This window comes from Kitasatospora sp. NPDC096140, assembly GCF_040303045.1.
In the GTDB taxonomy this organism is placed as follows: domain Bacteria; phylum Actinomycetota; class Actinomycetes; order Streptomycetales; family Streptomycetaceae; genus Kitasatospora.
Genome location: NZ_JBEOUW010000044.1, coordinates 1 through 57,671, shown reverse-complemented (window position 1 = coordinate 57,671; position 57,671 = coordinate 1). Strand labels below are relative to the sequence as shown.

Annotated in this window: 35 protein-coding genes (1 of these 35 running past the window's edge); 22 read left to right on the top strand and 13 right to left on the bottom strand. The window is 73.4% G+C overall.

Features of this window, described 5'->3' with window-relative positions; all coding sequences use genetic code 11:
- Positions 1–168, top strand: partial view of a globin domain-containing protein gene (locus tag ABT048_RS33515; RefSeq protein ID WP_350525348.1) — the final stretch only. 1,134 nt of this gene lie to the left of the window's left edge; the window shows 168 of its 1,302 coding nt (coding positions 1,135–1,302); its start codon lies off the left edge, out of view; the stop codon is at positions 166–168.
- Positions 169–172: 4 nt separating this feature from the next.
- On the opposite strand, the gene ABT048_RS33510 is transcribed toward ABT048_RS33515, so the two are convergent.
- The gene (locus ABT048_RS33510) at positions 173–1,576 is read right to left on the bottom strand and encodes a selenium-binding protein SBP56-related protein (protein WP_350525347.1); all 1,404 of its coding nucleotides are present in this window, start codon (positions 1,574–1,576) and stop codon (positions 173–175) included.
- Between the two features lie 294 nt (positions 1,577–1,870).
- Between ABT048_RS33510 and ABT048_RS33505 the strand changes: the two genes are divergently transcribed.
- From ABT048_RS33505 to ABT048_RS33490, 4 genes are all read left to right on the top strand, one after another.
- A complete protein-coding gene (locus tag ABT048_RS33505; protein ID WP_350525346.1) occupies positions 1,871–2,842 on the top strand; it encodes an alpha/beta hydrolase in 972 nt (323 codons plus the stop codon).
- 125 nt (positions 2,843–2,967) lie between these two features.
- Positions 2,968–3,762 carry a spermidine synthase gene (locus tag ABT048_RS33500; protein WP_350525365.1) on the top strand — a complete coding sequence of 265 codons (795 nt, stop codon included), beginning with the start codon at positions 2,968–2,970 and terminating at the stop codon, positions 3,760–3,762.
- 162 nt (positions 3,763–3,924) lie between these two features.
- Positions 3,925–4,782, top strand: coding sequence for a class I SAM-dependent methyltransferase (locus tag ABT048_RS33495; protein WP_350525345.1), 858 nt, complete (start codon positions 3,925–3,927; stop codon positions 4,780–4,782).
- 547 nt (positions 4,783–5,329) lie between these two features.
- Positions 5,330–6,697 (top strand): MFS transporter, encoded by a 1,368-nt coding sequence (locus ABT048_RS33490; protein ID WP_350525344.1) that lies wholly within the window; start codon positions 5,330–5,332, stop codon positions 6,695–6,697.
- A 52-nt stretch (positions 6,698–6,749) separates the two neighbouring features.
- On the opposite strand, the gene ABT048_RS33485 is transcribed toward ABT048_RS33490, so the two are convergent.
- The 8 genes from ABT048_RS33485 to ABT048_RS33450 all read right to left on the bottom strand — a co-directional run bounded on the left by ABT048_RS33485 (position 6,750) and on the right by ABT048_RS33450 (position 26,298).
- Entirely contained in the window at positions 6,750–7,406 is a 657-nt protein-coding gene (locus tag ABT048_RS33485; RefSeq protein ID WP_350525343.1) for a hypothetical protein, read from the bottom strand.
- A complete protein-coding gene (locus tag ABT048_RS33480; protein ID WP_350525342.1) occupies positions 7,403–8,245 on the bottom strand; it encodes an ATP-binding cassette domain-containing protein in 843 nt (280 codons plus the stop codon). Before ABT048_RS33480 ends, ABT048_RS33485 begins: the two co-directional genes overlap by 4 nt.
- A 125-nt stretch (positions 8,246–8,370) precedes the next feature.
- A complete protein-coding gene (locus ABT048_RS33475) occupies positions 8,371–9,741 on the bottom strand; it encodes an aminotransferase-like domain-containing protein (RefSeq protein WP_502894103.1) in 1,371 nt (456 codons plus the stop codon).
- Positions 9,734–10,846, bottom strand: a complete 1,113-nt coding sequence (locus ABT048_RS33470) for an alpha-hydroxy acid oxidase (RefSeq protein WP_350525341.1) — start codon at positions 10,844–10,846, stop codon at positions 9,734–9,736. Before ABT048_RS33470 ends, ABT048_RS33475 begins: the two co-directional genes overlap by 8 nt.
- The gene (gene hppD / locus ABT048_RS33465; protein WP_350525340.1) at positions 10,846–11,880 is read right to left on the bottom strand and encodes a 4-hydroxyphenylpyruvate dioxygenase; all 1,035 of its coding nucleotides are present in this window, start codon (positions 11,878–11,880) and stop codon (positions 10,846–10,848) included. The genes ABT048_RS33470 and hppD overlap by 1 nt, the downstream gene beginning before the upstream one ends.
- Positions 11,877–12,113, bottom strand: a complete 237-nt coding sequence (locus ABT048_RS33460) for an MbtH family protein (protein WP_350525339.1) — start codon at positions 12,111–12,113, stop codon at positions 11,877–11,879. Before ABT048_RS33460 ends, hppD begins: the two co-directional genes overlap by 4 nt.
- The gene (locus ABT048_RS33455; RefSeq protein WP_350525363.1) at positions 12,110–24,958 is read right to left on the bottom strand and encodes a non-ribosomal peptide synthetase; all 12,849 of its coding nucleotides are present in this window, start codon (positions 24,956–24,958) and stop codon (positions 12,110–12,112) included. Before ABT048_RS33455 ends, ABT048_RS33460 begins: the two co-directional genes overlap by 4 nt.
- Positions 24,959–25,053: 95 nt before the next feature.
- On the bottom strand, positions 25,054–26,298 hold the full coding sequence (locus ABT048_RS33450) for a cytochrome P450 (RefSeq protein ID WP_350525338.1): 1,245 nt from the start codon (positions 26,296–26,298) through the stop codon (positions 25,054–25,056).
- A gap of 648 nt (positions 26,299–26,946) precedes the next feature.
- On the opposite strand from ABT048_RS33450, the gene ABT048_RS33445 reads away from it, so the two are divergent.
- From ABT048_RS33445 to ABT048_RS33420, 6 genes are all read left to right on the top strand, one after another.
- Positions 26,947–37,464, top strand: a complete 10,518-nt coding sequence (locus tag ABT048_RS33445; protein WP_350525337.1) for a non-ribosomal peptide synthetase — start codon at positions 26,947–26,949, stop codon at positions 37,462–37,464.
- On the top strand, positions 37,461–39,251 hold the full coding sequence (locus tag ABT048_RS33440) for a condensation domain-containing protein (protein ID WP_350525336.1): 1,791 nt from the start codon (positions 37,461–37,463) through the stop codon (positions 39,249–39,251). The genes ABT048_RS33445 and ABT048_RS33440 overlap by 4 nt, the downstream gene beginning before the upstream one ends.
- Complete coding sequence (locus ABT048_RS33435; RefSeq protein ID WP_350525335.1) at positions 39,248–40,396, top strand: nucleotide disphospho-sugar-binding domain-containing protein; 1,149 nt, start codon at positions 39,248–39,250, stop codon at positions 40,394–40,396. The genes ABT048_RS33440 and ABT048_RS33435 overlap by 4 nt, the downstream gene beginning before the upstream one ends.
- Positions 40,397–40,645: 249 nt before the next feature.
- Complete coding sequence (locus ABT048_RS33430) at positions 40,646–41,317, top strand: DedA family protein (RefSeq protein ID WP_350525334.1); 672 nt, start codon at positions 40,646–40,648, stop codon at positions 41,315–41,317.
- Positions 41,318–41,441: 124 nt separating this feature from the next.
- The gene (locus ABT048_RS33425; RefSeq protein WP_350525333.1) at positions 41,442–42,113 is read left to right on the top strand and encodes an O-methyltransferase; all 672 of its coding nucleotides are present in this window, start codon (positions 41,442–41,444) and stop codon (positions 42,111–42,113) included.
- A gap of 133 nt (positions 42,114–42,246) precedes the next feature.
- Positions 42,247–43,146 carry a Gfo/Idh/MocA family protein gene (locus tag ABT048_RS33420; RefSeq protein ID WP_350525332.1) on the top strand — a complete coding sequence of 300 codons (900 nt, stop codon included), beginning with the start codon at positions 42,247–42,249 and terminating at the stop codon, positions 43,144–43,146.
- Between the two features lie 230 nt (positions 43,147–43,376).
- Here the strand turns inward: ABT048_RS33420 and ABT048_RS33415 are convergent, their stop codons facing one another.
- Positions 43,377–44,486: a hypothetical protein gene (locus ABT048_RS33415; RefSeq protein WP_350525331.1), complete on the bottom strand. Its 1,110-nt coding sequence runs from the start codon at positions 44,484–44,486 to the stop codon at positions 43,377–43,379.
- 249 nt (positions 44,487–44,735) lie between these two features.
- On the opposite strand from ABT048_RS33415, the gene ABT048_RS33410 reads away from it, so the two are divergent.
- Entirely contained in the window at positions 44,736–46,745 is a 2,010-nt protein-coding gene (locus tag ABT048_RS33410) for a transglycosylase domain-containing protein (RefSeq protein ID WP_350525330.1), read from the top strand.
- A gap of 92 nt (positions 46,746–46,837) precedes the next feature.
- Here the strand turns inward: ABT048_RS33410 and ABT048_RS33405 are convergent, their stop codons facing one another.
- From ABT048_RS33405 to ABT048_RS33395, 3 genes are all read right to left on the bottom strand, one after another.
- A complete protein-coding gene (locus ABT048_RS33405) occupies positions 46,838–48,097 on the bottom strand; it encodes a polysaccharide deacetylase family protein (protein ID WP_350525329.1) in 1,260 nt (419 codons plus the stop codon).
- Between the two features lie 160 nt (positions 48,098–48,257).
- Entirely contained in the window at positions 48,258–48,494 is a 237-nt protein-coding gene (locus tag ABT048_RS33400; RefSeq protein WP_350525328.1) for a hypothetical protein, read from the bottom strand.
- Positions 48,491–48,829: a recombinase family protein gene (locus ABT048_RS33395; protein WP_350525327.1), complete on the bottom strand. Its 339-nt coding sequence runs from the start codon at positions 48,827–48,829 to the stop codon at positions 48,491–48,493. Before ABT048_RS33395 ends, ABT048_RS33400 begins: the two co-directional genes overlap by 4 nt.
- Positions 48,830–48,966: 137 nt before the next feature.
- Between ABT048_RS33395 and ABT048_RS33390 the strand changes: the two genes are divergently transcribed.
- From ABT048_RS33390 to ABT048_RS33345, 10 genes are all read left to right on the top strand, one after another.
- The gene (locus ABT048_RS33390) at positions 48,967–49,794 is read left to right on the top strand and encodes a helix-turn-helix domain-containing protein (RefSeq protein ID WP_350525326.1); all 828 of its coding nucleotides are present in this window, start codon (positions 48,967–48,969) and stop codon (positions 49,792–49,794) included.
- A gap of 1 nt (position 49,795) precedes the next feature.
- A complete protein-coding gene (locus ABT048_RS33385; protein WP_350525325.1) occupies positions 49,796–50,005 on the top strand; it encodes a DUF397 domain-containing protein in 210 nt (69 codons plus the stop codon).
- A gap of 76 nt (positions 50,006–50,081) precedes the next feature.
- A complete protein-coding gene (locus ABT048_RS33380) occupies positions 50,082–50,651 on the top strand; it encodes a GNAT family N-acetyltransferase (protein ID WP_350525324.1) in 570 nt (189 codons plus the stop codon).
- A gap of 240 nt (positions 50,652–50,891) precedes the next feature.
- On the top strand, positions 50,892–52,505 hold the full coding sequence (locus tag ABT048_RS33375) for a WXG100-like domain-containing protein (protein ID WP_350525323.1): 1,614 nt from the start codon (positions 50,892–50,894) through the stop codon (positions 52,503–52,505).
- A 4-nt stretch (positions 52,506–52,509) separates the two neighbouring features.
- Complete coding sequence (locus ABT048_RS33370; RefSeq protein ID WP_350525322.1) at positions 52,510–53,019, top strand: hypothetical protein; 510 nt, start codon at positions 52,510–52,512, stop codon at positions 53,017–53,019.
- Positions 53,020–53,158: 139 nt separating this feature from the next.
- Positions 53,159–54,187: a phosphotransferase family protein gene (locus ABT048_RS33365; RefSeq protein ID WP_350525321.1), complete on the top strand. Its 1,029-nt coding sequence runs from the start codon at positions 53,159–53,161 to the stop codon at positions 54,185–54,187.
- 3 nt (positions 54,188–54,190) lie between these two features.
- The gene (locus tag ABT048_RS33360) at positions 54,191–55,405 is read left to right on the top strand and encodes an acyl-CoA dehydrogenase family protein (RefSeq protein ID WP_350525320.1); all 1,215 of its coding nucleotides are present in this window, start codon (positions 54,191–54,193) and stop codon (positions 55,403–55,405) included.
- Positions 55,406–55,579: 174 nt separating this feature from the next.
- Complete coding sequence (locus tag ABT048_RS33355) at positions 55,580–56,620, top strand: AraC-like ligand-binding domain-containing protein (protein ID WP_350525319.1); 1,041 nt, start codon at positions 55,580–55,582, stop codon at positions 56,618–56,620.
- Positions 56,621–56,656: 36 nt separating this feature from the next.
- Entirely contained in the window at positions 56,657–57,181 is a 525-nt protein-coding gene (locus ABT048_RS33350) for an RICIN domain-containing protein (RefSeq protein WP_350525318.1), read from the top strand.
- Between the two features lie 212 nt (positions 57,182–57,393).
- Positions 57,394–57,671, top strand: a 278-nt coding sequence (locus ABT048_RS33345; RefSeq protein ID WP_350525317.1) for a helix-turn-helix domain-containing protein, incomplete at its 3' end; no start/stop codon positions are given.

The window sequence follows — 57,671 nt, the reverse complement described above, 5'->3', positions numbered from 1 at the left end:
GTGACCGCCGGCCGCCTCGCCGACGCCGTCGCGACGGCGGGCGACTGGCGCGACCACCTGGCCTGCGTCAGCGGACCGGTCGGCATGGTCGACTCCGTCCGCCGCCGGCTGGTGGCCGCCGGACTGCCGCTGGGCCGGGTCCGCCACGACCAGGCGCTGCAGCGTTGAGCGCTCACCGGAAGCAGTACGAGTCCGAGGACGCGTCGCCGCCCGCGAGGTGCGTCTGGTGGACGCGCAGTCCCCGGAAGTCGGCGCCGTGCGGGAAGAACCGCTCGTCGACGCTCAGCCCGCCCGCCCCGGTGTCGGCGTCCAGCTTGACGATCCAGGGCTCGATGCCGTCCGGGTAGACCTGGTCGTCCCAGGCGCCGTAGAGGGAGTTGGTGAGGTACAGCCGCCGGCCGTCCCGGCTGATCTCCACCATCTGCGGCGCCCCGCTCAACGGCCGCCCCGGCTCGGCCGGGTGCGGCGTGCGGGCGACGACCCCGCCGAGGCGCACCGAGGAGGCGAGCCGCGGGTGGAACGGGTCCGAGACGTCGAACTGGAACAGTTCGCCGGTGCCCCAGGCCGACACGTACAGCCAGCGGTCGTCCACCGACAGGTTGATGTCGGTGACCAGCGGCGGCACCGCGCCGAACGGCTGCAGGGCGGGCGGCAGGTCCTCGGCCTTGGCGGGCTCGGCCGGGATCTCGATCACCTTGCGCGCGGTGAACGCCGGCCCGTCGCGGTACCAGAGCCAGATCGAGGAGGACAGGTCCTCGACGTTCGCCACCACCCCGGCGAACCCCCACTCGGCCTGCGGGTCGTGCGCCGGACGCAGCTCCAGCACCATCTGGTACTGGTCGCCGAGGTCGATCCGCTGCAGGTGCCGGCCCGAGTCCAGCTCCCAGAAGTGCAGCGCGTGCCCGTACTTGCGGCCCAGCAGCAGCTCCGGCACCATGCCGTCCTCGACCATCCACGGGGTGCCCCACTCACTGGTCACCCCCACGTTGGTGCCCAGGTGCCACCAGACGTCGTACGCGAAGTGCTGCGGCCCGCGCTCGGTCTCCCAGGCGCGCAGCACGTCGAAGGTGGTGTGGTCGAGGATCGCCACCCCGCCCGGCCCGTCCGCACCCCCGCCGGCGCCCAGACAGGACAGGAACACCCCGTCCGGTCCGCAGTGCAGGGTGTGCGGGCGCGAGTAGCCCGCCTTGGCCGCGAGCTCCGCGGCCTCGACGGTCTTCACCAGCCGCGGGCGCACCGGGTCCGGCCGGGTGTCCATCACGTGCAGCCGGGACGAGCGGAGGCCGGGCAGGAGCAGGAAGCGCCGCTCCGGGTTCTCGTGACAGGCGTGCGCCAGCGCACTGGAGCACGCATTCCACCCGAAGTGATGCAACTCGTCGCCCAGCGTGGGCAGTTCGGCGAAGTTCAGGACCTTGCCGTAGGACTCCGACGCGGGATCGGTGTCCACCGTGAGCAGCGCGTCCGGCCGCCGCCCCGCCCGGTCGAACCCGGCCACGTACGCGAGCTTCTCCGGCGGCGCCGCGATGGCCTCGGAAGCCGACCGGTAGAGCGACGGATCGCTGTGCCCCTGCTGCATGCAACCTCCCCAACTCGCCTTCCCTGTGCGGGAAGCGTTCCACATCCGCACCGGCGCACAGCAGGCGCACGAGGAGGGGCGGGGAGGCGCGGAGCGTGCCCCGGGCCGGTGCGCGACGGTATCCACGGGGGGCTGCCCCGCCCACCTCCCGGCAGGCTCCGAGGGGACGGCGACCCGGCGCGGTCCGGGACTCCGCCGCGCGGCCGGTGGCTACCGGCCGGTATCGTCGTGGCTCGGAACGGGTGGTCACCTGCCGCACGGAGGCAGGCGGAGCGAAGGATCGGTGCGGCGGCGATGGAGTTTCGGGAAGACATCCTGGGTGCCCCCTACGAGGCGGCGGAGCTGGAGCTGCGTCCCGACGACGAGGGCACGGTCTGCGCGACGCTGGTGCGCCGGGTCGTGTCCGGGGCGGAGCGGGCCGTGCTGTACATCCACGGGTACAACGACTACTTCTTCCAGACCAACCTGGCCGACCACTACGCAGCGCTCGGGTTCTCCTTCTACGCGCTCGACCTGCGCAAGTACGGCCGCTCGCTGCGCCCGCACCAGTCGCCGAACTTCGTCCGCAGCCTCGCCGAGTACGACGAGGAGATCGACGAGGCGGTCCGCGTCATCCGGGAGGTGGACGGGCACCGGCAGCTGCTGCTGAACGGGCACTCCACCGGTGGGCTGGTGGCGGCGCTGTGGGCGGGGCGGCGGGCCGGCCGCGGCCTGGTGGACGGGTTGTTCCTCAACTCGCCGTTCCTGTCGATGCCGGCCTCGCAGGCCGCGCGCACCTTCGGCGGGCCCGCGGTGACGGCGATCGGCCGGCTGGCGCCGACCCGCGTCCTGCCGTCGACGATGAACCCGCACTACACGCACAGCCTGCACAAGGACCACCGGGGCGAGTGGGACTTCGACCTCACGCTGAAGCCCGCCGAGGGCTTCCCGCTGTTCGCGGGCTGGCTGTCGGCGATCCACCAGGGGCACCGGCGGCTGCGCCACGGGCTCGGGATCGACGTGCCGGTGCTGCTGATGGCCTCCACCAAGTCCATCGCCACCACCAAGTGGCACAACGCCCTGCACCACGCCGACGCCGTGCTGCGCGCCGACGACATCGCCGCGCAGGGCCCCAAGCTGGGCCGGCACGTCACGATCGTGCGGATCGAGGGCGGCATGCACGACCTGGTGCTGTCCGGCGAGAAGGCCCGCACCCAGACCTTCGCCGAGCTGGACCACTGGCTGGCCGCCTACCTGGACGTGCAGCCGGTCGGGGAGCACGCGTGACCTCCGAGCACGACGAGCCGGACCAGCACCGGGATCCGGACGAGCCGGACGGGCACGACGAGCCGGACGGGCACGACGAGCCGGTGCCGGTCGGTCGGCGGACCGACCTCGGGTTCGCCAAGCTCATGCCGGACATCGACCGCGACGGCGGCTGGCTGCTGACGCTGGACGGCACCCCGCAGTCGTACGTCGACCTCGCCGACCCGACGCACCTGGAGTTCGAGTACACCCGGCGGCTCGGCCACCTCGCCGACGCGCTGGCCCCCGCCGGGCGGCCGCTGGCCGCGCTGCACCTCGGCGGCGGCGCCCTGACCCTGCCCCGCTACCTGGCCGTCACCCGGCCGGGTTCGCGGCAGCGGGTGGTGGAGGTGGACGGGCCGCTGCTGGACCTCGTCGCCGAGCACCTGCCCTGGCAGGGCCCCGGCGCGGACATCACCGCGAGCGTCGGCGACGCCCGCGCGGCGCTCGCCGACGTCCCGGCGGGCTCGCAGGACCTGGTGATCGCCGACGTCTTCCACGGCTCCCGCACCCCCGCGCACCTCACCTCGGTGGAGTTCCTGGGCCTCGCCGCGGCCGCGCTGCGCGAGGGCGGCTGCTACGCGGCGAACCTGGCGGACGGCCCGCCGCTGGCCTTCGCGAGGGCGCAGGCGGCGACGGTGCGGGCGGTGTTCCCGTACGTGTGCCTGGTGGCGGAGGCGTCGGTGCTGCGCGGGCGGCGGTACGGCAACGTGCTGCTGGCCGGGTCGACGGCGCCGCTGCCGGTGGCCGAGCTGGCCCGGCTGTTCGCGGGCGACATCTTCCCGGCCCGGCTGGTGGAGGGGGACGACCTCGCGGCCCTGGTGGGCCGCACCGCACCGGTGACGGACGCCGACGCCACCGACTCGCCGCCCCCGCCGGACGGTGCCTTCAGCGTGGGCTGAGCCGCGCGTCGGGCCGGGCGGGCCGGCCCGGCCGGTGTCAGAATCGGCGGGTTCAAGCCTGCCCGAGCGCGGAGCCCACGGGGGCCCACGAAGTCACGGAGTCCACGGAGCCCGTGGGGGACTCGCGCGGAGCACGCGCGGAGCACGTCGAAGGAGCGAGCGATGACTGTCGGCGCGGACCGGCCCGAGCCGGTGGAGCGGCCCGAGTTGGAGGCGGTGCCGGAGACGGCGCTGTGGACGCTGTGGCACCGGGCGCTGGAGGCGCGCCGGCCGGACACCGTGCTCCACGACCCCGAGGCCGTCGACCTGGTCGACCGGATCGACTACCCGTTCGCGGAGCGGTTCGGCACCAACGGCACCCAGGCCCAGCTCCAGGCCCTGCGCGCGGCCTGCTTCGACCGCGAGGTGGCCGACTTCCTGGCACGGGAGCCGCGCGGCACCGTGGTCTGCCTGGGGGACGGCCTGGAGACCCAGTACTGGCGGGTCGACAACGGACGGGCGCGCTGGCTGAGCGTGGACCTGCCCGACCTGGTGGCGCTGCGGGAGAAGCTGCTGCCGCCCGGCCCGCGCCAGCGCTACCTGGCCGCCGAGGCCACCGAACTGGGGTGGGCCGACGAGGTCGACCGCAGCCGTGAGGTCCTGATCACCGCCCAGGGCCTGCTGATGTACCTCCCGCCGGCCCGGGTGAAGTCCCTGATCGCGGGCTGCGCCGAGCGGTTCCCGGGCGGCTCACTCGTGCTGGACGCCGTACCGCGCTGGTTCGGCCGGCTCACCATGAACGGGAGGATGCGGTCCCACGGCTACGGGCCGCCGCCGATGCCGTGGGCGATGGACGCGGGCGAGCGGGACAAGCTCCGCACCGCCGGTCCGGCGGTGTCGGCGGTGCGGGACGTCCGGCCGACCGGCGGACGCGGGCTCGTCGGCGCCCTGCTGCCGCTCGCCCTGACCACCCCGGGCCTGTCCGCCCGCCGCCCCTCCGTCACCGTCCTGGATTTCGCCGGGCGGCCCGACCAGCCGTAGCCACGACGACCAGCCGTAGCCACTTCGCCGGGCCGAGGCCACCACGACGGGCCGTAGCCACCACGACGGGCCGAGGCCGGGCGGGCCGTGAAATTCGCGCGCTCGACGCTGCCGGCGAAAACCGGTCGAAATTCTCGATATTGCGCGGAGGTGGCGCGGGAAACCGCCCGGGGCGACATGTCGGGCCTGTCCCCGCTTTTCGTGGTTGCCGGTCCGATCCGGGGTTCGAAGCCCCTGCCCCGGAGGTGGTGGACCACCTGTCAGACGGTTCGTGTGATGCGCGAGCATTTACCCCAGCGCCGATCGGGCGTCAAGCGATTTCGCCGGACCTGCACGTTCTCCCGTCCGGTCGGTCGGAAATTGTCACAACGGGTTCCGGGACCGGGCCGAGATCCTGATCCGGTGCCCGGGACAGGAATCGGACCCTCATCCTCCGAGGTGGTCCACTTGTTTATCCGCATTCACGTGACCCGGTCGACGCCCCGGAATGCGCGTGTTTCAATTGCCCGGACGTGTCGGTGGGAGCCGACCGGGACGGGGGAGGAAAATGACCGGGGCACGGAGGGCGGAAAGCGAGGCCCACGCGGAACGTGCGGCGGCCGTCGAGCGGGAGCGCACCGCCGGGCCGACGAACCGGGCGGCCCGGCGCGATTTCCGCTGGTACTGGCTGGGCCAGACCGCGAGCGTCATGGGCCACCAGGTGGCGATCTTCCTCTTTCCCACCACCGCCATCGTCCTGTTCCACGCGTCCGACCTGGGCGTCGGCCTGCTGAACGCGGCGGGCACCGCTCCCTACCCGGTCCTGGCTCTCTTCGCCGGTGTCGTGATGGACCGTCGGCGGCGCAGGCCGGCCATGATGCTGGCGACCGTGGGGACGATGCTGGCGCTCGCCGCGATTCCCCTGGCCGCCGCCGCCGGGGCGCTGGGCATGGCGCAGCTGTGTGCGGCGGCCCTCGTCGCCGGTTCGTTCGGCGTCCTGTACGACGTCGCCAACCAGTCGCACCTGCCGACCCTGCTGCCACGGGACATGCTGCCGCGGGCGAACGCCAGGCTGGAGGTGTCCACCTCGCTCGCGATGCTCGGCGCGCCGGCCCTGGGCGGCCTGCTGGGCCAGTTCCTCTCCGGCACGACGGCGCTGGCGGTGATCGCCGCCACGTTCGTCGTACCGGTGGTGACGCTGATGAGCCTTCGGACGCCGGAGCCGCCGGCGCCGCCCCGGCAGCCGGGGGCCTCGATGTTCGCCGAGATGCGGGAGGGCGTCGTGGCGCTGTGGCGGCACCCGCTGCTGCGTCCCGCGACGGTGGCCGCCGTGGTGAGGAACCTGGGGAACGCGGCCGCCTCCACGGTGTCGCTGCTCTTCGCCTACCGCACGCTCGGGCTCCCGCCCGGGACGGTCGGGGTGCTCTTCACTCTCGTGGGCCTCGGCGGGGTGGGGGGCGCGTGGATGGCGGACCGGCTGCTGGCCCGGTTCGGTCTCGGGACCACCCTCGTCGCCGCCTGTGCCTCCGGCGCGGTGTGGGCGGCGGCCCCGCTGGCCCTGTGGCTGCCGGCGGTGCCGACGCTGGTGGTGGTCGGGGCCTCGGCTTCGGTGTGGGTGCCGGTGTGGAACGCCACGATCACCACCCTGCGGCAGTCGGTGACCAGGCCGGACCTGCTGGGCAGGGTGCACGCGACGTCCCGGACCGTCAACTTCTGCGCGATGCCGCTGGGCGCCCTGCTGGGCGGGGTGGCCGCCGATGTCCTGGGCGGCGCCGTGGGCCCGGAGGCCGGCACCGGGTGGGCGCTGGTGCTGACCGGGTTGGCGTCGGTGGCCGCGGCGGTCGTGCTGTTCCGTTCCGAGCTGCGTTCGGTGCGGGCGATCCCGGGTGCGGAGGGCGCCGCGGGCACGGTGGTGGCGGCGCGGGCCGCGGACTGAGGGAGCCCGTCGCCGCCGGTGCGGGGCGCACCGGCGGCGACGGGCCCGGCTCTCAGCTCTTCCTGACGGTGATCGCGTGGGTGGCCGCCGCTCCCGCCGCGAGCAGCGCCGCGGCGGCGCCGACCAGGACGCCCGTGGAACCCAGGACGTCCGCCGACTTCGACGCGTGCTGGAGGTCGGTCAGCAGGAGGTTGACCGGGGACACGCCCTTGCCGAGCAGGGAGGCGAGCAGCAGCACCAGGGCTGCGACGAGCGCGTAGCCCTGCCGCCGGAACACCAGGCGCGAGCAGAGCAGTCCGACGGCCATGCCGGTGAAGGCGCAGACGAGTTGGGCCTCCGTCCCGAGCACGAGGTCGGCGGGGTGCAGGGTGTGGGTCCCGAACACCAGCGGCAGGACGAGGCCGGCCCCGGTCAGCAGCAGGCACCACGAGGCGGTGGTCGCGACCGAGCCGAGCAGGACCCGCAGGTGGCTGCCCGCGCCGACGACCACGATCGCGCGGTGCGGCGGGTCCTCCAGGCCGAGCAGCGCCATGGTGAGCCAGGCGGAGCTCAGCAGCATGGCTCCGGCCACTGCGGAGTAGGTGGCGGGGAGCGGCCCGCTGTCGCTGCTGGTCAGCACGGCGGCCAGGCCGACGAACAGGAGCAGCGGGGCGAGGTAGCGCTGGGAGAGCAGCAGGATCGTGAACAGGTAGCGGACCAGGGCGATCACCGGGCGGCACTCCCTGCGTCGGTCCGCGGGGCGTCGGCCCCGGCGGCGTTCCCGGAAGCACTCCCGACCCCGGCCACGGCGTCCACCGACCAGCGGTGCTGCAGTGCCGTCAGCAGGACGGTGTCCGAGTGCTCCCGGGCCACCCGCAGGACGACGTGCCGGCCGCGCCGGGCGGCGTCCGCCACACCCGGCAGGGCGTACCAGTCCACCTCGGCCGGTACGGCGCCGTCGGCGGGCACGGTCAGGACCAGTTCGGCCATCGGGGCGGGGGCCCCGGCCCGATGGCCGCCCCGCCGGGTGACCCGGCCGTCGGTGATGGCGTAGGCGCTGCGGGCGTGCGTCTCGGTGATGGCCTCGCGGTGGTCGGTGAAGACCACCGCCCCGCCGTCGGCGGCCACGTCGTCGATGAACTCGCCCAGGACGCCGTGCGCCGAGGCGTCCAGGCCCGACCACGGCTCGTCGAGGACCAGCAGGTCGGGCCGGACGAGCAGGGCCTGGGCCAGCGCGACCTTCTGCGCGTTGCCCTTGGAGAGTGTGCGCAGCGGCGCGTCCGGGCCGCCCACGAGGGCGAGCCGCGTCAGCAGGTCGCCGCCGCGGGCGCGGGCGGCGGAGGTCGACATGCCCCGGATGCGTCCCATGTGGGTGAGGTAGGAGACCGACGACATGCGCTCGTGCGCCGTGAAGCGGTCCGGTACGTACCCGATGGCCGCCGGTCGGCCCGACACCGTGCCGGAGGTGGGCCGTGACAGTCCGGCGAGGATTCTCAGCAGGGTCGACTTCCCGGAACCGTTGGTGCCCACCACCGCGACGACGTCGCCGGCGGAGACCTTCATGTCCACATCGCTGAGGATCCACCGCCCCGTGCCGTACCGCTTGCCGACGCCTTCACAACGTAACAACTCGACTCCCGACTGTCCTATTCGTACTCACGCTACTACAGTCAGGCACCGGGTCGGCGTCCCTGTCAACACGGACCGACACCCCGGTCGGCGAAAAGGGTCGCAAGCCTGTTCAGGCCTTCTTCCAGCTGTTCGCCGGAGAGCGAACTGCAGGACAGCCGGAGCTGGTTCCTCCCCTCTTCACCGTCGTAGAAATGCGACATCGGGGTCCAGAGCACTCCGAACGCCCGGCCGGATCGTTCGAGCAATTCGTCGTCGACGGTGAACGGTACGGTGACGACGACGAAGAAACCGCCGTGCGGAGTGTTCCAGGAAACGTCCGGGCACCGCCGGAACCGTGATTCCAGGCCGCGCAGAATGTGCGCCATATTGCGCTGGTAGGTCTCCCGTTCGCGGGAGGTCCCGCGGGCCAGGCTGAAATCGTTCTCCAGCAGGGCGCCCCCGACGACGGCCTGCGAGACGGGTGAGGTGTTCACGGTGACCATGCTCTTGATCCGGGAGAGCTGCTCGGCGAATCCGCCGATCCGCCCCTGGGCGTCCCGGACCCGCTGATCGGCGACCAGGTAGCCCACCCGGGCGCCGGGGAGAACGGTCTTCGCGAACGAACCGAAGTACACCACCGTCCGGCGGGTGTCGAGTGCCTTCAGGGTCGGAAGCCGCCCCGAACCGTCGTGGAACATCCCGTACGGGTTGTCCTCCAGCAGGAGGATCCCCTCCCGGGCGGCCAGGTCGAGCAGGTCGTGGCGGGTCGCGAGGTCCAGGCGCAGCCCGGAGGGGTTCGCGAAGTCCGGTACGACGTAGCAGCCGCGGGGGCGCAGGCCGCGCTCGCGGAGCAGGCGCAGCTTCGCGGCCAGGTCCGCCAGGTCGATGCCGGTGGTGCCGCTCGCCACCGGCACCACCGGCAGGTCGACCAGCCGGGCCGCGCCGGTCAGCCCGACGTAGGTCGGTGACACGGCCAGGACGACGTCGCGCTCGTCCCTGCGCAGACTGCGCAGGGCCAGGAACATGGCCTCCTGGCAGCCGACGGTGACGACGATCGACTCCGGATCGACCCGCATCCCCTCGTCCACCTCCAGGTGACGGGCGATGAGGTCGTGCACGATGCCGCTGGTCCGGCCGTACTGGCACAGGGTGCGGTTCACCTCGGCGGGGCCGTAGCCGAGGTCCGTCGACAGGTGGTCGCAGAACCTCTCCAGCCGGCGGTGCACCGACCGGACGTCGAAGTGCTCCTCGGTCGGCCGGCCCGGGGCGAAGGAGAGGGCGTCCGGGTAGCGCGAGGTGACCTCGTTGAGGAAGGTCATGGAGGCGAGTGCCGGGTCCTCCAACGAGGCGTGCAGGTCGGGGAGTTGCAGGTCGAAGCGGTCCGGGACGAGGCTGTCCGGGCCGGCGGGGCTCGGGTCCGCGCCGGCCGGGGCCGCGCGGTGCTGGTCAGTCACCCTGCCCCCAGCGGCGGGTGCGGAGCCGGGCGGCGGCGGCCAGGTCGGCGCAGCCGGCGATGAGCATGCTCTCGCGCAGCTCGTCGCGGACGACGGACAGCACCCGGGCGACCCCCTTCTCGCCGTCGGCGGCGAGGCCCCACAGGACGGGCCGTCCCAGGAGCACGCCGGCCGCGCCGAGGGCCAGGGCGCGCAGGACGTCCGTGCCGGTGCGCACCCCGCTGTCCAGCAGGACGTCGCACTGCCCGCCGACCGCCTCGACCACTGCGGGCAGCTGGGCGACGGCGGGGACGGCGCCGTCGAGCTGGCGCCCGCCGTGGTTGGACACCACCACGGCGTCGGCGCCGCACTCCACGGCCCGTCGGGCGTCCTGCGGGTCCAGGATCCCCTTGACCACGAGGGGGAGTTCCGTGCGCCGGCGCAGCTCCTCCAGCTCCGACAGGCTCGGGACACGGAAGAGCGACCGGGTGTGGGCGGCCACCGCGGACACCCCCGACGCCGGGCGGTGCGCCAGGTCGTCGAGTCCGGGACCGAGCAGCGCGGCCCGGACGTGCGGGGGCAGCGTGAATCCGTTCGTCACGTCCCGCCAGCGCCGGCCCATGACCGGGACGTCCACGGTCACCACCAGGGCCCGGCAGCCGAGCCGTTCGGCCCCGGCCACGAGTTCCTCCCGCGCCTGGCGCTCGCGCAGCCAGTACAGCTGGAACCACACGTCCGCGCCGGTCTCGACCACCGCTTCGACGGAGTGGCTGCTGAGGGTGCTGAGGACGAAGGGCACCCCCGCTTCGCGGGCGGCCCGGGCCGCGGCGAGTTCGCCGTCCGGATGCAGCAGGCGCTGGTAGGCCATGGGGGCGACGAGCAGCGGCGCGGCGACGTCGGAGCCCAGCAGCCGCCCGCCGCAGTCGGCGGAGCCCGCCGCGGTCATCACCCGGGGCACGAGTGAGACCCCGTCGAAGGCGGCCCGGTTCGCGGACAGCGTCGTCTCCCACCCGCTGCCCCCCTCGACGAAGTCCCACACCTCGGGCGCCGTGGCGGCGTGCGCCGCGCGCCTCAGGTCGGCCAGGCCGGGCGGCGCCGCGAGGGCCGGATGTTCCGTGCCGGTCATCACTCCTCCTCCGCCGCCACGGCCTCGTACAGCGCGCGGATGTTGCCGCTGCCGAAGGTGGTGGCTCCCGCGCGTTCGATCACCTCGAAGAACAGCGTCCGCTGCGGGTGGGTGGACTGGGTGAAGATCTGGTACAGCTGTCCGGCGTGGTCCTCGTCGGCCAGGATGCGCAGCTCGCCGAGCTGTTCGGGCGAGTGGCGGGACAGTGCCAGCCGCTCGGGGAGCCGGCCGTAGTACGCGTCGGGGGTGTCGAGGAACGCGACGCCGGCGGACCGCATCGTCGTGACGGAGCGCACGATGTCGTCGGTGGTGAAGGCGACGTGCTGGACGCCGGCGCCGCCGTGGTTCTTGAGGAACCCGTCGATCTGCCCCGGGTCGCGGGTGGTGTCCGGCTCGATGACGGTCAGCGTGACCAGGCCCGAACGGCTCTGCACCACCTTGGAGTTCATGGCCTGCGAACCGACGAGGACCCGCTCCTCGAAGATCATCCGGAAGTCCAGGACCCGCTGGTAGAACTCCACGGTCGCGTCGAGCGCGCCGGCCTCCACGCACACGGCGAAGTGGTCCACGTGCCGCAGCCCGGTGTCGGTCGCCGCCGCGTCGACGGACGGGCGGGCCGCGGCCCGCTGGACGAAGGTGTGGGCCACGTCGCCGAATCCGGCCACGGACGCGGTGACGACCCCGCCCCGGCGGACCGGCTCGGCGAGCGGACGCGCGCCTCGCCGGACCGCCTCGGCGAAGGCGCTCGCGGCGTCGGCGGTGCCCAGCGCGATGTCCGAGACGCCGTCGCCGTGGCGCCTGGTGTAGTCGGCGTCCGGGTGCTCGTCGTTCAGGGGACTGCTCAGCACCAGGCGGATCTCCCCCCGGGTGAGGACGGCGGTGCGGTCCTCACCCGGCAGGTCCGCGGCGTCCGCGGGTGTCAGCCCGAAGCCGCGGACGAACTCGGCGGTCCGGGCGTCGAGGTCGACGACGCAGAGCCTGACGTGGTCGACGGTCAGGTCGTCGAAGTGGTTCCGGCTCCGGTGGCTGTTCACGGCGTGGCGCTCCCATTCGTGGCGGCGCGGTCCATGGCCGCGATCAGGCTGACGGGGCGCATGTCGGTCCAGTGCTCCGCCACATGGTCCAGGCAGGCCTGGCGGTCGGCCGGACCGCGGACGGTCTCCCAGCCAGCCGGCACCTCGGCGAAGGAGGGCCACAGCGAGTACTGGCCCTCGGTGTTGCGCAGAACGAGGTAGGTGGCGCTGTCGTCCTCGAACGGATTGGTCATGAGTCGTTTCCCTCCGTGTGTCGTGCGGATGCGGGGAGTTCCCCGAGCCGGGCCGCGAGGGCCGGGCCGATCGTGTCGAGAGCCTGCGGTGCGGTCATCTCCTCGTGTCCGCAGGCGACTTCGTGCCGTCGCAGCGGGCCCCCGACGTGCGGCTGCCAGAGGTCCGCGGCGAGCCGGTGCCGGTCCGGGCGGTGAGCGGCGGCGAAGTGCAGCAGTTCGCCGCGGAAGACGCCGGGGGTGAACTCCCGGGCGGCCCGGGCCACGCCCAGGTACACGGACGCCAGGTTGTCCCGCACCCGGTGGTCGAGCTGCAGACCGGCGGTCTCCCGGTGCACGGCCTCGGCGACCTCCTCGGGCGACGGCGCGGCGACCGGGGCGAGGTCCCCCAACGGATAGCCGTCCAGCACCGCGAGCAGGCCCACCTCTTCACCGGCCGCCTGGAGCTGCACGGCCATCTCGTGGGCGATCAGCCCGCCCGCCGACCAGCCGAGCAGGTGGTACGGGCCGTGCGGGGCGACCCGCCGGATCTCGGCGACGTACGCGGCCGCCGTGTCGGCCACCGTCGGCGGGAGGCTCTCGGGCCCGCCGACCAGGCCCGGGGACTGCAGGGCGTACAGCGGGTGCCGGGCGTCCAGGTGGCGGGCGAGTCCGGCGAACGACCAGCCGAGGCCGGCGGCCGGGTGGACGCAGAACACCGGTGCCCCGTCGCCGCCGGGCCGCAGCGGCAGCAGGACGTCCCAGTCGCCGCCGCGTCGGGTCCGCGCCTGCGCACCGTCCAGGGCGGCGGCCAGCTCCGCGACCGACGGCGCTTCGAACAGCAGCCGCAGCCCGAGGTCGAGGCCCATGACGGTGTGGACCCGGTCGATCAGCCGGGCCGCCAGCATGGAGTGGCCGCCGACGTCGAAGAAGCTGTCGTGGACCCCGAGGTCGGGAGCGCCGAGCACCTCCGCGAACAGTTCGCGCAGGACGGCTTCGCGCGGGCTGCGCGCCGCGCGGTCCGGCTCTCCGAAGAAGGCCGGCTCCGGCAGGGCGGCCCGGTCCAGTTTCCCGTTCGGGGTGACCGGCAGTGCCTCCAGGACGATCACCGCGGCGGGGACCATGTGGCCGGGGAGCAGGTCGGCGGCGTGCGCGCGCAGCGCGGCCGGATCCGGTGCGTCGCCGTCGTGGGGGACGGCGTAGGCGATCAGCCGTGGTTCGCCCCGGTCGTCCTCGCGGAGGGTGACCACGGCCTGGGTGACGGCCGGGTGGTCGAGCAGCGCGGCCTCGATCTCGCCCGGTTCCACCCGGAACCCCCGTACCGAGAGCTGGTGGTCGGCGCGGCCGAGGAAGTGCAGCCGGCCCTCGGTGTCCCAGCGGACGAGGTCACCGGTGCGGTACATGCGCGAGCCCGGTGGGCCGAACGGATCGGGCAGGAAGCGCTGCGCGGTCAGCCCGGGGCGGCCGACGTAGCCCCGGGCCAGATTGGGACCGGTCACGTACAGCTCACCGGCCGTTCCGGGCGGCACGGGCCGCAGCCCGTCGTCGAGGACCCGGACGGCCGTGCCGCCGATGGGACGCCCGATCGACGGGCGGTCCGCGCCGGTCAGCGGCTCGCTCATGGTGGCGCAGACGGTCGCCTCGGTCGGCCCGTACGCGTTGATCAGGTGCCGCCCGGAGCCCCACCGGCGCACCGCGTCGGCGGGCATCGCGTCCCCGGCGACGGCCAGGGTGCGGACGGTCGCCAGCCCGTCGGGGGGCAGGACGGACAGCACCACGGGCGGCAGGGTCACGTGGGTGATGCGGTGCCGGGCGATCGACCGGACCAGCGGGCGGCCCGGTGTCAGTTCCTCCTTGGTGGCCAGCACCAGTTCGGCACCGGACAGCAGTGCCGTGCACAGTTCGGAGAAGGCGGCATCGAAGCTCGGCGAGGCGAACTGCAGCACCCGGTCCCCGGGGGCGACCCGGAACCGCTCGATCTGACGCGCGGCCAGGTTGGCGATGCCCTCGTGGGTCACCACCACCCCGTTCGGGCGCCCGGTGGAGCCCGAGGTGTGGATGACGTACGCGGGATGGGCGGTCAGCAGCGGGGCGGTGCGGTCCCGGTCGCCCGGGTCGGTGTCCGGTGCCGCGTCGATCGTCCGCCCGGTGAGCGGGTCGTCGAGGACCACCGCGGCTGCGGGTTCCGGCAGCCGGCCGGCCATGGAGCCCAGGGTGAGCACCAGGGACGGCCGGGCGTCCGCCAGCATGTGCCGGATCCGCTGGGCCGGGTAGTCCGGGTCCACCGGCAGGAAGGCACCGCCGGCCTTCAGCACGGCCAGCACCGAGGTCACCTGCGCGGGGGAGCGGGGCAGCAGCAGCGCCACGGTGCTCTCCGGGCCCACGCCCAGCGAACGGAGGTGGTGCGCCAGCCGGTTGGCCCGGCGGTTCAGCTCGGCGTACGTGAGCGTGTCGTCGCCGGAGCGCAGCGCCGTGGCGTCCGGGGTGCGCGCCACCTGCTGGTGGAACAGCTCCGGCATCGTCCGGGCGGGCACGGGCGGTTCCGGGGCGGCGGACCACTGCTCGATGTCACGGTGCTCGTGGGGCAGCAGCACGTCCAGGGATCCGATCGGCGCCCGCGGGTCGTCCGCCACGGCGGCCAGCAGGGCGACCAGGCGGTCGGCCAGCGCTGCCACGGTGGCCTCGTCGAACAGGTCCGCGTTGTACCGGACGGCGCCCCGGACGCCCGCTGCCAGGCCGTCCGGCGTGTGCGTCTCACCGAGCGAGACGTCGAGGTCGAACCGGGCCGTCCCGGGGTCGACCTCCGGATGGGTGACGGTCAGGCCGTCCAGGTCGAACCGGGGGGCCTCGGTGTTCTGCAGCACCAGCAGGACCTGGAACAGCGGGTGCCGGGACACCGAGCGGGTCGGGCTCAGCACCTCGACCAGTCGCTCGAACGGCACGTCCTGGTGGGCGTAGGCGGCGAGCGCGGTGGTGCGGACCCGGTGGAGCAGCGTGACGAAGTCCGGATCGCCGGAGGTGTCGGTGCGCAGCACGACGGTGTTGGCGAAGAAGCCCACCAGCTGGTCGAGCGCCTGGTCGACGCGGCCCGCCAGCGGGCTGCCGATCGGGATGTCCGTCCCGGCGCCCAGCCGGGTGAGCAGCGTGGCGAGCGCGGCCTGGAAGACCATGAAGGTGGTGACGCCCTCGCGCCGGGACAGCTCGGTCAGCTTCCGGTGCAGCTGCGCGTCCACGTCGAGCGGTACCAGGCCGCCCCGGTGGCCGGGCACGGCGGGACGCGGGCGGTCGACGGGCAGCGTCAGCTCCTCCGGCAGGTCCGCCAGGGCCTGCCGCCAGTGGGCGAGCTGGCGGGCGATGGAGCTGTCCGGGTCGTCCTCCGTGCCGAGCAGCCGCCGCTGCCAGAGCGTGTAGTCCGCGTACTGGACGGGCAGCGGTTCCCACGTCGGGGGCCGGCCCGCCGAGCGGGCCCGGTAGGCGGCGGTGAGGTCCCGGGCGAGCGGGGCGTACGAGGAACCGTCGCCGGCGATGTGGTGCAGGACCAGGAGCAGGACGTGCTCGGTCGGCGAGATCCGGAACAGCACGGTGCGCAGCGGCGGTTCCGTGGCCAGGTCGAAGCCGGTGCGGCTCGCGGCGGACAGCGCGGCGGACAGCTCCGCGGGGGTGACCGCCACCGGGACGGGGTCGGGCGGGCCGTCGCCGGCCCCGAGGACCCGTTGCCGGGGGACGCCGTTCTGGTCCGGGAAGACCGTCCGCAGGGCCTCGTGCCGTTCCACCACGTCCCGCAGCGCGGCACCCAGGGCCGCCGGGTCGAGCTCTCCGGACAGCCGTAGGGCCAGCGGGATGTTGTACGCCCCCGAGTCGCCGTCGAGGCGGTCGAGGAACCACAGCCGCTGCTGGGCGTACGACAGCGGGACCACCGCGGGGCGTTCGGCGGGGACGAGGGCCGGGCGGGCGGTGTCCGCCGCGTCCAGCCGGGACGCCAGGCCGGCCGGCGTCGGCGTCTCGAAGACCGCGCGCAGCGGCAGTTCGACCCCGAACGCGGAGCGGACGGCGTTGACGAGCCGGGTGGCCAGCAGGCTGTGTCCGCCGAGCCGGAAGAAGCCGTCGTCGGGGCCGACCGAGGGCACCGCGAGCACCCGGGCGAACAGGTCGCCCATCAGCTCCTCGCGGGGGTCGCGCGCCCGGCCGCCCGTGGTGCGGGCACCGAGGTCCGGGGCCGGGAGGGCGGCGCGGTCGAGCTTGCCGTTGGCGTTCACGGGCAGTGCGTCCAGCAGGACGAACGCGACGGGCACCATGTACTCCGGCAGCGCCGCGGCGGCGTGCGCGGCGATCGACGCGGAGGTCGCGCCGCCGTCCGGGCGCAGGGCCACGTGGGCCACCAGGCGGCGGCCGCCGCCCGGGTCGGCCACGGCGGTGACCGCAGCTGCCGCCACCGCCGGGTGGCGGGTCAGGACGTTCTCGATCTCGCCGAGTTCGATCCGGAAGCCGCGCACCTTGACCTGGTCGTCCGTGCGGCCGAGGTAGTCCAGGCTGCCGTCCGGGCGGCGGCGCACCAGGTCACCGGTCCGGTACATCCGGGCGCCCGGCCCGCCGAAGGGGTCGGCGACGAACCGCTCGGCGGTCAGCGCGGGGCGGCGGAGGTAGCCGCGGGCCAGGCCCTCGCCCGCCAGGTACAGCTCGCCGCGGACGCCGGTGGCGACCGGTTGCAGCCGCTCGTCGAGGACGTGGGCGCGCACGTGCGGCAGGGGCCGCCCGATGGGCGGAGCGCCCGTCGCCGCGTCGGCGCCCTCGTCGTCCGAGAACCAGGCGGTCGCGTAGACGGTCGCCTCGGTCGGGCCGTAGATGTTGGCCAGCCGCGTGCCGGGCAGCAGGCGGCGCACCTCCCGGACGAGGTGTTCGGGCAATGCCTCGCCGGCCATCACCACGGTCCCGGCGGAGAAGGTGGCCTCGCCCCCGGCGAGCAGGGCGGCGAACACCGACGGCACGCCGCTGACCAGGGTGCCCGACCAGGGCCGCTCGGCGAGTTCCAGCAGGTCGCGCACGACCTCGACGTGACCGCCGGTCAGCAGCGGCGCGAACAGCTCGAACACCGAGACGTCGAAGGAGAGCGAGGTGGCGGCCAGGACGTTCGCCAGGCCGTCGGCACCGAACCGGTCCGCCGCCCACTCCAGCAGCCGGGCCATGCTGCCGTGGGGGACCACGACACCCTTGGGCCGCCCGGTGGAGCCGGAGGTGTGGATGACGTACGCGGGGGAGTCCGCCGTGAGCGCCGCGCCCCGCTCCTCGGGGGAGAGGGCGTCGGCGGGGGTGGCGGCCAGGGCGGCCCGGACCCCGGGGTCGTCCAGCCGGACCGGGGGCAGTGCGGACGCGTCGGGGATCCCCGCCGGCGTCTCCCCCTCGGTGATCACCAGGACCGGCCGGGCGTCGGCGCAGACGAAGGCGATCCGCTCGGCCGGCTGGCCACGGTCCACCGGGAGGTACGCCGCACCGGACTTCAGCACCGCGAGCACCGCGACCAGCATCCGCTCCGAACGCGGCAGCGCCACGGCGACCACCTGCTCCGGACCGGCGCCGACGGCGATCAGGTGTCGGGCCAACCGGTTGGACTCGGCGTCGAGTTCGGCGTAGGACAGCGTGCTGCCCGCGCAGCTGACCGCGGGCGCCAGCGGCGTGCGCCGGGCCTGCGCCTCGAACCGGAGGGGCACCGGCTCGACCGGCGCCGACCGGGCCGACCGGGCGTCGGTGGGCCGGGGGCGCTCCTGCGGGGTCAGGATGTCGACGTCCCCGATCGGCAGGGCCGGGTCCCCGGCCACCGCCCGCAGGAACCGGATCAGGCGCTCGGCCAGGGCGGCGGCGCCGGCCTCGTCGAACAGGTCCGCGCAGTAGCCCAGGGTGCCCTCGACACCGGACGGCTCGCCGTCCGCCGAGCGGGTCTCGCGCAGCTGGACGTCGAGGTCGAACTTGGCCGTCCGCTGCGGGATCGGCTGCCCGGTGACCCGCAGCCCGGGCAGGGCCACCGCCTCGGCGCCCTCGGGCTGCAGGGCGAGCATCACCTGGAACAGCGGGTGCCGCGCCAGCGACCGCGGCGGCGCCAGCACTTCCACCAGCCGTTCGAACGGGACGTCCTGGTGCGCGTAGGCCTCCAGGTCGGCCTCGGCCACTTGCCGGAGCAGGTCACCGAAGGCCGGGTTGCCGCTGGTGTCGGTGCGCAGGACCAGGGTGTTGACGAAGAATCCGACGAGCCGCTCCAGCGCGGCGTCGGCGCGTCCGGCGACCGGGGTGCCGATCGGGAGGTCCGTGCCGGCGCCCAGCCTGGTCAGCAGCGCCGCGAGGGCGGCGTGCAGGACCATGAAGAGGGTGGCGCCGTGCTCCCGGGCCAGCGCGAGGAGGTCCGCGTGCAGCTCGGCCGGCAGCCGGAAGGGCACCTCCGCCCCCCGGTAGCTGAACTCGGGCGGACGGGGCCGGTCGGTCGGCAGTTCCAGGCCCTCCGGCAGGTCGGCCAGCCTGCTCCGCCAGTAGGCGAGTTGGCCGCTGATCCGGCTGTCCGGGTCCTGCTCGTCGCCGAGCACCGCGCGCTGCCACAGCGCGTAGTCGGCGTACTGGACGGGCAGGGGCGGGAACTCCGGGGCCCGGCCGGCCAGCCGTGCCGCGTAGGCCGTGCCGAGGTCGTGGGCCAGCGGGTCCATCGACCAGCCGTCGCCCGCGATGTGGTGCAGCACCACGAGCAGCACGTGTTCGGTCGGCGACAGCCGGAAGAGCGTCGCCCGCAGCGGCAGCTCGGTGCCGAGGTCGTGGCCGCGGCCGGCCTCGGCCAGGAGCGCCTGGTCGAGCGAGGCGGCGTCGGTGTCGACCACGGCGAGGCCGGGACGGGCCCGGTCCGCGGCCAGGATCCGCTGGACCGGCTCGCCGTCCGCTTCGGCGAAGACCGTGCGCAGCGACTCGTGCCGTTCCACCAGGTCGTGCAGGGCCCGCCGCAGTTCGGCCTCGTGCACCGGGCCGGACAGTCGCAGGGCGACGGGGATGTTGTAGGCGCCGCCGTGTTCCTCCAACCGGTTCAGGAACCACAGCCTGCGCTGGGCGAACGACACCGGCAGCGGGTCGGGCCGGTCCATCGGGACCAGCGGGGTCAGCGCCGGGGCCGCCCGGTCGAGCCGCTCCGCGAGGGCCGCGACGGTGGGGGCCTCGAACACCGTCCGCACGTCCAGTTCGGCACCGAACGCGGAGCGGATCGCGTTGACCAGGCGGATGGCCAGCAGGGAGTGCCCGCCCAGCTGGAAGAAGTCGTCCTCGATGCCCGCCCGGGGCAGTCCGAGCACGTCGGCGAACAGCGCGCAGAGCGTCTCCTCGCGCGCGGTTCGCGGGGCGCCCGAACCGGCCTGCTCCTGCGGATCGGGCTCCGGGAGGGCCGCGCGGTCGAGCTTGCCGTTCGGGGTGACCGGAAGGCGGTCCAGCACCATGAACGCCGCCGGGACCATGTACGCCGGCAGCCGCTCGCCGAGGTGGGAGCGGAGCTCCTTGGCGAGCCGCCCGGCCTGCTGGAACCGGAGCGGCGCGTTGGTGTGGCAGGCCGCCTCGTCCTCGTCGTCCTCGGCGGCGGGCTCGCTCCGGTCGGCGGCCGCGAGCGGGCCGGCGGGCCGGGCGGCGTCGACGAAGAGCACGTCGAGCAGGTCGCCGGGGCCGGACGGCGCCCAGGTGACGGCCGTGCGGTAGCCGAGCCCCTCGCCCAGGTCGTACAGCAGGGCCGGGTCGACCCCGGTCGCCTCCGCCGACCGGGCTCGCACCCGGTCGAGGGGCTCGTCGGCGTACAGGGCCGCAGCGGCCGCCGCCTCCTGCCCGGTACGGCCGTCCGGCACCCCGGTCACCCGGAGGCCCGCCGGGCGCTCCTGCGAAAGCCGGTCCCGCAGCGCCGCCAGGTCGGTGACGTCCCGGCCCCAGCGCAGGGTGGTCGCCGCGAGCGGCGGCGCCGGCGTGTCCGCGGTGCCGTGCAGCACGACGTCGTAGCGGTAGCGGGTCAGTTCGTTGTGGGCGCGGCCGCGCTTGACGCGGACGTCGGCGCCGGCGAGGCCGTCGGCGGTCCGGGCGAACCGGTGGAAGAAGGCGGGCGCCACCAGGAGCTCCTTCTCCCGCTCCGCCCGGCGCCGGGCCCGGCGCAGCAGCGCCGCCGCGTCCTCCCCGTCGTCGGCGCGCGCCAGCTCGACGGCGGCGTGGAAGGTGTGGAGCAGGTCCAGGTTGCGCACGTCGCCGACGAACAGCGAACCGCCGGGGGCCAGCAGGGTGGTGAGTGCGATCAGTGTCCGCCGCAGGTAGTCGGCGTCGGGGAAGTACTGCACGACCGAGTTGAGGACGATCGTGTCGAAGTGCCCGGTGGGCAGCCCGGTGAGGTCGTCGGCGGCCTGGGTGCTCAGCCGCACGGAGGGGTGGGATCCCAGGTGGGCGCGCAGGGTGCGGATCGCCTGCTCGGAGAAGTCGGTCGCCCAGTACGACTCGCACTCGGCGTACAGCTGGGACAGGATCAGGCCGCTGCCCACCCCGACTTCCAGCACGTGGCGCGGGCGCAGCGCGCGGATCCGCTCGACGGTGGACCGGCGCCACTCGCTCATCTCGTCCAGCGGGATGGGCTCGCCGTCGTAGCTGCTCTCCCAGCCGGAGAAGTCCGAGCCGAAGGCGGCGGACCGGGCGCCGTCGTACATGCCGTCGTAGATCTGCCGCCACTCGGCGACGTGCCGGACGGCTCCGGCCTCGCGCTCGGCGGACCGCAGGCCGCCCGCGACGACGTAGGCCACCAGCTGCCGTTCGCCGCGGTGGTCGGTGCGTGCCACCACCTCGGCCTCGGAGACCTCGGGGTGGTCCGCCAGCGTCGCGGCGACCTCCCCCGGCTCCACCCGGAAGCCGCGGATCTTGACCTGGTCGTCGCCGCGGCCCATGAACTCCAGCTGCCAACTGCCGTTCCAGCGTGCGAGATCGCCGGTGCGGTACATCCGGCTGCCGGGCTCGCCCCAGGGGTCGGCGACGAACCGCTCGGCGGTGAGGCCGGGCCGGTTGAGGTAGCCGCGGGCGAGGCCGGCCCCGGCCAGCCAGACCTCTCCGGTCACCCCCGGAGGGACGGGCCGCAGCCACTCGTCCAGCACGTAGACCCGGGTGCCGGCCAGCGGACGCCCGAGCGGCACCCGGACGTCGGCCGTGAAGGGCGACCGCACCTCGTGGTGGGTGGCGCACAGCGTCATCTCGGTGGGCCCGTAGAGCTGGCGCACGACCGCCCCGGGCGCGTGGTCGAGGACGCGCTGGACGGCCACCGGCGAGACGACGTCGCCGCCGGTGAGCACCTCGCGGATGGTGGCGAGGCATTCGGGCGCGTCCTCGGCCACGACCCGCAGGAGCCCGGCGGTGAAGTGCACGGCGGTGATCTTCTCGGTCTCGATCAGCCGGGCGAGGGCGGCGGTGTCGAGCGGTCCGGGCGGGGCGAGCACCACCTCGTTGCCGGCCAGCAGCGGCACCCACAGCTCGTAGTGGCTGATGTCGAAGGCGTAGGGGGCGTGCATGAGCACGCGCTCGTGGTTGCCGGTGGCCCAGCACGGGTCGTCCACGAGGGCCACCACGTCGCGGTGTGCGACGGCGACGCCCTTGGGCAGTCCGGTGGAGCCGGAGGTGTACATGATGGTGGCGAGCCGGTCGGGGTGGACGGGCAGGTCGGGGGCCGCCCCGGCGGACTCCTCCGGCACCCGGTCCGCCTCCACCACGACGACCTGCGCCTCGTGGCGGAACTCCCGGGCGAGCATGGCCCGGTCCGTCAGCAGCACGGACGCCGCGGTGTCCGTCATGACCCATTCGAGTCGTTCCGCCGGGTAGGCCTCGTGCAGCGGGACGCAGACCCCGCCGGCCTTCCACACGGCGAGCATCGCCACGATCAGTTCCGGGGAGCGCTCCAGGAGGACGGCGACGGGGCTCTCCGGTCCAACACCCCGGGCGATCAGGGCGTGGGCCAGGGCGTCGGCCCGTCGGTCCACCTCCCGGTAGGTGAGCTCCCGGTCCCCGGCGCGCAGGGCGACGTGGTCGGGGCGCGCCGCGGCCGTGCGGGAGAACCGCACGTGCAGCAGGTCCCCGGTGGAGCGGGCCGGCGCGGGGGAGCCGGTGAGCAGTCGGCGGCGTTCGTCCTCGCCGAGGATCTCCACGGCCCCGATCCGCCGGCGCGGGTCGGCCGCGACGGCCCGCAGGAAGCGGGTCAGCCGCTCGACGACGCCCTCCACGGTGGCGCGGTCGAAGAGGTCCGTGCGGTACTCGACGGTGCCGTGGACGCCGTCGGGCACCCGGCCCTCGCGGAAGCGCTCGGCGAGGTTGAACGCCAGGTCGAACTTGGCCGACGGCAGCGGCTCCTCGGCCAGGGTCACGTCCAGGCCGTCGAAGCGGATGTCGGCGTCGGGGGTGTTCTGCAGCGCGAGGAAGACCTGGAAGAGCGGGTGCTGGGAGAGCGACCGCTCCGGCTTGAGGACCTCGACCAGGCGTTCGAAGGGCAGGTCCTGGTGGGCGTAGGCGGCCAGGGCGTCGTCCCGGACGGCGGTCAACAGCTCGGTGAAGCGCGGGTCGCCCGAGGTGCGGGTGCGCAGCACCAGGGTGTTGACGAAGAAGCCGATCAGGTCCTCGACAGCGGCGTCCGTCCGCCCCGAGATGGGCGAGCCGATCGGGATGTCGGTGCCCGCGCCGAGCCGGGTGCACAGCGCGGCCAGCGCGGCCTGGAGCACCATGAAGAGGCTGGCGTTGTGCCGGTGGGCGAGGTCGAGCAGCTGCCGGTGGAGCTCGCCGTCCAGGGCGAGGCCGACCGTCTCGCCCCGGAAGTCGGCCTCGGCGGGGCGCGGCCGGTCCGTCGGCAGGACGGTCTGCTCGGGCAGGGCGCGCAGCGCCTCCCGCCAGTAGCCGGTCTGCGTCGCGAGGACGCTCGCCGGGTCGTCGTCCGCGCCGAGGACCTCGCGCTGCCACAGCGTGTAGTCCGCGTACTGGACCGGGAGCGGGCGCCAGCCGGGCTGCTGTCCGAGGCTCCTAGCCCGGTAGGCCGTGCCGAGGTCGCGGGCGAGCACCGTCAGGGACCAGCCGTCGGCGGCGATGTGGTGCTGGACGACCAGCAGGACGTGCTCGGTCGGCGACAGCGCGAACAGGTGGGCGCGCAGGGGCGGTTCACGGGTGAGGTCGAAGGGGGCGGCCGCGGCGGCGCGCAGCTGTCCGGGGAGGTCCGCCTCGCTGCTCTCCGTCACGGTCAGGACGGGGCGGGCCTGCTCAGGGTCCAGGACGAGCTGGTGGGGCTCGCCGTCGACCTCGGGGAAGACGGTGCGCAGGGCCTCGTGGCGGGCGGCGACGTCGGCGACGGCCTCCGCCAGCGCGGTGCGGTCCAGCCCGCCGCGCAGCCGCAGGACGCTCTGCATGTGGTAGGCGGAGCCGTCGTCCGCCAGCCGGTTGATGAACCAGAGCCTGCGCTGCCCGAAGGACAGCGGGATCCGGGCCGGCCGTTCGGCGGGGGCGAGGGGCCTGCGCGCGTCGGCGGAGCCGGCGATCCGGGCCGCGAGGGCGGCGACGGTGGGCGCCTCGAAGAGGGTGCGCACCGGGATCTCCACGCGCAGCCGCGAACGCATGGCGTTCACCAGGCGGGTGGCGAGCAGGGAGTGGCCGCCGTGCTGGAAGAAGTCGTCGTCCAGGCCGACCCGGGCCACGTCCAGGACCTCGGCGAACAGCTCGCAGAGGATCTCCTCCTGCGGCGTGCGGGGCCTGCGCCCGGCCCCGGCCGTGCCGAGGTCGGGGGCGGGCAGCGCCTTGCGGTCCAGCTTGCCGTTGGGGGTCAGGGGCAGCGCGTCGAGCACGGTCAGGACGGTGGGGACCATGTGGCCGGGCAGCCGGCGGGCGAGGTGGTCCCGCAGGGCGGCCGGGTCCGGCGCACCGCCGGGTACGGGCACGGCGTAGGCGGCCAGGACCGGCCCGCCGGAGCCGGTGTCGCGGACGACGACGGCGGCCTGGGAGACCTCGGGGTGGTCGGTCAGCGCGTGTTCGACCTCGCCGAGTTCGATCCGGTAGCCCCGGACCTTGACCTGGCCGTCGGTCCGGCCGAGGTACTCCAGGCTGCCGTCGTCGCGCCAGCGGGCCAGGTCCCCGGTGCGGTACATCCGGGAGCCGGGCGGGCCGAAGGGGTCCGCCACGAAGCGTTCGGCGGTCGTGCCGGGGCGGTGGAGGTACCCGCGGGCCACGCCGGCGCCCGCGATGTACAGCTCGCCGGTGGCGCCGGTGGGCGCGGGGCGCAGCGCGGGGTCGAGCACGTACGTGCGGGTGTTCGCGAGCGGGCGGCCGATGGGGGGACGCCCGGGCAGCCCGGGTTCGACGGCGGCGGCCGTCGACCAGATCGTGGTTTCGGTGGGGCCGTAGACGTTGGTGACCTCGGCCGCCGCCTCGCCCAGCTCCCGGGCCAGGCCCTCGGGCAGCGCCTCGCCGCCGACGAGCACCTTCAGCCCCGTCAGGCCGTCCGGCCCGTGGTCCAGCATGCTGCGCCACAGGGTGGGCGTGGCCTGGACGGCCGTCACCCCGGCGTCGGCGACGAGCTGCTTGAGCGCCTGCGGGTCGTGGGCGTCGTCCTGTGCCGCGAGGACCAGCTCGCCGCCGGACAGCAGCGGCAGCAGCAGTTCCAGGTTGGCGATGTCGAAGCCGAACGTGGTGACGGCGAGCAGACGGTCGTCAGGGCCGAAGGCGAGCCGCTGCCGGAAGTCCGTCAGCAGGTTGACGAGGTTCTCGCCCGGGATCACCGTGCCCTTGGGCACTCCGGTCGAGCCGGAGGTGTAGATGACGTACGCGGGGCTGAGCGGGTGCGGGTGGGCGGGCCTGGCATTCGCCATCGGGATTCCTCGCTGAGGACGGCATGGTTGAGCACGGGGGCGGTGGGTCTGCGACCGGGCCGGGCCGGTCGTGCTCGGGGTGACGACCGGCCCGGGCGGGGTCAGCCGGCGGGGGTGCTGCTGCCGTGCACGGCGACCGGCAGCCGTACCGGACCGAGGACGCCGATCGACGGGTGGAACCGGATGTCCGAGTCGGCCGGCACCTCGATGCGCTCGAACCGCTCCAGCAGGGCGGTGAGCGCGATGCGGGCCTCCATGCGAGCCAGGGGCGCTCCCAGGCAGAAGTGGATGCCCTTGCCGAAGGCGACGTGCCGGCTCCGGTCGGACCGGCGGATGTCGAACTCCTCGGCCCGCTCGAACCGGGTGGCGTCGCGGTGGGCGGACGCCAGCCAGACGCACACCATGGCGCCGGCCGGGATGTGCTCGCCGCCGAGTTCCGTGTCGCACGCCGCGACCCGCTGGTCCCGGACCAGGGGGGAACGCCAGCGCAGCACCTCCTCGATGACGTCGGGCAGCAGGCCGAGGTCGGAGCGGACCTCGGCGAGGACGTCGGGGTGGCTGTCCAGGCTCATGACGGTGTTGCCGACGAGCACGGAGGACGGCAGGTGTCCGGCGATCACGAACATGCCGATGACACCGACGATTTCGTGGTCGCTCAGGGAGCGTCCGTCGACCTCCGCCGTGGTGAGGGCGGTGATCAGGTCGTCCTCGGGCTTCGCGCGGCGCTCGTCGATGATGCCGAGCAGGTACGCGGAGGCGAAGCGGACCAGCTCGCCGAGTTCGCGCACCGCGGACTCGTCGGCCTTGCCGAGCTCGCCGGCGGGCCGGGCGCCGAGCAGCGCGTCCGCCCAGACCGTGAACAGTCCGTGGTCCTTCTCCGGGATGCCGAAGAGCTTCGCGATCACCCGGGCGGTCAGCGGGGCGGCGAAGTCGGCCACGACGTCGAAGGTGCCGCTGCCGTCGGCCGACAGCTCGATCCCGTCCAGCAGTTGGTTCGCCGTCTCGGCGATGACCGGTTCGAGGCGGGCGATGACGTTGGGGGTGAACGCGCGCCGCACCAGTTCGCGCATCTGGGTGTGGTGCGGCGGGTCGACGCCGAGGAAGTTGCCCTGGGCGGCACCGGCCAGCTCCCGTTCGTCCTCCGGGATCAGGTCGTTCATGTCACTGGAGAAGGTCCGGAAGTCACCGAGCACCTGGAGTGCCTCGTCGTAGCCGAACACCTCCCACACCCCGGGCTGTTCGCTCTTGGCGACCGGGCCCGCGGCCCGGCCGCGGTCCACGTATTCGAGGAACGCCTCGGTCCGCTGGTCGTAGGGAAGGGTGGTCATGCCTGCGAGATCGGTCATGGAATAGCCCCCGCGAAAAGGTCAACCGGGCAGGAAAGGTCAACGGGGACCAGCAGCGAAAGGAGCTGAAGGTGGCCGGTTCTCTTGCTCGCCTGGCCACTCAGACGGAACCCCCGCACCGCCCCGGATCGTCGAAATCGGTCGCCGGGAAGGGCGGTTCGACTTGACGCAACGGGACGAGAGCCTAGGTAGCCGTGATCGACAGTGTCAAGGCTGTTTCCTCGGTCGAGCCCCGCTCGGGGCCCTCTGACCTGGGGGAATTCGCGTGGCGGCGCCGTCCTCACCGGATAGCCGGCCGACGGAGCGGTTCCGGCCAGGAGGGAGGTGTTCCGGCCACGCCCTTGCGATCTCTATTCGGCGGGGTACGCTGCCGAAAGGTGCCGGCGGGCTGTTGTTCGAGGACGTCGAGAGCAGGACGCGCGGCACGACACACGGGGACGGGGGATGTACAGATGGTCGTGCAGTTTTTTCGGGACCGGGACCACGCCGGACCTTCGCGCTGAAGCCTCGCCGGAACTCGCGAGGACCCCACAGGAAACAGCCGGAAGCGCGCGTTCGTACCGGCGCGGCACCGTGTCGACCGATTTCCGGGTCCTCGCCTGTTCGTGAGTGGACTGCAATCGCCAATGGCTCCGCGAAGGACTCCGCATGCCCGCAACAGTTCGTCATGAATCCGCTCTCACTTCCGCGCAGACCGGGATCTGGCTGGCCCAGCGCTTCGCGCGGGACGGCCTCGACTACAGCGTCGCGGTCTACGCCGACATCACCGGCCCGCTCGACGTCGACCTGCTGGTGCAGGCGGCCCGCGGCACCTTCGCCGACTGTCCGACCCTGCGGGCCCGCATCGTGGCGTCCGGTCCGGAACCGGTCCAGGTGATCGACGACGCGGCCGAACTCGTCATGCCCTGCCTCGACCTGCGTGACCGGGAGCGGCCGTACGGGGCCGCGACTGCGTGGATGCAGGACGACCTCGCCGTGCCGCTCGCCCCGGACGGCGACCGGATGTACTCCTTCGCATTGCTGCGGATCGGCCCGGAGCGCCATCTGTGGTACCTGCGGGCGCACCACGTCGCCATGGACGGCTTCTCCGGAGCACTGTTCGTGGGCGAATCCGCTGCCCGCTATACCGCACTGGTGACCGGACGGGCCGTCGGAAACGGTCTCGGCCGGTTCGAGGACATGCTGCGGGCGGACCGCGCCTACCGGGACTCCGCGGCATTCCGCACGGACCGCGCGTACTGGACGGAGAAACTCGCGGGAAGCCCGCCGCCCGCGACGTTCGGACAGGCCGAGCCGAATCGGCCGGCCGGCCGGACCCGTGAGACGGTGGAAATCGGGGCGGAACTGGGCGCGGCACTCCGCGAACTCGCGCAGCGTTCCGGTGTGACGCCTCCGGCGGTTTACGCCGCGGCCGCCGTCCGTTACACCGCGCGGCTCACCGGAGAACCGGACGTCGTTCTCGGGCTGCCGGTCACGGCCCGGTTCGGAAAGGCAATGCGCAGCATTCCCGGAATGACGTCCAATGTGGTGCCGCTGCGCGTCGCGGCCGGACCGGATCTGCCGTTGTCCGCATTGCTGCAGAACGTCTCGGCGGAAATGCTGCTCGGCCTGCGCCACCAGCGCTACCGGTACGAGGACCTGCGCAACGACCTCGGCCTGGGCGAGGAAAGCAGCCCGCTGGTCGGGCCGCACGTCAACCTGCAGTTCTTCGGCGAGGGCGTGCACCTCGCCGGATGCGAGACGACGGTTCACAACCTCACCAACGGCCCCGTCGACGACCTGGCCTTCGTCTTCTACGGGGACGCCCGGGGCGGCAGCGGACGGATCGACGTCGACGGCAACAACGAGCTCTACCGCCGCGATGACCTCGCGGTCCACGGCCGGGGGATCCTCCGGCTGCTGGAACGGATGGCCGAGGCCGATCCGGACACGCCGACCCGTGCCCTCGACGTCCTCCGCCCCGACGACCTGGAGCGGGTGCTCGTCGGACGCAACGACACCGCGCGGCCGAGGCGCCCGGAAACGGTCGTGGACCTCTTCCGGGCCCGCGCGGCGGCCTCCCCCGACGCCCCGGCGGTCGTGCACGGGCCGCGCAGCGTCTCGTACCGGGAGCTGGACGAGCGGGCCGACCGGCTGGCGGCCGTGCTGCGCGCCCGCGGCCTCGGCCCGGAGGACGTCGTCGCGCTCGCGGTGCCCCGCTCCGTGGAGCTGGTCACCGCCCTGCTGGCCGTGGTCAAGTCCGGCGCCACGTTCCTGCCGATCGACCCGGACTACCCGGCGGACCGCATCGCGTACATGCTCGACGACGCCCGGCCGGCGCTGCTGATCACCACGCGGGACACCGTGCCCGCCCTGCCCCGGGCCGAGGCCACGCCGCGGCTGCTGCTCGACGACGCCGAGGCGACCACGGCACCGGAGGCGGCACCCGGTCGGGACGCCACCCGCGCCGACCGCCCGCGGCCGCTCGCACCCGACTCGCCCGCGTACGTCATCTACACCTCGGGCTCGACCGGCCGACCGAAGGGCGCGGTCAACACCCATGCCGGCCTGGCGAACCGGCTGCACTGGATGCAGGACCGCTACCGGCTGACGGCACAGGACCGGGTGCTGCAGAAGACCTCCTGCGGGTTCGACGTCTCCGTCTGGGAGTTCTTCTGGCCCCTGGTGAGCGGCGCGACCCTGGTCATGGCCGACCCCGGACTCCACCGGGACCCGGCCTACCTCGCCGCAGTGATCCGCGAACACCGCGTCACCACCGTCCACTTCGTCCCCGCCATGCTCCAGGCCTTCCTGGCCGAGCCCGGGGCCGGCCGGTGCACGAGCCTGCGCCGGGTGATCTGCAGCGGGGAGGCGCTGCCCGCCGAACTCGCGGCCCGGTTCTCCGGCGTCCTCGACTGCGAGCTGCACAACCTGTACGGGCCGACCGAGGCCTCCATCGACGTGACGTACTGGCAGTACGACCCGGCGCGCACCGGCGCCCCGCCGATCGGGCGCCCGATCGCCAACACCCGGGTGTACGTGCTGAACCAGGCCCTCGAACCGGTGCCCGACGGCGTGCCCGGCGAGCTCTACCTGGCCGGGCAAGGCCTGGCACGCGGCTACCTCGGCCGGCCGACCGTCACCGCGGAGCGCTTCGTCGCCTGCCCCTTCGGCGGGCCGGGCGAGCGCATGTACCGCACCGGCGACCTGGCCCGCTGGGACGCCGACGGGCAGTTGGCCTACCTCGGGCGCACCGACGACCAGGTGAAGATCCGGGGCGTGCGGATCGAACCCGGCGAGATCGCCTCCGTCCTCGGCGAACACCCCGAGGTGGGCGAGGCCGTGGTGGTGGCCCGGGACGACCGCGGCCCGGGGAAGTACCTCGTCGGGTACGTGGTGCCCGAGCGGAACCGGCTCGCGTCCCGGCAGGAACGGACCGGCGGCGAGCACGTCGACCAGTGGCAGCAGCTCTACCAGTCGATGTACGGTGCGCCCTCCGAGGCCGCCTTCGGCGAGGACTTCGCGGGGTGGGACAGCAGCTACACGGACCGCCCGCTGCCGCTGGAGGACATGCGGCAGTGGCGCGACCGGACGGTGGAGGCGATCCGCGCCCTGCGGCCCCGGCGGGTGCTGGAGATCGGGGTCGGCAGCGGCCTGCTGCTCGCCCCGCTCGTGCCGGACACCGAGCGCTACTGGGCGACCGACTTCTCGCCCGCCGCGATCGCCGCGCTGCGCCGGCACCTCGACGCCCGGCCGGACCTGGCCGGACGGGTGGAGCTGCGCACCCAGGCCGCCGACGACCTCACCGGGCTGCCCGAGGACTTCTTCGACACCGTGGTCATCAACTCGGTGGCGCAGTACTTCCCCGACGCGGACTACCTCAGGACCGTCCTGCGCGGGGCACTCGCCCTGCTGCGCCCCGGAGGAGCCGTCTTCCTCGGCGACGTCCGCAACCTGAGGCTCCGCCGGTTCCTGGACACCGGAGTGCAACTCGCGCACAGCGGCGAGGACGCCGACCCGGAGGCCGTCCGCAGGGCCGTGGCGCAGCGGGCCCGGCAGGAGAACGAACTCCTGGTGGACCCGCAGTTCTTCACCGCGCTCGGCCGGGAGACCACCGACCTCGGCGGCGTCGACGTCCGGGCCAAGCCCGGTGACTACGACACCGAACTGAGCCGCTACCGCTACGACGTGGTGCTGCACAAGCGCTCGCAGCGCCCGCCCGTCTCCCTGCTCGACGTGCCGCGGGCGAGCTGGGGCACCGAGGTGCCCGACCTGGCCACCCTCCGGGACCGCCTCGCCGCCGACCGGCCGGAGCGGCTGCGGATCACTGCCGTGCCCAACGCCCGGCTGGCGCCCGAGGTGGCCGCCGCCCGGGGGTTGGCGGCCGGCTCGCCGATGGCCGAGGTCCGGCGGGCGGCGGCCGGGGACGTCCCGGCCGGCCCGCTGCCCGAGGACTTCCGCCACCTCGGCGAGGACCTCGGCTACCGCACGGTCGTGACCTGGTCCGGCGAGGCCACCTCCGGTGAACTCGACGTGATCTTCCTCGACCCCCGCACCGCGGCCACCGAGGCCCTGACCGACGTGTGCCTCCCGGCGGCAGCGCAGCCGCAGGCCCTGACCAACAACCCGTCGGTCGGCCGGGAGGCCGGCCGGCTCGCCGCCGCCCTGCGCGAACACCTGCGCGACAACCTGCCCGACTACATGGTCCCCGCCGCGGTCCTGGTGCTCGACGCGCTGCCCACCACGGCCAACGGGAAGCTGGACCGCCGGGCCCTGCCCGCACCGGAGTTCCGGGCCACCGGTGCCGGACGCCCGGCGCGCGGTCCGCGCGAGGAACTGCTGTGCCGGCTGTTCGCCGAGGTCCTGGGCCTGCCCGGGATCGGGGCCGACGACAGCTTCTTCGACCACGGCGGCGACAGCATCGGCGCGATCCAGCTGGTCAGCCGCGCACGCGGGGCCGGCGTGCTGTTCACCCCGCGCGAGGTCTTCGAGCACCGGACGGTGGCCAGGCTCGCCGAGGTGGCCCGCACCCAGGACGCCCCGGACCCGGCGGGCACCGGAGTCGGCCCCGTCCCGCTGCTGCCGATCGCCCACCATCTGCGCGGACTCGGCGGACCGGTCGGGAGGTTCAGCCAGTCCCTCAGCCTCGACGTGCCGGCCGGACTGCGCGCCGAGACGCTCACGGAAGCCCTGCAGACCGTGCTCGACCACCACGACGCACTGCGCCTGCGCCTCGACCGGGACGACGACGGCGCGTGGTCGCTGGAGGCCCGTCCGACGGGCACCGTCGACGCAGGCCGCTGCCTGCACCGGGTGGCCGCCGACCGGCCCGGCGGGCTCACCACGGCGGACGTCCGGACCCGGGAGGAGGCCGCCCTCGACCGGCTCGACCCCGAACAGGGCGTCCTGCTGCAGGCCGTCTGGTTCGACGCCGGCCCGGACCGCCCGGGCCGGCTGTTCCTGGCCGCCCACCACCTGGCCGTCGACGGCGTGTCCTGGCGCGTCCTGGTGCCCGACCTGGCCGACGCCCACGCCGCCCTGGCCGAGGGCGGGCGCCCCGCCCCGGCCCCGGTCGGCACCCCGCTGCGGCAGTGGTCACAGCACCTGGCCGAGCGCGCCCGCACCCCCGGACTGGAGGCCGAGCTCGACCACTGGCGGGAGACGCTCACGGGCGACCGCGCCCCGATCGGCGCCCGCCCGCTCGACCCGGCCCGGGACGTCTTCGCGGCCCGGCGCACCCTGGTGTCCTCCGTCGACGGCGACACCACCGCCGCGCTGCTCACCGAGGTGACCAGCGCCTTCCACGCCGGCGCGAACGACGTCCTGCTCAGCACCCTCGCCCTGGCCGTGCAGGACTGGCACCGACGGCGCGGGCACGGCGCCGCGCCCGTGCTGGTCGACCTGGAGGGACACGGCCGCGAGGAGGACGCCGTCCCGGGCGTCGACCTGTCCCGGACGGTGGGCTGGTTCACCAGCCTCTTCCCCGTGCGCCTGGACCCCGGCGTGACCGATCCGGCGGAGACCTGGAGCGGCGGGCAGGCCGTCGCGACGGCGCTGCGGAACGTCAAGGAACAGCTCGCGGCCGTGCCCGGCAAGGGACTCGGCTTCGGGCTGCTGCGACACCTCAACCCGCGGACCGCGCCCGCCCTCGCCGCCCTCGGCACGCCGGACATCGGCTTCAACTACCTCGGCCGCTCCCTCACCACCCGCGGCCGGGGAGCCTGGACCCCGGTGCGGGACGGCGGCGGACTGGCCGGACACGCCGACCCCGGCGCGCCCTTCGCGCACGCTCTGGAGATCAACGCGCTCGTCCACGAGGACGGGGACGACGGCCCGCGGCTGTCCGCCGAGTGGTCCTGGCCGCAGGACCTGCTCACCGAGGCCGAGGTCCGGGACCTCGCCGACACCTGGACCACCGCCCTGCGCGCCCTGGCCGGCCACGCCCGCCGACCGGGCGCCGGCGGTCACACGCCGTCCGACTTCCCGCTCGCCCGGCTCGACCAGCAGGACGTCGACGAGATCGAGGCCGCCTGCCCCGACGTCGAGGACGTCCTGCCGCTGACGCCGCTCCAGGAGGGCCTGGCCTTCCACGCCGCGTACGACGACCACGCGCCCGACGTCTACCACGTCCAGATCGCCCTCGACCTGGAGGGCGCGATCGACCCCCGGAGGCTGCGCGAGGCGGCCGAGGACCTCCTGCGCCGCCACCCGGTGCTGCGCAGCTGCGTACGGCACCGCGCGAGCGGCGGCCTGGTCCAGGTCGTCCGTACCGAGGCCCCGCTGCCGTGGCGGTACCTGGACCTCGGCGGGCTCGACCCCGAGCAGCAGGAGGAACGGGCCCGGGCCGAGGTCCGGGAGGACCTGGTCAGCCGCTTCGACCTGGCCGAGGCACCGCTGCTGCGGCTGACGCTGCTGCGCCTCGGCGAAGGCCGCCACACCCTGGCGGTGACCAACCACCACATCGTCCTGGACGGCTGGTCGATGCCCCTGCTGCTGCAGGAGCTGTTCGCCGCCTACGGCACCCGGGGCGCCGGCACCCCACCGCGGCCCGTCGGCACATGGCGCGGGTACCTGGACTGGCGGGCCGGCCAGGACCGCCCCGCGGCCGAACAGGCGTGGCGCACGGCGCTCGACGGTCTCGACGCACCGACCCGGCTGGCACCGCAGGGCGACGCGCACGCCTCCGTCCAGCCCGCGTCCCGCTCCGTCCGGCTGCCCGAGCCCCTCACCGCCGCGCTGACGGGTCGGGCCAGGGCGCACGGCGTCACGCTCAACACGGTCGTGCAGGCCGCGTGGGGGCTCCTGCTGAGCCGGCTGACCGGCAGCGAGGACGTCGTCTTCGGCACCACCGTCTCGGGCCGGCCGCCCGAGCTGCCGGGCACCGAGACGATGATCGGCTGCTTCATCAACACCGTCCCCGTGCGGGTGCGGCTGCGCCCCGAGGAGCGGATCGGCGCACTGCTGGCCAGGCTGCAGGACGAGCAGTCCCGCCTCGCCGCCCACCAGCACCTCGGGATCGCCGACATCCGGCGCCTGACCGGAATCGACGGCGAACTCTTCGACACCATCAGCGTGTTCGAGAACTACCCGCTGGACCCGGATGCCCTGAACGGCGGCGCGCGGGCCGGCGGCCCGCGGGTGGCCGCCGTGCGCACCCACAACGACGTGCACTATCCGCTGGCGCTCATCGCCACCCCGGGCCCGTCGCTCGACCTGCAGTTCACCTACCGGCCGGACCTCTTCTCGGCCGACGACGTCGAGCGGGTCGTCCGGCGGTACACCCGGCTGCTGGAGACGATCGCCGGGGCGGACCCGGACACCCGCGCCGACCGGATCGAGGCCCTGGAGCCGGCCGAGACCCACCGGCTCGTCGAGGAGTGGAACGACACCGGAACCCCGGCCGCCCCCGTCGCCGTGGCCGACGCCGTGCGGGAACGCGCGGCGTGTACGCCCGGTCGGACGGCGGTGGTCGACGCGACCGGCACGCTGACCTACGGCCAACTCGACGCGCGGGCCGACCGGCTGGCCCGTCGGCTGCGGGCCCGGGGCATCGGCCCGGAGGACCTGGTGGCGGTGGCGGTGCCGCGGTCGGCGGAGTTGCTGGTCGCGCTGCTGGCCGTCCTCCGGGCCGGCGCCGCCTACCTGCCGCTCGACCACCGGCACCCCGCCGAACGGACCGCGTTCATGGTCGAGGACGCCGCGCCCGCGCTGGTGCTCACCGGCGGCGAGGAACCGCCCGGCCTGCCGCCGGCGGACCGGCTCGCCCGGCTCGCACTGGACGACGCCGACACGTTCGGCGAACCGTCCGGGCAGCCCGACGAGTACGGCGAGGTCCCGCCGGAGCCCGCCCGCCCCGTCCCCGAAGCCTGCACCGCCTACGTCATCTACACCTCCGGCTCCACCGGGCGGCCCAAGGCCGTTGCCGTGTCACGCGCCAACATGAACGCCCTGGTCGGCTGGGCGGTGGAGCGGTTCGGCGGCGACGGGCTGGACCGGGTCCTGGCCGCCACCTCGCTCTCCTTCGACGTCTCGGTGTTCGAGCTCTTCGCCCCGCTGGCCGCCGGCGGACAGGTGGAGATCGTCCGCGACCTGCTCGAACTGGCGGAACGGCCCTGGCAGGGCTCGCTCATCAGCGGTGTCCCCTCCGCGCTGGCCGGGCTGCTCGCCGACCCGTCGCCGACCTTCGGGGCCCGGCTGCTCGTGCTGGCGGGCGAGGCCCTGCCCGAGCCCCTGGTGCGGCAGATCCGCCGCTCGCTGCCCGGTACGGCGATCGTCAACCTCTACGGGCCGACCGAGGCGACGGTGTACGCCACCGACTGGCCGTGCGCCGACGCGCAGGTGCCCGCCCCGCCCATCGGCCGCCCGCTGCCGCACACCCGGGCCTACGTCCTGGACCGCCGGCTGCGCCCCGTCCCGGCCGGGGTGGCCGGCGAGCTGTACCTGGCGGGCACCGGCGTCGCGCGCGGCTACCTCAACCGGCCCGCGCTGACCGCGGACCGCTTCGTCGCCGACCCGTACGGTGCTCCGGGAAGCCGGATGTACCGCACCGGCGACCTCGCCCGGTGGTCGTCCGACGGCGCGCTGGACTACCTGGGCCGCGTGGACAACCAGGTGAAGGTCCGCGGGCACCGGATCGAACTCGGCGAGGTCGAGGCGGTGGTGGCCCGTCACCCGGACGTCGCCCAGGCCGTCGTCCTGGCCCGAGACACCTCGGCGGGCACCACCCGGCTGGTCGCCTACGTGGTGCCGCGCCCCGGCGCGGAACCGGACCTCACGGACCTCGCGGACCGTACGGCGCAGGCGCTGCCCGGCTACATGGTCCCGGCCGGCTACGTCGTCCTGGACCGGCTGCCGGTCACCGCCAACGGGAAGCTGGACCGGGGCGCCCTGCCGGAGCTGGAACCGGTCGGGGACACCCCGGACACCGGCCGGGCCCCGCGCACCTCGCGCGAGGAAGTGCTGTGCGAACTCTTCGCGCAGACCCTGGGCGTGCCGCGGGTCGGGCCCGACGAGAGCTTCTTCGCGCTCGGCGGGGACAGCATCACCTCGATCCAACTGGTCAGCCAAGCCCGGCGCCGGGGGCTGGAGTTCACTCCCCGGGACGTCTTCGACCACCGGAGCCCGGCGAACCTGGCCAGGGCGGCGCGCGAGCGGGCCCACCCCGTGGCCGAGGAGGACACCGAGGCGGGACCGGGACCGCTGGAACCGACTCCGGTGATGGAGCGGCTCCGGGAACTGGGCGGTCCGATCGGCCGGTTCAACCAGTCGATGTTCGTCCGGCTGCCCGTCGGTATCGACGAGCGGACGCTGTCGGCGGCGCTGCGGTCGGTGGCGGACCGTCACGAGGCCCTGCGGCTGCGGCTGCACCGGAAGGACGGCGACACTTCCTGGGACCTGGAGATCACCGAGCCGGGAGCCGACCTCGGGCACCGGCTCGCCCGCCACGACGTCTCCCGGCTGACCGGTGCCGAACTGAGCGGGACCGCCCGGCGGCAGGCCGAACTCGCCTGGGACCGGCTGGCCCCCGAGGACGGCACGATGTGGCAGGCGGTGTGGCTCGACGCGGGCCCGGCCGCCCCCGGGTACCTGCTGCTGGCCGTGCACCACCTCGCGGTGGACGGCGTCTCCTGGCGCATCCTGCTGGGCGACCTGGCGGAGGCCGCCGACGCGCTGCGCCGCGGCGCCCCCGCCTCGCCCGCACCCGTGGGGACCTCGCTGCGCCGCTGGTCGAGGCTGCTCGCCGCGGAGGCCGGCAGCGCCCGGCGGACGGCGGAACTCGGCCTGTGGACGAGGATGCTGGAGGGCGGCGACGCGCCGCTCGGCCGGCGGGCACCGGACCCGGCCCGTGACGTGGTGGCCTCCCGGCGGAGCGTCGAGCTGACGCTGCCGGCGGACGCCACCAAGGCGCTGCTGACCGACGTGACGACCGTCTTCCACGCCACGGTCAACGACGTCCTGCTCACCGCGGTGGCGCTCGCGGTGCAGGACTGGTGCCGTCGGCGCGGGCGCCCCGCCACCGCGGTGCTGGTGGACGTCGAGGGCCACGGCCGGGAGGAGGACGCGGTCGGCGGCGTGGACCTGTCCCGAACGGTGGGCTGGTTCACCAGCGTCCACCCGGTCCGGCTGGACCCGGGCGACGTCGAGTGGCCGGACCTGTGGGCGGCCGGGCCGGAGACCGGGCGGGTGCTGAAGCGGGTCAAGGAGCAACTGGCCGCGATCCCCGACCACGGTCTGGGCTACGGCCTGCTCCGCCACCTCAACCCGGACACCGGGGACGTCCTCGCGGGGCTGCCCGTGCCGCAGATCGGCTTCAACCACCTCGGCCGGTTCACCGCGCCCGCCGGGACCGGTGAGTGGGCGCCGGCGTACGGGATCGGCGGGTTCACCGGCGGCGCCGACCCGGACCTGCCGCTGGCGCACCCGGTGGAGGTCAACACCCTCGTCCGGGACGACGACGGCTCGGCCCCGGTGCTCGTGGCCGAGTGGTCCTGGGCGGCGGAGCTGTTCACGGCGGCGGAGGTCGAGGACCTCGGAGAGACCTGGTTCCGCGCCCTGCGCGCGCTGGTCGACCACGCCCGACGCCCCGACTCGGGCGGCCACAGCCCGTCCGACCTGCCACTGGTCTCCCTGTCCCAGGACGAGATCGACCGGCTTCAGGAAGAACTTGCCCTGGAGGGGGAGTTGTGACAACCGCAACGAAGCGCACGCCCAGGATCGACACCGTTCTGCCCCTCACGCCCGTCCAGGAGGGGCTGGTCTTCCACGCGGCGTACGACGAGGACGGCTCGGCCCTGTACAACGTGCAGGTGGCGCTGGACCTGGAAGGTCCGCTCGACGCCGGCGTGCTGCGGCGGTCGGTGGAGGCCGTCGTCCGGCGGCACCCGACCCTGAGGGCGAGCTTCCGGCGCAGGGCCTCCGGCGACACCGTGCAGGTGGTCCAGTCGGAGGTGCCGGTGCCCTGGGAGGAGGTGGACCTCACCGCGGTCGCGGACGGCGACGTGGAGGCCGAGACCGGCCGGATCACCCTGGACGCCCGCACCCGCCGCTTCGACCTGGCCGCGGCCCCGCTGGTGCGCTTCACCCTGGTCCGGCGCCGGTCCGACCGGTTCCGGCTGGTGCTGACGAATCACCACGCCGTCCTGGACGGCTGGTCCACCGGGCTGCTGCTGCGCGAGCTCTTCGAGGTCTACGGCGCCGGCGGCGACGCGTCGGCGCTGCCGCCCGCCGTGCCGCTCCAGGAGTTCTTCGCCTGGCGGGCCCGCCAGGACGCCGGCCGGGCCCGGACGGTGTGGCGCGCGGCGCTGGCCGGCCTGGAGGAGGCCACCAGGGTGGCCCCGAACGCGGACACCCGCACGGCGGTGCCGACCGAGCAGGTGCTGGTCACCGTGCCCGCGGACCTGACGGCGGCCGTCGTCGAGCGCGCCCGGCGACTGGGCCTGACCACCAACACCGTGGTCCAGGGCACGTGGGGCCTGCTGCTGTCCCGGCTGACGGGCCGGGACGACGTGGTCTTCGGGACCACGGTGGCCGGCCGGGCACCCGAGCTGCCGGACGTCGAGGCCATGGTCGGGATGCTGGTCAACACCGTGCCGGTGCGGGTCCGGATCGACCCGCGGGAGACCCTCGCCGGGCTGTTCGCCCGGCTCCAGGACGAACAGTCCCGGCTGGGCGCCCACCAGCACCTCGGGCTGACCGAGATCCAGGGCCTGTCGGAGGTGGACGGAGACCTCTTCGACTCGCTCGTGGTGTTCGAGAACTACCCACTGGACAGGTCCGTCGACTCGGTCGCCGGCGTGCGGGTGACGGCCACGGAGGCGCACAACAGCGTCCACTACCCGTTGAGCCTGCTCGCCCACCCGGGCGAGACCATCGTGCTCTGCTTCGGCTACCGGCCGGACCTGGTCAGCGGCCCGGCGGCCCGGCGCGTCGCCGACCGCTTCGTGCACCTGCTCGACGGCTTCGCCACCGGCGCGTCGGACACCGCCGTCGGCGGGATCGACGTCCTGACCGCGGAGGAACGGCACCGGCTGGTCGTCGGGCTGAACGACACGGCCCGCCCGGTGCCGGACCGCTCGGTCGCCGAGCTGTTCGCCGCCCAGGCCGCGGCCACGCCCGAGCGCGTCGCGGTCCGGTACGGCGGACGGGCCACGTCCTACCGGGAGTTGGACGACCGCGCGAACCGGCTGGCGGCCGCACTCGGGGCCCGCGGCATCGGGCCCGAGGACATCGTCGCCCTCGCGGTGCCGCGGTCGACCGAGATGGTCGTGGCGCTGCTCGCCGTCCTGAAGGCCGGCGCGGCCTACCTGCCCATCGATCCCGGCTACCCGGCCGAACGCGTCGGCTTCATGCTCGCCGATGCCCGGCCCGCCCTGCTCATCACCACGACCGGCCTCGTCGAGCGCCTCGGCGCGAACCCGGGGATTCCCCGGCTCCTCGTCGACGACGTCCACGCTTCGGAAGGAGACTTCTCATGAGGGTACTGTCCACCGCCGCCCCCGGCTCCGGGCTCTTCCTGCCCACCGTCCCGCTGGCCTGGGCGTTGCGCAGCGCCGGGCACGAGGTCCTGGTCGCCAACAACGGCCGGGCCGCCGAGACGCTGGTCTCGGCCGGTCTCCAGGCGGTCGACGTGTGCCCCGACCGTGACGTGTTCGCCGAGTTCATGGAAGCGAGCCGGGTGATCAACTCGACGCCGCCGGGCGCCCCGAGGCCCCGGCGCGGCGGGCTCGGGCTGTTCGGCGAGGAGATGGCCGAAGGCCTGCTGAAGGTCGCCGAGGAGTTCCGGCCGGACCTCGTGCTGTCCACCCTGGAGCAGGGGGCCGGCCCGCTGGTGGCCGCCGCGCTCGGTGTCCCGTACGTGGAGCAGAGCGTCCGGCTGGCGTGGGCGGGCAGCGACGAGCAGGCCGTGACGTACCGCGGGAACATCGCCCGCTACCTGGAGCCCACCCGGGCCGAGCTCGGCCTGGACGAACCGGCGGCGGCCGCCGCGATGATCGACGTCCGGCCGCCGAGCATGGGGGGCCGCGACGACGCGACCGAGTGGTCGATGCGCTACGTGCCCTACAACGAGAGCCGGCTGCTGCCCGAGTGGGCGCTGGCGACGCCGTCCCGGCCTCGGGTGTGCCTGACCATGGGCAGTGTCCTGCCGCTGTCCGGTGAACTCGGCGAGCTCACCGCGTTCCTCCAGGAGTGCGGTGGTCTGGACATCGACCTGATCCTCGCGATGGGGGAGGCCGAGGCGGCGGCGCTGGGCCCGGTGCCCGACAACGTGCGGGTGGCCGGCTGGGTGCCCCTCAGCACCCTCCTCCCGACCTGCGCCGCCATCGTGCACCACGGGGGTGCCGGCACCGCGCTGACCGCACTGGCCCACGGCGTTCCGCAGTTGGTCGTGCCACGGCTCGCCGACCAGCCCGCGAACGCGGCCGTGATCGCGGCCCGGGGCGTCGGACTGGCCTGCGCCCCGCACGAGGCGACCGCGTCCACCGTGAAGGACCTGCTGCGGCAGCTGCTCGACGTGCCGGACTACCGGCGGACGGCCCGCGAGGTGCAGGCGGAGATCGCCGCCCGGCCCAGCCCCGCGGCGCTGGTCGCGCGTCTGGAGGAACTCGCCGGCGCGCGGTGACCGGAACAGGGGTCGTCCAAGGTCAGGGGCACTTTGCCGAGTCTTGAAGAAAGGGTGCCCGGCCTGGAACCATGGCCTGCGGCCGCACGTCGTACCCACAGGTGATCGGCCGGGGGGACAGGCCGCCCGGCACGTTACGCTGCTTTGAGGGGTAAAGCGGCGCCGTGCCGCCATCGGACAACTGCCGGGACCGGCCCGCGGCTCCAGGGGGAGCCTGGTCGGTCCCGTCCTGCCACGGAGGTACTGGCCTTGCACATCGACGCCTGGATCGAGGGCATTCCACCGACGGCGGTGTACGCCGTCGTCGGTCTGATCATCCTCATCGAGTCGCTGGGCATCCCGTTGCCCGGCGAGATCGCCCTGGTCACGGCGTCGCTGATGGCGGTCAAGGGCGTGGTGAGCCCGTGGGGCGTGGCGGGCGTCGCGATCGCGGGCGCGATCATCGGCGACTCGATCGGCTACTCGATCGGGCGCAAGGGGGGCAAGCCGCTCTTCGAGAAGCTGGGACGCAAGTTCCCCAAGCACTTCGGGCCCTCGCACCTGGCCACCGCCGAGCGCTCGTTCCAGAAGTGGGGCATGTGGGCGGTCTTCTTCGGCCGCTTCATCGCCCTGCTGCGCATCTTCGCCGGTCCGCTGGCGGGCGCGCTGAAGATGCCGTACTGGAAGTTCCTGATCGCCAACGTGCTGGGCGGCGTGATCTGGGCCGGCGGCACGGCGATGCTGGTCTACAAGGTGGGCAAGAGCATCGAGCCGTGGCTGGCCCGCTTCTCCTGGGCCGGTCTGGCCGCCGCGGTCGTGATCGGCGGCCTGTCGGCCTGGATCATGAAGCGCCGGGCGGCGAAGACCCACGCGAAGATCGAGGCGGAGCAGGCGGCGGCCGCCGCCACCGCCGGGGCGGCGACGGCCCCGGTCGCGGAGTGACCGTGCACTGACGACGCAGTGACAATCCGGCTGCGGACCGTGACGAACGGCCGCCCCGGAGCCATCGGGCCCTCGGAGTAGCATCACCGGAGTACCTGCCGGTCTTTGCACTCTGGAGGGCCCGATGACGTTGCAGCCGACCTGGGACGCCGTGGACGCGTACTTCTCCGAGCAGCTGGTCGGGCACGACCCGGTGCTGGAGTCGGCGGCGGCCGCCGCCGACGCGGCCGGGCTGCCGAAGATCGCGGTGGCCCCCAACCAGGGCAAACTGCTGCACCTGCTGGCGCTGACCCAGGGCGCGAAGCGGATCCTGGAGGTCGGCACGCTCGGCGGGTACAGCGCGATCTGGCTGGCCCGGGCGCTGCCCGCGGACGGCGCCCTGATCACCCTGGAGATCGACCCGCGGCACGCCGAGGTGGCACGCGGCAACCTGGCCGCCGCAGGGCTGGAGGACGTCGCCGAGGTGCGGCTGGGCCGGGCCGCCGACTCGCTGGCGGCACTGGTGGAGCAGGGCGCGGAGCCGTTCGACCTGGTCTTCATCGACGCGGACAAGCCGAGCAACCCCGAGTACTTCCGCCGGGCGCTCCAGCTGACCCGGCCGGGCTCGCTGATCATCGTCGACAACGTGGTGCGCGGCGGCGCGGTCGCCGACGCGGCCAGCACCGACGCGGCGGTGGTCGGCACCCGGGCGCTGCACGAGCTGATCGCGGCCGAGCCGAGGGTCACCGCGACCTCGGTGCAGACGGTCGGCAGCAAGGGCTACGACGGCTTCACGCTCGCCCGCGTGCAGCACTGAGCCGGCGCGCACGGAAGCGCGCAACGGCGAGGAACGGCCGGGGTCGGCGAGGAACGGTCGGCGACGGCAGGGAACGGTCGGCAACGGCCGGATGGCCGGCGCCGGCAAGGAACGGAACGGAGACGGAGACATCGTGCGGATCGGACTGCTGGGCACCGGCACCTGGGCGGAGCGGGTGCACGCGCCCGTGCTGGCGGAACACCCCGGGCTGGAGTTCACCGGCGTCTGGGGCCGCCGCCCGGAGGCGGCCGAGGCCCTGGGCGCGGCGCACGGCGTGCCCGGGTACGCGGACCTCGACCGGCTGCTGGCCGACGTGGACGCGGTCTCCGTCGCGCTGCCCCCGACGGTGCAGGCGGACCTCGCGGTGCGGGCCGCCGAGGCCGGCTGCCACCTGCTGCTGGACAAGCCGGTCGCGCTGACCGTGCCGGACGCCGAGGCCGTCGCCGAGGCGGTCCGCGCGCAGAAGGTCGCCTCGGTGGTGTTCTTCACGGTGCGCTTCGGCGGCCCGCAGATCCCGTGGATCGAGGAGCAGGCGGCGCTGGGCGGCTGGTACACCGGCCGCTCGGACTGGTACGGCTCGGTGTTCGTGCCCGGCAGCACCAGCCCGTACGCGGCCTCGCCGTGGCGCCGGGAGAAGGGTTCGCTGTGGGACGTCGGCCCGCACGCGCTGTCCGTGCTGCTGCCGGTGCTCGGCGACGCGACGCAGGTGACGGCGGTGGCCGGCCCGATGGACGCCGTGCACCTGGTGCTGCGGCACGCCGGCGGCGCGTCCAGCACGCTCGCGCTGAGCCTGACCGCGCCGCTCGCGGCGGGCGGCACGGGCATGGAGCTGCGCGGCGAGCACGGTGTGGTGCAGCTGCCGGAGCGCGGCGAGGGCCCGCAGGCCGCCCTGCACCGGGCGCTGGGCGCCCTGCAGTCCGCCGCGGCCTCCGGCGAGCCGCACCCCTGCGACGCGGACTTCGGGCTGCGCGTGGTGGAGATCCTCGCCGCGGCCGAGCGCTCGCTGGCGGAGGGCGGACCGGTCGCGGTCTGAGGCCGACCCCGGCCCGCAACGGGCGACCCCGGCCCGCAACGGGACGGGACACGCCGCAACGGGGCAGGACGGACAGGACGGACGGGACGGACGGGACGGACGGGACGGACACGACGGCCGGGTGGAGCACCGAGGTGCCCCGCCCGGCCGTCGGCTGTCAGATGCCGAACGGCACCGCTGAGCGGACCGTAAAGGAGCATCCGACGGGCCGGTGGGGCCCGGCGGTCCGGTCAGGCCGGCGGCAGGGGCGGCCGGTCCGGTCCCGGGCGGCGGTCGGTGGGGCGGGCCGGGGGGATGACCGGTGCGTGGAAGTCGCGCGGGCCGGTCCAGAGCGCGGGGACGGCGTCGCTGCGGCGGGCCAGTTCGTACGCCACGGCCTCGTAGTTGACGCGCCAGCCGTGGAAGTGCGCCCAGGCGTCCTCGACCGGCCGTTCGCGGGGGAAACCGGCCGCGGTGATCATCGCGACGGCGCCCAGGTACTCGGCGTAGCTCAGCCGGATCGGCACGTCCGGGTCCGGGTCGGGGTCGAAGTCGATGCGCAGCGAGCGGGCGATGTCGCGCAGCGCGGTGAAGCCGGCGCGCAGGACCAGCCGGGCCTCCGGCGGGGAGGTGCGCGGGCACAGGGCGAGGTGCAGGGCGGCGGCGTCCATCACCGAGATCAGGCCGACCACCCAGCTGCGGTTCGGCTGCGGGGAGCGGAAGGAGAGCAGCACGGGGTAGTTGGAGTGGCTCTCGCCGATGTCGGCGGCCAGGCGCTCCCAGTCGCGGTAGAGCTGGGGGAGCGCGGTCTCGGTGTCCACCAGGGACTGGCGGGCCAGCAGCTCGGGGCCCCAGGCCGGTTCGCCGGCCCGGGACTGCAGCAGCGTCACCTCGGTCTCGCGGCGCTGGTAGGCGGCGTAGAGGGTCGGCAGGTAGGAGATCTGCAGGGCGATCACCAGCGGGCCGCTGGCGGCGGCCATGAAGTCGATCGCGGACAGGTGCAGGCGGTCGCCGCTCGCGAAGCCCAGGGTGAACAGGCTGGACCCGGCCTCGCGGATGGACACCGTCCAGTCGAGATCGGACGTGCCGTGCAGCAGCAGCGTGTAGGCGATCAGCATCCCGCTGAGCCACACCGTGAGCATGCCCAGCAGGACCAGCGGCGCCAGCCAGGTGAGCGCCCGGTCCTGCGCGCGGTAGCCGCCGATCGGCGCGGCGGAGAGCCGCAGCACGCCGCGCAGCACCGTCCAGAGCCGGTTCACCAGGGACGAGTAGAGCCCGCGGGGGACGACCAGGGTGCGCAGGATGCTGCCGACGACCAGCAGGAGCAGCAGCGCACCGACAACGGTGTGGATCAACCTCATGACGACATTCTGACGGGCGGTCGGAGCGGGTGCGGCGGAGGTCCGGTTCCGCCGGGGCCGTCGGCGGACATCGGTGGACATCAGCGGACATCGGCGGAGGTCGGCAGACCGGCACCGCGCGCCCGCTGACCAGCCGTCACGCGCGGTATGACGACGATCACACCGTCTCCGCGCTGCCCGGGCCGACCCCCGGAGCCGTCTATCTGTTCGAAGGGGTCTTGTGCCCACGAACGGAGCGGGGAGCGGACTGTGCGTGCACGGCGAGGTGACGCGACCGGGGCGGACGAGCCCGGACGACGGCGGTGGCGCCCGGTGCGCCGGATCGACTACCCGCGCCGCGGGCGGCGCGGGGTGCGCCGCTGGCTGCCGTCCTGGCGGCAGCTGCTCCTGGTGGCCGGCGTGGGGACGGTGGCGCTGACGGGCTGGCTGGCCTGGTTCTTCGTGACCACCAAGGTGCCCGACGACCTGAACTCCTTCGCCACCCAGCAGAACAACGTCTACTACTGGGCCGACGGCACCGAGATGGCGCGGATCGGCGAGACCAACCGGCAGGAGGTGCCGCTCGACCGGGTGCCGGAGCCGGTGCGGTGGGCCGTGCTGGCCGCCGAGAACGAGACCTTCTACTCGGACCCGGGGATCTCGGCCACGGGCATCGGCCGCGCGGTGTGGCAGATGGTCTCCGGCGGCGAAACCCAAGGCGGCTCGACCATCACCCAGCAGTACGTCAAGAACATCTACCTGAACCAGCGCCAGTCCATGGACCGCAAGCTCAGCGAAGCCGTCATCGCGATCAAGCTGGACGACCGGATGAGCAAGGACGACATCCTGGCCGGCTACCTCGACAGCAGCTGGTTCGGACGCGGCAGCTACGGCATCCAACGGGCCGCGGCGGCGTACTACGGCAAGGACGTCTCGCAGCTCGATCCGAGCGAAGGGGCCCTCCTCGCCGCCCTGCTGAAGGGGGCCGGGCAGTACGATCCGGCGCTCGGGCCGGAGAACCACGAGCGGGCCGAGGAACGGTGGTCCTGGATCCTGGACCGCATGGTGGAGATCGGGAAGCTCTCCCGCGCAGAGCGCGCCCGGTACACGGTGTTCCCCGAGCCGAAGCCGCAGCCGAAGAACCCCGGGCTGAGCGGCCAGGTCGGCTACCTGGTGGACATGGCCAGGGCGTACGTGGAGAGCCACAGCGACATCACGCCCGCCCAGTTCGACCTCGGCGGCCACCAGATCTACACCACCTTCGACAAGCCGAAGGTCACCGCCCTCGCCGCGGCCGTCCAGGAGGCCACCAAGGGGATCGACCCCGACAACCGCGAGGCCGACAGGCTCCTGAAGGTCGGCGCCGCCTCGGTGGCCCCCGACGGCAGGATCGTCGCGCTCTACGGCGGGCCCGACTACCTCAAGCAGGGCTTCAACAACGCCAACACCACCACGGTGCCCGTCGGTTCGGCCTTCACGCCGGTGGTGTACGCCGCCGGGCTGAGCGAGGGAGTCCAGCGCGAACGCGGCGGCAAGCGCACCCCCGTGGCGCCCACCACCCCCTACAACGGGGACAACGGGGTGAACGTGCTGACGCCCGAGGGCCCGTACTGGGGGCGCGACGGCAAGATCGTGAAGACCGCCAACGACGGCAAGCGCAACTGGGGGCAGGTCAGCCTGCGCAGCGCCGTCGAGCAGTCCGTCAACGGGCCGATGATGCAGCTCGGCATGGACGTCGGCCTGGACCGGGTGCAGAAGACCGCCGCCGACCTCGGGCTGCTCCCCGGCAGCATGGGCGAACTGGTACCGGCCTTCGGGGTCGGCAACTCCACGCCCAGCGCGATCAGGACGGCGGACGCCTACACAGCCTTCGCAGGCGGCGGCAAGCGCACCGAGCCGTACTCGGTGTCCAGGATCACCCGCAACGGCAGCCCGCTCGACCTGCGCCTGCCGACGCCCGTGCAGGCGCTGCCGGCGGCGGTGGCGGGAGAGGTGGACGCGGCGCTCAAGGGCGCCGTCCGCAGCGGCAGTTCCACGTGGGCGGCGGAGGCCGGCCCGGACCTGGCCGCGAAGCCTGGCACCACCACGGACCGTACGGCGGGGTGGTCCGTCGGCTACAGCGGGCAGCTGGCCACGGCGGTCACCGTCTTCCGGGCGGACCTGCGGGACCTGAAGCTGCTCCCGCTGGAGGGGTTGGGCGGGGCGGCGCCGGACACCCCGGACTCGGCGCTGCCGAGCCGGATCTGGACGACGTACATGAAGGCGGTGGGAGGACGGTAGGCGCGTCGGCCGTGGGGTTCGTGAGGCCTGTTCTGCCCGTAGTGTGCGTGATATCCGTGGGGCCCGTGGTGTCACAGGCCCCACGGGCCGGCCTACTTGACCAGGCGCGGCCAGTCGGCCGGTTGCCCGGGGTCCAGCCCGCGCAGCTTGTCGAGCACCTTGGGGTCCTGGGCGTCCATCCAGTCGGCGACCTGGCGGAAGGAGACGCAGCGGACCTCCTCGCGCTTGCAGACGCTCTTCATGACGTCCTCGATGGCCTGCATGTAGATGCCGCCGTTCCAGTCCTCGAAGTGGTTGCCGATGAAGAGCGGGGCGCGGCTGCCGTTGTAGACGCGTTCGAAGCCGGCGAGGTAGCTCTCCCTGGTCTGCTTCTCCCAGGTGTCGAACTTCTTCGGGTCGCCCTTGGTGCTGCTCTCCCCGGACTGGACGGAGAGGAAGTTGAAGTCCATCGAGAGGCGCTGGGAGGACAAGGCGGGGTAGGGCAGCAGCTGCAGCGGGAAGTTCCAGACGCCCTCCTTCTTGACCGGCCAGACCTGGAACTCGCCCGGGGAGCTGGCGTCGTAGCGGAAGCCCTTCGCCTTCTCGGCGGCGAGCAGGTTCTTCTGGCCCTCCAGGCAGGGGGCGCGGCCGCCGACCAGCTCCTTGGTGTAGTCGAAGGGGAGGGGCGGGAGGTCCTTGAAGCCGGTGTTGGTCTTCCAGTTGGTGACGAAGGAGATCGCCTGGTCGAGCTCGCTCTTCCACTCGTCGGTGGACCAGTCACCGCCGCCGCCGGGCTGGGGGCCGCAGAAGTGGCCGTTGAAGTGGGTACCGATCTCGTTGCCGTCCAGCCAGGCCAGGCGCAGTTGCTCCAGGGTGTCCTTGATGTGGGGGTCGGTGGCGAAGTCGATGGACGCGGAGCCGGCGTCGTGCTGCGGGGGGTGGTAGAGGGAGCGCTTGGACTTGGGGAGGGTGTAGAGGCCGCTCAGGAAGAAGGTCATCTGGGCGTTGTTCTCCACCCCCAGCTTGCGGAAGCGGGAGAACAGGCGCTCGTCGCCCTCCAGAGCGCCGTCCCAGGAGAAGACGACGAACTGCGGCGGCCGCTCGCCGGGCTTCAGCTTCTCGGGCTTCGGCTGCTTGGGCTGCGGTCCGGTGTCGGAGGTGGAGCCGTCGCCGAGCACCTTCACCTGGCCGTCCCAGGTGGGGGTCGGGGTGGGGGTCGGGGTTGGAGCGGGGGTGTCGGTGGGTGCCTCGGACGGGGTGCTGGACGTCGGGCCCGCGGGGGTGGTGCCGGTGGCGGTGGGTCTGCTCTGCACGCCGGAGCAAGCCGTGGTCAGGACGAGGGAGGAAACGACTCCCACAAGCAGACCGTTCATGCCGCGCGCAATCCGCACCGGACCCCCACTTCACTGACGCAAGTCAGTAGATGTTCGGATAAATGATCGAAATGGAGGGATCATCAGAACATCTTTGATCGACGCCTGTCGAGGCGGGGGTGCGGTGGCAACTGGCGTACGTATCACGGGGTCTGACGGTTCATCTGACTTCTCGCGCGAAAGCGCGGAAGGCTGCAGCGGCCGCGACGGTGTAGAAGCGCCTGACCCGGTCCGAGGAGCCGGTCACGCGGAGGAACTCGTTGCGCTCGCGGTCCCAGAGCCCCCAGCACTCCAGCGCGACGAAGTGCGGGCTGGAGGAGTCGATCAGGCGGATCTCGAACCGGGCGGGGGAGGGCGGAGGGGGAGGGGGAGGGGTGGCGGGGAGGTGATCGGTCATCGCCGGGTCGCCACCTGGATGAAGCCGGAGGCCTTCTCGACACGCTTGGAGAAGTCGGCGAACTCGCCCTCGATCGGGGAGATGGCGGACTTGCTGGGGACGAGGATGGCGCCGGCCTGCCGGTCGAGGACCCGCTGCAGAGCGGCGCGGAGCATGGGGCGGTGGTCGGGCCCCTTCGTGGCGGCCTCGTCGTCCACGACGATGAGGTCGATGCCCCAGTTGAAGGCCTTGGCGTAGTCCTCGCACGCCCGCAACTCGCGCTCGGGGAAGGAGGAGTTGGCCTTGGTCAGGTAGAGGACGACCTGGAAGGACGGCGTGGGGGTGGGGCAGGACATAGATGTCTCCATGGTTGCACTTCGCGTTCGGCTTTTCACGCGGTGTAGCCATGTTGGCGTGCTGGCCCTTACGATCGGAAGGCTTTCCCACTTGACAGTCTCTGGCGTGGGATTCAGCCAGCCGTGGAGGTCTGATTATGCGTGAGACGGAGCTCAATCCTTCGGCATCTCCTCTGGAGGCGTTCGGAGCCCAACTACGCAAGGCACGCAAGGCGGCTGGTCTGACCCAGGCGGAGCTTGGGCGGCTCACATCCTTGAGTGACAGTCAGATTTCAAACCTCGAAAGAGGTACACGCAGTCCCACACTCGACTGGGTCATCGAGGCCGACCGGGTTCTGAACACTGGTGGGACTCTGGAGCTGACCTACTGGAGCCTGAGCGGTGGGGGATCACTTCTGGAGGGCTTCGCGGAGTTTGCAGCACATGAGGCGAAGGCTGTTGAGCTGCGGCAGTTCGAGTTGGGCGTCGTTCCCGGGCTGTTCCAGACCAAGGCATACGCAGAGACTCTGGCGGCGGCCGACGTGCGTCGGGGAGTCATCACCAGCGAGGAGGCCGAGGCTCGGGTCTCCTACCTTCTCACTCGTCAGCAGCGCCTCAACAGTGTGGACATGCCGCTGGTCCATGCGGTGTTGGATGAGAGTTGCATTCGAAGGCTGGTAGGCGGTCCGGCTGTCATGCAGGAGCAGTTCGATCGGTTGGCGGAGCTGTTCGAGCGCCCGAGGACCATCATCCAGGTGGCGCCGTTCTCGATGGGCGAGCACAGATCGCTCGCCCTGCCGGTGGTGCTGCTGACGATGCCCGACCGCAGCATGCTCGGATACACGGAGTCCCAGGCGCGTGGATATCTCACCAGGGAAGCCGAGACCGTAACAGCGTGGGCCAGGGACTACGATCGGCTTCAGGTGGGCGCCAGTTCGGACGTGGTGTCCCTCGCCGCGATCCGCGCAGCTCGGAAGGATCTTTGAAATGACCCGCACTGACGGCGTGACTCTGACCGGCGCTACCTGGGTCAAGTCCAGCTACAGCCAGAACGGTGGCAACTGCGTCGAGGTGGCGCCGGACTTCCCCGGCGTCGTTCCCGTCCGTGACTCCAAGGACCCCGAGGGGCCCACCCTCGTCTTCACCTCCGACGCCTGGCGGTCGTTCGTCGCCGCCGTCGCCGCCGGCGAGCTCTGACCCGTGGCCCCCGGGCTGGGCCCGGGGGCCACAAATTCGCTGGCGTGTGCCGCCGTCCGGGAATGATGATCACGGGATGCATGTCTTCCTGGAAACCGAGCGGCTCGTGCTGCGCCCGTTCGCCGACACCGAGACCGACGTCGACGGCCTGTTCGCCCTGGACAGCGACCCCGACGTGATGCGCTTCATCAACGGGGGCAAGCCGACCACCCGCGAGGCGATCCAGACACGCACCCTGCCGCGACTCCTCCACGACTACCCGGCCTTCGGCACCCGCGGCTTCTGGGCCGCCGACGACCGAGCCACCGGCGCCTTCCTCGGCTGGTTCGAGCTGCGCCCCCTCGACGACCAGAGCCCGTTCGTCGTGGAACTCGGGTACCGCCTCAACAAGGCCGCCTGGGGCAAGGGCTACGCCACGGAGGGCTCGCGCGCCCTGATCGACAAGGGCTTCACCGACCTCCGGGTGGAGCGGGTCACCGCGAACACGATGGCGGTGAACACCGGGTCCCGGCGGGTGATGGAGAAGTCGGGCCTGTCGTTCCTCCGGAACTTCACCGGGGACTGGCCCGACGCGATCCCGGGTTCCGAGCACGGCGAGGTCGAGTACGACCTCGTCCGGGCCGACTGGGAGCAGCGGCGCCCGTGACCCCGCGGCGGCCGGTCCAGCCCTAACGGCCACCACCACAGCCTCTCGATCGGCGGCTGGCGGTCCTGTCGGTGAGTTCAGCGACATCTGGCCGTACCGTTCTGTGGTATCGCGGACGTGACCGGTGTCACGCACCTGTCCTGAAACCATGTCACGTCGTTCGTCGACCTCATCACACGAGTGCGGAGATCGACGAACGCGTAGGGGGAAACGCCATGGGGGATGACGGGGCGAAGGTCTGTGGGTGAGTCCACGGTCGCGAAGGCCGTCCAGAAGGTCACCGGTATGTGGTGGCCGGATGCCGACCCGGGCAAGCTGCGCAAGGTCGCCGACGCGTGGGAGGCGATGGCCACGGCCATCGACAACGTGACCGCGCCGACCAATCAGGCCGCGGCCGCCATCGTCGCCAACAACCACGGCCCCGCGATCGACGCGTTCGGCACGTTCTGGGGGCAGTACTACGGCGGCAAGGACAGCGCGGGCAAGGGCAAGGGCTGGCTGCCCGACACCGCGGAGGCGTGCCGGAGTCTGGCCAAGGCGCTGCGGGAGTTCGCCCACGAGGTCGACAAGGCGATCAAGAAGCTGGAGGAGGAGGCCGCGATCGTCGGCGGCACTCTGCTCGTGGGTGGCGCCCTCGCGTTCGTCACTTTCAGTATCTCGGCGGACATCGCCGTCGCCACCGCCGCGGGCATCGTCGCCACCGCCGCGTCGGTCGGTGTCGCGGTCTCCGAGGTCGTGGCCACGATCGCGGCCACGATTCTGGTCGGTGCCGTGTTCGGTGCGGTCGAGGCGATCGCCGTGGACGTTGCCGTGGCTCAGCCGATCCGGGTGGAGTTCTTCGGTGACGGCGGCTACAGCCTCACCGAGGCCGCCGACTCGGCCGAGACCGGCGGCATCATGGGCGCGGCCGGCGGCGGCCTCGGCGCTGGCGGGCGTGCCGTGGCTGCCGCCGCCGAGAGCGCCGAGAGCGCCTCGGTCGTCCTCAACGGTCTCGCCAGGGTGGCCAACGCCGCCGACACCCTTCCCGGCCGCATGGTCACCGGTGCCGGCCTCACCTACGGCTACGACGCCGCGTTCAAGACCGGGCCCGTCATGCCCCTGGACCTCGTCCTCGGCGCTGTCGGCGGCGCTGCCGGACCTCGCAATCGACCCGGTGCACCGGCGCCGGAGGAGCCGGCCGGTTCTGGAGTTCATCCTGGCACCTCAGGCGCGAACCTGACGCCGGACCGCGTTCCGCCGGCCTCGGAGGGTCTTCCGGCCGGTGACCTCAAGGCGGAATACGCCGCACGAAGCGATCCGGAGGCCCTGCCGAAATACGAGCAGATTCGGGAGATGACGGACGACGTTCCTCGGATCGCGGAAAATCTGGAGATCGACGAGAGCATTGTCGCCAAGGCCAAGGAACACCTCTTCCTGACCAAACACACGGTACAGTTCGGCCCCGGCAAGGTCGTGGACGGGGAGTATTTCAACGCCCACAACGAGCTGGCCACCTACTGGCTTCGGGCCAGGAACTGGAATGTCACGGAATCGACCGCCGGAATCGTCCGCGGCGTCATCGCCCACGAGTACGTCGAGAGCGTCCTCATGAAGGCCGGTGTGCCGTACCGTTCGGAGGATCCGAGTGCGTGGGTGGACGACTACGAGCCTCGTCCGGGCAATGTCGGCGCACATGACTTGGCCCCCAAATCCGGAAGTGGATTCCCGCTCACCATGGAAGGTACTCTGAATCACTGGAGGGAGCTCGGGATCCTGCCGCCCGACGTGCCAATCGCGAGTGACTTCTCGAACATCGATCTGCTGGCCCAATCAGCCCTGGAGTGGTGGCGCGCGAATGAGCATAAGTCGCACTGACGCAATGATGGAACGCCTTGCCGGCATCAAGTGGACCAACATGGAGGGTCACAACGCGCATGCGATCTCCATGTCCCGACTGATGGTCGAGTACCTTCGCCGGGCCTCGCTCTGGGCCGAGGTGCTGGGCGGTCCGCCGAAGTGGCCCATCTTCGACATCGCCGGAGCGCTGGCCCCAGAGATCCAGGTGGACCCCGTGGTGGCCGAGCGGCTTGAGGACTTCCTTATCGCACACGTCGGCGGCATCTCGACCGAGAACGCCTGCCGTGCGGCCGTGCGGTGGGCGACCCTGCGGGACACTGCGGGCATTCAACTGCCCGACCTGCCGGAGCCGTTCGAGCCCCTCATTGTCATGTACGAGCGTGGCGGAGAGCTCGTCCCCGACGAGAGCTGGGCCTTTAACTTCGGTATCCGCCGAGTGCAGATCAAGCCCTGGCGTGAGCACCTCTCCGCCGAGCCTGCCGTCGCCCTCGATCCCGCCACCCTGGATGCCCTGGACGTCGCGGCAAGCTGACGAACGCGTGATCGGGCCAGGAGCCCATTCGGACGACCCCCTGAGCCGTGTGGCTCGGGGGGTCGTGGCATTGACAGGGGCCTTCCGCGGCTGAATGCTAAGCAAGCGCTTAGTCAACCCGAGACCAAGGAGTCGCCCGATGTCCGAGACCCCTGCCTCGCCGCCCGGGGTGGACCTGGTGCGGTTGCGCGCCCACCTCGACCGGGAACTCCCCGGGGCCGTCCGGGGGCAGCTGTGGGCCGACCTCATCGAGGGCGGCCGCTCGAACCTCACCTACGTCCTCTCCGACGGCTCCTCCCGCTGGGTGCTGCGCCGCCCGCCACTCGGGCACGTCCTCGCCACCGCGCACGACATGGGCCGCGAGTACCGCGTCATGACCGCGCTGCGCGACACCGGCGTCCCGGTGCCGGACACCCTCCTCCTCGATCCGGGCACGGACGTCCTCGGCGCGCCCTGGTACCTCATGGAGTACGTCACCGGCACCGCCCACCGCGACGCCGCCGACCTCGCCTCCCTCGGCGAGCGGCGCGTCCAGGCCCTCGGCCGCCGCCTGGTCGACACCCTCGCCACCCTCCACCGGATCGACCCGGCTGCCGTCGGTCTCGCCGACTTCGGTCACCCCGACGGCTACCTGGAACGCCAGCTGCGCCGCTGGTCCAAGCAGCTCGCCGCCTCCCGCAGCCGCGACCTGCCCGCCCTGGACCGGTTGCACGCCGCGCTCGCCGAGCGGCTGCCGACGTCCCCCGCGCCCGCGCTGGTGCACGGGGACTACCGCCTCGACAACGTCCTCGTCGACGACGGTGACGCCATCGCCGCCGTGCTCGACTGGGAGATGTCCACCCTCGGCGACCCGCTCACCGACGTCGGCCTGCTGGTGATGTACACCGAACTGGCCGGCGTCGGCGGCGGCATCATCCCCTCCGCCATGACCGCCCCCGGCTTCCCGAAGCCCGACGAGATCGTCTCCCGGTACGCCGAGGCGACCGGCCGTCAGGCCGCCGACCTGGACTGGTACGTGGCCTTCGCCTCGTTCAAGCTCGCCGCCGTCGCCGAGGGCATCTTCTTCCGCTTCCAGCAGGGCCGCACCCTCGGCGCGGGTTTCGAGCGGGCGGGCGAGATGGCCCCGATCCTCGCCCGCCACGGCCTGAACACCCTCAAGGAGAACTGACCGATGGACTTCGCGTACGACGCCCGGACGACCGAGCTCCGCGAGCAGCTGCTCGCCTTCATGGACGAGCACGTCCACCCCGCCGAGGCCGTCCTCGCCGCGCAGCTCGCCGACCCGGCCCGCGCGCCGTGGGCCGTGCCGCCGGTCGTCGCGGACCTGCAGGCCGAGGCCCGCAAGCAGGGGCTGTGGAACCTCTTCATGCCGGGTGAGCACGGCGCCGGCCTGACCAACCTGCAGTACGCCCCGCTCGCCGAGATCACCGGCCGCAGCCCGCAGTTGGCCCCGCCCGCGCTCAACTGCGCGGCCCCGGACACCGGCAACATGGAGCTGCTCGCCCAGTTCGGCAGCGCCGAGCAGCGCGAGCGGTGGCTGCGCCCCCTCCTCGACGCCGAGATCCGCTCCGCCTTCGCGATGACCGAGCCCGAGGTGGCGTCCTCGGACGCCACCAACATCGCCACCCGGATCGAGCGGGACGGCGACGAGTACGTGATCAACGGCCGCAAGTGGTACATCACCGGGGCGATGAACCCGGAGTGCAGGCTGCTCATCGTGATGGGCAAGACGGACCCCGACGCCGAGCCGCACCGCCAGCAGAGCATGGTGCTCGTCCCGCGCGACACCCCCGGTGTGACCGTGAAGCGCGGCATGACGGTCTTCGGCTACGACGACGCCGACCACGGCGGCCACGCCGAGGTGCTGTTCGAGGACGTCCGCGTTCCGGCGGCCCACCTGATCGGCGAGGAGGGGACGGGCTTCGCCATCGCCCAGGCCCGGCTGGGGCCGGGCCGGATCCACCACTGCATGCGGGCCATCGGCATCGCCGAGCGGGCGCTGGAGCTGATGTGCCGCCGCGCCGGCGAGCGGGTCGCCTTCGGCAAGCCGCTCGCCGAGCAGGGCGTGGTGCAGGACTGGATCGCCGAATCGCGCGTGCGGATCGAGCAGTTGCGGCTCCTCGTCCTCAAGACCGCCTGGCTGATGGACACCGTCGGCAACCGGGGCGCGCACACCGAGATCCAGGCGATCAAGATCGCCACCCCGCGCACCGTCGAGTGGATCCTCGACAAGGCCGTCCAGGCCCACGGCGCCGCCGGCGTCAGCCAGGACACCCCGCTCGCCCAGCTCTGGGCCGGCAACCGCACCCTGCGCCTCGCCGACGGCCCGGACGAGGTCCACAAGCGCTCGCTGGCCCGCCGGGAGCTGAAGCGGTACCGGCGGTAGCCGCCCCACCGTCGAAAGCCCCGCCTGCCGACCTGGTCGAACACCGGGTCGGCAGTCCCGTTCCGGCGCTGACCTGCCCGGAAGCCGTGCTGCGGGGAAAACTAGACTGTCGGCTCGGCCGTCCGGAAAGGCAGGCGGCCGGAGTGACGGGGGGTCATGGCGATGTGGTCGACGATGTCCAATGCCGGTGTACCGGCACAGGACCGGTTCGCGTGGTTCACCGACATGGTCGCCCGGGACCTGGTCCCGGTGACGGTCTCCAGCCCGGAGGCCGCCGACTTCCGTGCGGAGGCCGCCGTGCTGGACCTCGGTCCGGTCCGGGTGTCGGCGCACTGCCACCCGCCGGTGCGTTCGCGTCGGCCCTCGGCGCTGACCCGACGCAGCGACCCCGAGCAGTACCAGCTGGCCCTGGTCGGGGGGAGGAACCCGATGTGGATCTCCCAGCACGGGAACGACTCCGGGCCGGTCAGCGGGGAGTTGGTGCTCTGGGACACCTCACGGCCGTTCGAGGCCGGCACGCGGTACGAGGACGGCACCAGCCAGGCCCTCATCCTGCACATTCCCCGCACCGCGCTGCCGGTCAACGCGGACAAGACCGACCGCCTGCTCGCCCGGCAGATCTCCGCCCGCCGCGGGACGGGCGCCATCCTGGCGCGCTTCCTCACCTCCCTGGGCGACCACGCCGCCGAGTGCGGGCCCGAGGAGCTGGAGCGGCTGGGAGGGATCGCCCGCGACCTGGCCGCCGTCTGCCTGGCCGAGTCCGCCGACGCCGCCCGCGAGGTCGACGCCACGACCCGCTCACGAGCCCTGCTGGAGCAGGCCAAGGTGTTCATCGAGCACAACCTCGACCATCCCGACCTGGGGCCCGAGATGATCGCCGGGCGCCACCACGTCTCCGTGCGTTCGCTGCACCTGCTGTTCCAGGGTGAGGAGGAGAGCGTCAGCAGACTGATCCGTCGGCGCCGCCTCGAACGCTGCCGCGCCGACCTCGCCCGGCCGGAGCTCGCCGAGCACTCCATCCGCAGCATCGCCGCCCGCTGGGGGTTCGCCAGCGCGGCCGTCTTCAGCCGGGCCTTCCGCGAGGCCTACGGGCTGACGCCCCGCGAGCACCGCCGGCAGAGCGCGCACGGAGCCGCCTGCGCGAACCCTCAAGAAAACCTGCACTCAGCGCAAACCCGGGCGGACGGCTCGCTCCTAACCTGGCTGGGCGGGTGATCACCACCCCGTTCATCGCTTCCCGGGGGAAACCACATGAAGAAACTCCTCACTTCCGCCGCAGCCGCCGGCCTCGCCCTGACCGGTGTCACCGTGGCCGCACCCGCGCCGGCCCGGGCCGCCTCGGAGATCCCGGTGTTCCAGCTCGTGAACTTCGAGGGCCGGTGTCTGGAGGTCGAGAACTCCTCGACGCAGAACGGCGCCCGGGTGCAGCTGTGGGACTGCCACAACCAGCCCGGTTCGTACTGGCGCTTCGGGGACGTCGCCGGAACGAACTACCACTACCTCGTCAACGACCACAGCGGGAAGTGCCTGGAGATCGAGGACTCGTCGCTGTCGAACGGCGCCCGCGCCCAGCAGTGGGACTGCGTCGGCCAGCCCGGTGCCATCTGGGTTCATCTGCACGAGCTGTCGTACAAGTCGTATGACTACTACAAGATTCTCAACACCAGCGACAAGGCCCTGGAGGTCGAGAACTCCGCGAGCTTCAACGGGGCGCCCGTGCAGCAATGGAACTACGGCGGCCAGGGCGGGGCCCTGTGGCGCTTCTACTGGCTGTGACCCGGGCGGGGAAGCCGTCCCCCCGAGTCGCCGGCCTGCCCGCGTACGGGGGTCGCGGGCAGACCCGGTGCCGGGGGGCGGTCATTGAGCCTTTTCAGAGCGGTCACCGATCGGGTGACGGCGGTGCTGTCGGCGCCTGGGCATGACGAACGGGGCTCTCGGGCGGTTGAGGGAGGTGTCTGAAGTCTCAACTGTTCCGCCGGAGAGCCCCGTTGGTCACCTATCCTGCCGCACTGGACCTGCCGCACGCCCTCGTGGAGTGGGTCACCATGCTCATCGTCACCCGGGAGGGTGACCGCCGGTGCAAGCTTCGGCCCTCGCAGCGAGCCATCGTCGCGCTGGTCTATCTGCGCAAGCACGACACCCTCGCCCAGATCGCAGCCGGCTTCAGGATCAGCGTCGGCACCGCCCACGCCTACGTCCGTGCGGTTACCGACCTCCTTGCCCGCCGTGCGCCCGGCCTGACCCGGGCCCTGCGTGAAGCCGATGC

What these genes read in the sequence shown, in the direction of transcription:
- ABT048_RS33510 (WP_350525347.1), bottom strand. Translation starts at nt 1,576, where the DNA reads ATGCAGCAGGGGCACAGCGATCCGTCGCTCTACCGGTCGGCTTCCGAG.
- ABT048_RS33505 (WP_350525346.1), top strand. Translation starts at nt 1,871, where the DNA reads ATGGAGTTTCGGGAAGACATCCTGGGTGCCCCCTACGAGGCGGCGGAG.
- ABT048_RS33500 (WP_350525365.1), top strand. Translation starts at nt 2,968, where the DNA reads ATGCCGGACATCGACCGCGACGGCGGCTGGCTGCTGACGCTGGACGGC.
- ABT048_RS33495 (WP_350525345.1), top strand. Translation starts at nt 3,925, where the DNA reads ATGACTGTCGGCGCGGACCGGCCCGAGCCGGTGGAGCGGCCCGAGTTG.
- ABT048_RS33490 (WP_350525344.1), top strand. Translation starts at nt 5,330, where the DNA reads ATGACCGGGGCACGGAGGGCGGAAAGCGAGGCCCACGCGGAACGTGCG.
- ABT048_RS33470 (WP_350525341.1), bottom strand. Translation starts at nt 10,846, where the DNA reads ATGACCGGCACGGAACATCCGGCCCTCGCGGCGCCGCCCGGCCTGGCC.
- ABT048_RS33460 (WP_350525339.1), bottom strand. Translation starts at nt 12,113, where the DNA reads ATGACCAATCCGTTCGAGGACGACAGCGCCACCTACCTCGTTCTGCGC.
- ABT048_RS33450 (WP_350525338.1), bottom strand. Translation starts at nt 26,298, where the DNA reads ATGACCGATCTCGCAGGCATGACCACCCTTCCCTACGACCAGCGGACC.
- ABT048_RS33445 (WP_350525337.1), top strand. Translation starts at nt 26,947, where the DNA reads ATGCCCGCAACAGTTCGTCATGAATCCGCTCTCACTTCCGCGCAGACC.
- ABT048_RS33435 (WP_350525335.1), top strand. Translation starts at nt 39,248, where the DNA reads ATGAGGGTACTGTCCACCGCCGCCCCCGGCTCCGGGCTCTTCCTGCCC.
- ABT048_RS33425 (WP_350525333.1), top strand. Translation starts at nt 41,442, where the DNA reads ATGACGTTGCAGCCGACCTGGGACGCCGTGGACGCGTACTTCTCCGAG.
- ABT048_RS33415 (WP_350525331.1), bottom strand. Translation starts at nt 44,486, where the DNA reads ATGAGGTTGATCCACACCGTTGTCGGTGCGCTGCTGCTCCTGCTGGTC.
- ABT048_RS33405 (WP_350525329.1), bottom strand. Translation starts at nt 48,097, where the DNA reads ATGAACGGTCTGCTTGTGGGAGTCGTTTCCTCCCTCGTCCTGACCACG.
- ABT048_RS33400 (WP_350525328.1), bottom strand. Translation starts at nt 48,494, where the DNA reads ATGACCGATCACCTCCCCGCCACCCCTCCCCCTCCCCCTCCGCCCTCC.
- ABT048_RS33395 (WP_350525327.1), bottom strand. Translation starts at nt 48,829, where the DNA reads ATGTCCTGCCCCACCCCCACGCCGTCCTTCCAGGTCGTCCTCTACCTG.
- ABT048_RS33390 (WP_350525326.1), top strand. Translation starts at nt 48,967, where the DNA reads ATGCGTGAGACGGAGCTCAATCCTTCGGCATCTCCTCTGGAGGCGTTC.
- ABT048_RS33385 (WP_350525325.1), top strand. Translation starts at nt 49,796, where the DNA reads ATGACCCGCACTGACGGCGTGACTCTGACCGGCGCTACCTGGGTCAAG.
- ABT048_RS33380 (WP_350525324.1), top strand. Translation starts at nt 50,082, where the DNA reads ATGCATGTCTTCCTGGAAACCGAGCGGCTCGTGCTGCGCCCGTTCGCC.
- ABT048_RS33370 (WP_350525322.1), top strand. Translation starts at nt 52,510, where the DNA reads ATGATGGAACGCCTTGCCGGCATCAAGTGGACCAACATGGAGGGTCAC.
- ABT048_RS33365 (WP_350525321.1), top strand. Translation starts at nt 53,159, where the DNA reads ATGTCCGAGACCCCTGCCTCGCCGCCCGGGGTGGACCTGGTGCGGTTG.
- ABT048_RS33360 (WP_350525320.1), top strand. Translation starts at nt 54,191, where the DNA reads ATGGACTTCGCGTACGACGCCCGGACGACCGAGCTCCGCGAGCAGCTG.
- ABT048_RS33355 (WP_350525319.1), top strand. Translation starts at nt 55,580, where the DNA reads ATGTCCAATGCCGGTGTACCGGCACAGGACCGGTTCGCGTGGTTCACC.
- ABT048_RS33350 (WP_350525318.1), top strand. Translation starts at nt 56,657, where the DNA reads ATGAAGAAACTCCTCACTTCCGCCGCAGCCGCCGGCCTCGCCCTGACC.